Genomic DNA, 50,530 nt, shown 5'->3' on the forward strand with positions numbered 1-50,530 from the left:
AAAGAGCTCATCACTGCTGCGGGATAGCTTAATAGGATTGCCGGGGCCTTTCGTGCTTTTGCCCGAAGGATGCTTTAGATCGACCACCATGTTGCGATGTTGCACCTGTGGGTCGCTTAAGGCCTGTGAGAAATTATTTACCGGTGCAACGGGGATGCGCGCTTCGTTGAGCTTTTTTATCCAGTTTTCACTGCTGTCTAGCCGAAAAATATCTGCCAAGGTTTGGTCGATGAACGCCTTGTCTTCTAGGCGACCTGGCTGGGTGTCGTAGTCGGACTTTTCTAGGACTGGACAGTTCACCAAGCCTTTCAAATTTAGCCAAAAATTATCGGTTAGCACGCAAACAACAATATGGCCATCCGCGGTCGGGTAGCTGTTATACGGCACATGAACAAAGTGACTATTGCCGATAGGGTGCGGATTGTCCCCAGATAAAAAGTGCATTGTTGCCATGTAATTCAATAGTGATATCTGCACGTCTAACATCGAAATATCTACGTGTTGGCCAATGCCAGAGGTGCTTCGTTCGATGATGGCACTCAGTACGCCCATAATGCCAAACATCCCGCCACCAAGGTCGCCAATGGGAATGCCCGCGCGCATAGGCTGACTGACATCGGCGCCGGTAATCGACATGCCGCCGCCGTAGGCCTGAGCAACTTGGTCAAAAGCGGGGCGATTTGCGCCTGGGCCATCTTCGCCAAAGCCGGTAATTGAGCAGGTAATAATCCGCGGATTTATCTCGGCCAAGTGGGCGTAATCAATTTTAAGTTTAGCGGGGACACCAGCAGTAAAATTGTTGATGACCACGTCAGCGGTTTTTACTAAATCGTAAAAGACAGTTAGGCCTTCCTCGCTTTTTAAATCAATAGCAATACTGCGCTTATTGCGGTTTAGGGTAATGAAGTAGGCGCCCATGCCGTCCAGTGAATTCTTGGGGTCATTGGCGAGCAATTTGCGCGTACCTTCGCCGCTCAGTGGTTCAACTTTTACTAAGTCCGCACCGAGGTCGGCCAAGGTCATGGTGCAAAACGGGCCGGAGAGCATATGGGTTAAATCTAATACGCGTATGCCCTTGAGAGGTTTGTTCATAAAAGCTCTTATTTTGTGTTTGGTGCCTTATCCGGCGCTGATCACTGTTCCACCGTCAATGACTAATAGGCCGCCAGTCATATACGATGAGGCCCGCGAGCATAAGTAAATAACTGTGCCTGCGGCATCCTCTAGCTTGCCAACACGGTGCATAGGAATACTTTGATTTAAGGCTTCTTCGTCTTCCATCAAAAAGGCCGTCATACTGCTTGGAAACATGCCTGGTGCTATCGCGTTTACATTGATGTTGTCTTTCACCAAGCGCGCTGCTAATTGTTGTGTTAACTGTATGACGGCTGCTTTGCTGGCGGAGTAAGAGAAGGTGTCTTGGTGAGAATAGCGTAGCGCATAAATCGACGATAGATTTACGATTCGTGCGGGCTCATCGTTGCTGGCGGCTGCCCGAAGCAGTGGTAGTAATTTTTGGCTTAGAAAAAACACGGATTTCACGTTTAAATCCATGACCTTATCCCAACCGCTCTCTGGGAACTCGTCGATGTTTGCTCCCCATGTGGCACCGGCATTGTTGATAAGAATATCGAGCTTACTTTCTCTGTTCGCCAAGTCTGCTGCAAGTGCAGTGATGCCGTCTAGCTGTGATAGATCAGACGTAATCGCGATACATTCACCAAATTCAGAGAGTCGCGCCCGAGTTTCTTCAAGCTCTTTGGCTTTACGTGAGGTGATATAGACCTTGGCACCCGAGCGCAAAAAGCCCTCGGCAATCATGGCGCCAATGCCGCGTGACCCGCCGGTCACTAATGCAATTTTACCTGCGACGGAAAATAAGTCTTTCATAACAGCTCCTGTTCGATAGTCGAGTTAGCGTTGACGAAATTGCTCTTCGCCAAATGAATATGACCACGTTTTCTCGTCTAACTCCATTTTAAAGTTAGGTGGAAGCTGATATACCCAGCCATGAATTAAGTCTTTGCCCCGCTGTACGGCCGGGCGTTGCTCTATGCGTTGGAACCAGTCATGAAGCCGAGGAAAGTCTTTGTTTAGATGAATATCAATCAAAGGTAGTGCACGAAGCCAGGGCCAGCAGGCGATGTCAGCGATTGAATAGTCACCAGCGAGGTAGTCTTGGGTTTGTAGGTGTCCCTCTAGAACGCGACATTGGCGCAAGCTCTCATTGACGTAGCGTTCGCGGGCGTAGTCCTGCTGAACCCGCGCATAGCGGATAAAGTGATGTGCTTGGCCTTGCAGTGGGCCGACACCGGCTACTTGAAACATAAGCCATTGCAGTTGTTGGAAGCGAATACGTGGGTCGGCAGACATCAACTTGCCGGTCTTCTCTGCGAGATAGAGAAGAATAGCGCCGGTTTCAAATATAACCATAGGCGTGTTATCTGTTGGCCCAGTTTCGCCACTGGCGGAGATAGGGTCGTGGTCTACCAAAACAGGCAGTTTATTGTTTGGATTTAGCGCCAGTAATTCCGGCTTGAATTGATCGCCGATGCTGATGTCGTAGGGAATTACCTTGTATTCAAGCCCCAATTCTTCCAAGGCTATTGAGATTTTATGGCCATTTGGGGTTGGTACCGTATGTAGGTCGATCACGATGCGACTCTCCTTATTTAATTGTCAATTATATTGACATTGTGGCGGTGTCATTGTCCAGCACAATTTCTTCTATGAGTCGCTGCGCCGGTTTCTATTTTGGGCACTTGACGTCAGCGGGATGAAGGGCTAATAATGTAAACTAAATTGACAATGTGGTGATTGATAGTTCATTGCTTTTAAGTGTGGACTGAGAGCCGCTGGCGTATAAAGTCAGTTACAAATAATAATAAAGTAAGGTGGATTATGCTGAGCAGACAGAACCGGTGTGTGTGGCTTGCGAGTATGCTTATGTGTGCCGTACAAATTGCAAATGCTGAGACAAGCACAGCGAATGCTGCTGAGCAGACCTCGGAAGCGTCAACGCGACGAATTTTAGAGGAGGTGGTCGTTAGCGCGCAAAAGGTAGAGCAATCCTCGCAAGACGTGCCTATTTCGCTAACGGCGGTGAGTGGCGACTTCATGCGCGAGGTGGGCGCGACGGGCTTGCAAGATATCGCGCCGTATATACCGAATGTGCGTTTCTCTTCAGATACTGATCCCGCACTGGCTCAAATTAATATTCGCGGATTTGGCTCCAACCCGCTGAACTCTGCGTTTGATAGTTCGGTTGGTTTTGTGCAAGACGAGGTGTTTTTTAACCGCCCCTCATATTACAACGAAGGTATGTTCGATATCGCGAGGGTAGAGGTCTTGCGCGGCCCGCAGGGAACGCTCTTTGGTAAAAACACCATCGCGGGGGTATTTAACGTAACGACTAAAGGGCCGACTGACGAGTTTTCTGCCGACTTACGTGTTAATAAGTCCGACCCTGAAGAAGTAAGTTATGAGGGTGGCATTGGTGGCATGGTAACGGACTGGTTTGGCGTTCGTCTTGCGGTGCAGGATATTAGCCGAGATGGCCAACTGTACAATCAGTTTTTGAATCGCCAAGATGACGAGCACGAACAAAACGCCCAGCGACTCAAATTACTATTTTTACCGTCAGAAAATGTCTCGGTTGAAGTTATGGGGGTTACCTCGGAAACCTCTGCCAACTATTGGGGCCTCCAGTTAATGAATTTGGACGAGGGCACAACTGATTTTTTGAAAAATTACGATCCCAATATTGAGGACGATCCCTACAACTTTACTAGCTCCTACGACCAAGATGGATTTTTGGATAAAACCTCAGACACACTTAGTCTTAAAACCGATTGGGATATTGGTCCGGTTGGCGCCCTAAATAATCTCAATATGGTTTTGGTATTGGCGGACACTGAATTAACCATAGGTAGTTTGGTTGATTTAGATACCTCGCCCGCGAATCTCGCTATTTTAGAAGTGGTTTCCGACTACGAACAACAATCAGCAGAACTGCGTTTTACCGGCACCGCCGACAGCTTGTTCGGTATTGGTAGCGGTGTTGAGTTTGTCGTAGGCGCGTATATGTTTGAATCACGTTTCAGTCAGAAAACGCAAATTACGGCTGGTAGTGATTTTGGCGCCTACTTATTAACGGACGACGCCTTACAATTAGTGTCGGGTCAAACTGGTGTATCTAGCGGTGGATTATTAGGCGGCTTGAACTTGGCCGGTATTGGTTTGATTAGCGATATAACTGGCGGATTAATTGGCGATGATTATTTACAATTAGATTATCTTTTAAATGTCGACGCGCAGGCTATTTTTGCGCAAATGAGTTGGGCGCTAACAGATCAGTTTATTGTCACCCCCGGTATTCGTTTTAGCCGAGAGCAAAAAGTCGCTGATGCACGGGGCGAAGGCTTCTGTCAGACCGCCGCATTAGGAACACCTTGTTTAATGGAGACGGCGCTGAGTGCAGAAGATTATGATGAGCAGGGATTGAAACGAAAAGAAACCGATGTTTCACCCAAATTGTCATTTCAATATTATTTGAATACCGACACCAATGTATTTTTAACCTACGCACGTGGTTATAAAAGTGGCGGTTTCAATGCCTCATCCTTTGGTGGTGAGGATTTAAGCTTTGAGCCGGAAGAGGCAGCAACAATAGAGGCTGGTTTTAAAGGCGAGTTTTTTGACAACACCCTACGTTTGAATGCGGCGGTATACCAAACCCAGTTCGATAATCTGCAAGTGCTGGCATTTAATGGCGCTTTCTTCGATGTCACTAACGCTGCGTCGGCAATCTCTCGTGGTTTAGAAATGGACTTTATGTGGCTAACGCCGTTTGAGCCACTTAGCCTTGCGGGATCTTTGGGCTTACTTGACGCCAAATATGATAGCTATCCAAATGCCCCTGCGCCGGTTACTAGTGGCTTAAATTCGAATCAAGATCTTAGCGGCAAGCGCATTGCCTTCGCCCCAGAACAGAGTGCCAGTATCACGCCAACATTGACCTTACCCTTGTTTGGTTTGGCAATGCGCGCCAGTGTCGATTATTTGTATCAAGGCAATCAATTTACCGATGGAGATTTGGATCCAAATAGTTACCTAAAAGGTTTTTCGCAAATATCGGCGCGCATTAGCGTTGGTGCATGGGATCAGCGTTGGGCCGTCACCGTGGGTGGAAGCAATTTGACCGATGAAAAGGTGTTGAATCAGGTGTTAGATACTGTGTTCTTTCCTGGCTCATATAACGCGCGGCAAAAGTCTGGCCGTAAAGTCTTTGCGTCTTTGTCCTTTGCTTGGTAGTTAGCTTCGTTCATTGAGCTTGGTCGGAACATATTGCTCACGCTGGCGGTCAAGTATTTTAGTCTTACCGCTTGCGCTAGTGTGGTAGTACGCGAATTACGATTTGCGAACTGATAAAGCAAAAAAGAAAGAAGATAATGGCGGCAAAAAAACCGGACAAAATTAATGGCTTGGGGTTTGATTCAGCAAGGTCTAGTAGTTTTTTCCGGCCAGAATGATTTTGCAGTGCAAAAATGAGTGAGAAAGCTTGTGAGATAGCGTCAAAAAAGCCGAAGGGCTTCTTAGCGTGTTTCGACGTGGTACTTTTTTCTGTCTGTTCCATGATGTCTACTCCGCTGATTGTTCAGCGTTTTCTGGTGATCTAGCCAATTTGTCTTGCTCGACAATAAAGTCACTCTAGCTGATTTGGGTTTGCAAAAGCAGGCGCAGTTAGCCATAAAAAGACCATATCAGATTTGCTCATATACCAAACTGCCGAGTTTCTTTACGGCCTTGTCCATGTCGGGCGTCCACGGGCTGCAAGCGAAGTTTAGTCGTATGTAGTTTCGATACTGTTTGCTGGCCGAGAAAATGGGGCCGGGGGCAATACTGATATTTCTGCGTAACGCTGAGTTAAGAAGATCTAACGAGTTTACAGATTTTGGCAATTCCAGCCACAGGAAATAGCCGCCCGATATTGGCGTGATTAAGGTGCTGGCGGGGAAGTATGTAACTACCGCTGCACGCATGAGATCGTATTGTTGTTGCAGAGTGATCCGCAGTTTTCGCAAGTGTCTTTCGTAGCCACCGAATTGCAGATAGTCTGCGATTGCGACTTGCGCAGGCATCGATGTCGATAGCGTCGTCATTAATTTAAGTCGTTCTACCTGTTCGTGGAATCGCCCTGCGGCAGCCCAGCCTACTCGGTAGCCCGGTGCGAGACTTTTTGAAAATGATTTGCAGTGCATTACCCAGCCTTCGCGATCGAAGGCTTTGGCTGGTTTTGGCTGCTGATCGTTGTAATAGAGCTCCCCGTAAACATCATCTTCTATCAGTGGTATTTGGTGCTCAGTTAACATTTCAACGAGCGTCTGTGTTTTGTTGTCAGATGTGCTGATACCACTCGGGTTTTGGACGTTCGTCATAAACCAGCATGCTTTTATCGGGTGCTCTTTGAGGGCGGCGGACAAAAATGCTAGATCAATTCCGTCCTCGGTGCAGGGTATTTCTACCGCATTTAGTTGTAGTCTCTCTACCGCTTGAAGACAGGCATAAAACGCTGGAGATTCAATGGCGATGAGATCTCCCGGTTTTGTTACTGCTTGCAGGCAAAGATTTAAAGCCTCAAGAGCGCCGTCGGTAATGATCACTTCCTCAAGCGGGATTTGGATCTGATTTGCAGCATAACGTTGAATAATTTGGCGTCGCAGTGCGAGATTCCCCTGCGGCAGATGTGCAACGACATCGTTCATGTCGATATCTTTGGTCGCCTTTGCTAGGGACTTAGATAATCGTCTCAAAGGAAAAAATTCTGGGCTCGGAAACGCTGAGCCAAGCGGAAAAATTTTGGGGTCGCGAAGTGATTTTAGTACAGAGAATACCAAATCGCTGATCTCAATTGTGCTTGTTTTCGGCACAAGCGTCGCCTGATTTTTGACTGGTAGGGTGTGGTCTGGCTGTGTGCAAACAAAGAAGCCGGATCTAGGTTTAGAATAGATTAGACCGCGATTTTCAAGTAAGAAATACGCTTGATATACCGTAGACACGCTGGCTTTATAGGTTTTACTAATGTGGCGAACAGACGGGATGCGCTCATCAGATTTTAGTACGCCACTTTCAATCATATTGGCGATTTCCATGGCCAGCTTTTCGTACAGCTTCATTGGGTATCAAAGACTCCGCTTATTATTGTGTTGCGTTTCTTTATCGCGTGGTCAATAGCTCATAGGCGATAGTTAATATCAGTGGGTGTTAGAAAGTAAAAATGCCGGCTGTTCGATCACATCTGCCAACTGTTGCAAGCCGTCCTCCCAGTTGTCTCGGCTGATAGGTCCGCCATAGCAGATACGCAGAGCGTCGGGGGGATTGTTGTCGGTACTAAATGCGGCGCTGGCAACTGCGCTAACACCGAGTGAGCGCAGGTGAACCGCGAGTTCCGACGGATTCCAATTGGATGCCTTGGGTAATTTAAGCCACAGGTGGAAAGCTCCCGCGGCCCCTGAAATATGATTCCTTCCTAAATAGTGTTCGGCTAGTTTTAGGCGAGCGCTGCCTTCGGTGCGCACCGCTTTTAGCATGGCGTCTGCGGTGCCATCCGCAATCCACGTGCTGACCAAGGCGTCGGTTAGTGGCGAGGACATGACTGAAAGCGCGCGCATCGCACCGGAAATACGCTGTGTTTGCCGTTTGCCGGGGGCGTGTAAAAACGCTGAGCGCAATCCGGGGCCAAAACATTTTGCGGTGCCGGTGATGTAGTAGCTTAGCTCTGGGGCTAGGTCTGCAAAGGGTGTTACCGGATCGTCGCACAGCATGGTGTAAGCGTCGTCTTCAATAATGGGAATGCTGTAGCGCAGTGCGATGTCAGCTAAGCCTTGGCGTCGACTTAGCGGAATGGTGGTGGTGGTCGGATTGTGAATGGTCGGATTTAAATACAAGACGGCCACACGGCCTTCTTTACACACGTCCTCAAAGGGTTTAGGCAGCGGGCCGTGCATGTCTCTTTCAAGGGAGTGGAGGGTGAGCCCGAGCTGTGCGGCAATTGCTTTCATACCGGGATAGATAAGGCTTTCTACACACACCAATTGGCCGGGTGATACTAGCTGCGTCATTAGACCGACAAGCGCGCTATGAATACCGGGGCAGATGAGTATGTTTTCCAGACGCGCATTCCCTAGGCGGCGATCTAGCCACATTAATGCGGTTTCTCGTTCGCGCTGCCCGCCGCCAAAAGATTGATAGCGAAACAGCGAGTAAAGGTCATGCTGTGCCAGCACTGCAATGGCACTGTCACGAACCTTCTCAATAAGTGTGGGGATAGCTGGTTCGATCAGCAAGTTCATTGTCATCTCGTAGCCGCCTTTGGCGGGGCCGAGGGATACGGCCTTGCCCTTAACAAAGCTACCAGAGCCGGGGTGCGACTCGATAAGTCCGCGACGTTTAGCCTCGTTATAGGCGCGGGCGGCGGTGGTGTAGTTTATGTCTACGGCTGCGGCTAGGTCTCGTAAGGTGGGGAGTCGATCTCTCGCCTGTAGGCGTCCGGATTCCACATCTTCTGCGATGAGATCGGCAATGAGTAAGTAGGCGGGGCGTCCCTTTTCTTTCGTTAGGGTTTTGGCCCAGCGTTGAAGTTCTGTCAAATTCATGTAAATCCTGCCTAGCCCATCAAAGCTGATATTGAAATTGATCGTATCAGGTTTTTAAATTGATTGCATTGCGCGTGATCAGCAAATTTGCGGTGCGCTCTAAGCGCGCATTTACCAAAAAATGGCACATAGATAGTGCAATTACTGCTGAGCGCGACAATTTGTAATTTCTTTATGGGGGCTTTAAAAAATAATTTATCGTGATTTTGATTTAGTGTTTTGGATTTGATTGCATATTGATCGCATTAAATGGGAAATTGATTGGCACCTTGATTGCTATGTCTTGATTGCATCATTAGGCGGTCCGCCGGTGATCATTCTTTTTAAGAATCAATTTATGGAGAGACCCAGTCATGCCAAAAGTAACTCAAGCAATGCACAAGGCCGGTGATTATTTTGTGGACTACGAGGAAAAAGTATTTGAAGACGTAAAAGCAGAGGCTGGTCAAAAAGCCTTGGTCACCTTTCACACTGTCGCGTTCGAGGGCTCCATCGGTTTCGTCAATATGCTGCAGGCCACACGCTTGCTTCGCAAAGGGTTTGAAACATCAATTTTGCTCTATGGCCCTGGCGTTACTCTTGGTCTTCAGCGGGGTTTCCCCACTATTGGCGATGAGGCGTTTCCGGGGCATCTGAACTTTAATAATCAGCTCAGTAAATTCATGGCCGAAGGCGGCAAGGTATTCGCTTGCCGATTTGCCTTGCAAGCACTTTATGGGCATGGCGAGCCTTCGCTGATTGAGGGCATTCGCCCGATTAATCCTCTTGATGTTCTCGACCTGAAGCTTCTTCACATCCGTGACAACGCGGTGATTATTGATACTTGGACTGTGTAAGGAATTTATATCATGGCGCAGAACAAAACGATTCGCGCCGCTGCTGTTCAGCTCTCTCCAGATTTGGAGAGCGCTGAAGGTACGCTGGCTAAAGTCCTCGACACCATCGACAAAGCGGCCGCCAAGGGCGTTGAACTCATCGTGTTTCCAGAGACCTTCGTTCCGTACTATCCCTATTTTTCCTTTGTTTACCCACCGGTCGCGTCAGGGCCTGAGCATCTTCGTCTTTATGACGAGGCCGTTGTTGTGCCTGGCCCAATGACCAATGCTATTGCAGAACGCGCCCGTGCGAGAGAGATGGTGGTGGTGCTCGGTGTTAATGAGCGAGACAACGGCAGTCTGTACAACACGCAGCTGATTTTCGATGCAGATGGTGAGCTTTTATTAAAACGTCGCAAGTTAACCCCTACGTTTCACGAGCGTATGATTTGGGGGCAGGGCGATGCTTCTGGTTTAAAAGTAGCGGAAACCCGTGTCGGCCGAGTTGGCGCCTTGGCGTGTTGGGAGCATTACAATCCCTTGGCGCGTTACGCGCTAATGACACAGCACGAGGAAATTCATTGCAGTCAATTTCCTGGCTCCTTGGTTGGCCCCATATTCGCCGACCAGATTGAGGCCACTATTCGCCACCACGCTTTAGAGGCGGGCTGCTTTGTGGTGAATTCTACCGGCTGGCTAACTGACACCCAGATTCAATCTATTACTTCCGATCCTAAACTCCAGCGCGGGCTTCGCGGTGGATGTAACACCGCTATTGTTTCGCCTGAGGGCGTGCATTTGGCGACACCGTTGTTGGAAGGAGAAGGCCTTGTTATTGCCGATTTGGATATGAGGTTAATCACCAAGCGCAAACGGATGATGGATTCTGTGGGCCACTATGCCCGTCCAGAGCTGCTCAGTTTGGCAATTAATGATCATGCGAGCAGCTATAGCCGGCCGATGTTTGCCGAGCAGCCCGCTTCCCAGTCAGGCGCTAATTCAGGCGCCACTACCTTAAGTGCCACAGGAGAAGTCAGCGATGAAGGCGAAATCAACGCAGCAAATCGTCAGCGCGTCACAGCGGCTCATAACTGAACTACAAACCCAAGGTTTGCGACTTGCCGGTGGGCAGGGTGGCGCGCTTCGCCGCAAAGGCGGCGCAGGACCGAGCGATCATCAGGCGGTAACGATTGCCGATACCACCGTGATGGTACCTATTTATAGTGATGCCGCTTGGGACTCGTCTTTTTCCGTGGGTGATAACGACGGCAGACGTACCTTGAATCACGACGGTATTCCCTTGGCGGACATTACCTTCGTCAATAATCCGCGCTTTTACGATCTTCACACCGCGGACGGTATACCGTATTCCCAAATTGCTACTTTACACAGTCGTGACGTGCTTGCGACGACGGTATTGCAAACGTGTATCCGTTACGAAAGCCGTCGTAAGGCCTGCAAGTTTTGCTCAATTGGTCAGTCGCTGAGAGCTGGTCGAACGATCGCCCACAAAACGCCAGAGCAGTTGGCAGAAGTTGCTAAGGCGGCGGTCGAGCTTGATGGTATTCAGCACATGGTTATGACCACCGGTACTCCTGCGACAGCGGATCGGGGTGCAGCGGTTCTCTGTGACAGTGCGCGCGCCGTCAAAGCGGCAGTGGCGCTGCCAATTCAAGGTCAGTGTGAACCCCCTCGGGATCCAATCTGGTATCAGCGAATGAAAGACGCGGGCATTGATGCGCTGGGCATGCATTTAGAAGTGGTGACGCCAGCGCTGAGAGATGAGCTGATGCCCGGCAAGGCTGAGCTGACGCTAGAGGTTTATATGCAAGCCTTTGCCGACGCGGTAGAGGTATTCGGACGAGGACAGGTAAGCACCTATATTTTGGCAGGTCTTGGCGACAGCGAGCAGGCAATTTTAGATTGCTGTGAGCAGTTAATTGACTTGGGGGTGTACCCGTTTGTGGTGCCTTTTGTTCCTATTCGCGGCACGCCGCTGGAGGATCATCCCACGCCATCGGCGGAATTTATGGAGTCGGTATTGCAAGGCGTGGCCTCGCAATTATCCCGCGCCGGTTTGCGCTCCGCGGATATTAAAGCGGGCTGTGGGCGCTGTGGTGCGTGTTCTACCTTGTCTAAGTATGAGCACTGAGGGATTCATCATGGAAAGCCTTCATAGTAAGTTGGCCCAGCCGCATTCAGTTGATAGCCCGCGCGGACTGCATGCATTGCCGTATAGCGGTTATACGATTAAATGGGCGAGTCTCGCGTGGGAGATTTCTGAGGCACAGGCACTTCGGCGTCGCGTGTTTTGCGAAGAACAGCAGCTGTTTGAGTCCGACGATCTCGATGTGCTCGACCACGTAAATACCAAACAGAGGGCGATTAATTTAGTTGCACTGGGCAGTCTTTGCGGTTGGCACGAAGAAGTCGTGGCCACGGTGCGAATTCACCAAGAGGCACCGGGAGTTTGGTATGGTTCGCGCTTAGCGGTAGATAAGAAATTTAGACGCCAAGGGCAGCTCGGCGCAAGCTTGATTAAGCTTGCGGTATCCAGTGCCCATGCGCTCGGCTGCAACTTATTTTTAGCCAATGTGCAGTTACAAAATGAAAGCCTGTTCACGCGTCTTCATTGGCAGCGAATTGGCACGAATGTGTTGCGCGACCAAGAGCACGCATTGATGCGTGCCGATTTAGATTTCTATCCACCGTGTCGCACCCCTTACAGCGGCTTTATGGTGCGCGGACGCGGTGCTCGAACGTCAACTGCAGAACTCGCTCCCAGTTTGTTATCAATTTCTGCGCCAAAAAATCCACGTTTCAGCGCTGAAGGGGCGTCATTATGAGCCTTCGTCAATTATTAGATCAGGTTTATCGGCACGCCGGAATTGCTCATAAACGTGATATCAGTGTTTTGACGCCTTATATGCCAGCGCTACCTACTGGGCTGCATCCCAATGGTGATGACACCGCGGCATTGCCTCACCCCTACGGCCATACCCTTTTTGCCATAGAGGGGTTTATTGAAGAGTTTGTCGAACACGATCCTTGGTTTGCTGGCTGGTGTGGGGTAATGGTTAACGTTAGTGATATTGCAGCGATGGGCGGTCGACCCAACGCTATCGTGAATGCCATTTGGGACAAGGGCGGAAGCAAGGCTGAATTACTCATGCAAGGCATGCGTGATGCTGCCAATGCATTTGGTGTGTCGATTGTTGGTGGGCACACCAATCTGCGCGCTAATCAAACTCAATTGGCAGTGGCAATTCTTGGTCATGCGAACAATGTGTTAAGTAGCTTTGCTGCACGTCCGGGGCAGGCATTGGTCGCGGCAATTGATCTGCGCGGTAAATACCGTCCGCCGTTTCTAAATTGGGACGCCGCAACATTTGCGCCGCCTGAGCGACTGCGCGGCGATATCAGCCTGTTGTCGGAGATTGCGGACAAACAACTGGCTAGCGCCGCCAAGGATATAAGTCAGGCAGGTTTACTTGGCACCACGGTCATGCTGCTCGAATGTTCGGGTGTTGGCGCTGAAATTAATCTCAATACTATCCCTCGTCCAGACGGTGTGGCTTGGTCAGATTGGTTGTGTAGTTTCCCCAGCTTTGGTTATTTGCTTGCCACTGATCACGCTAACGTGCCCGAGCTATTGGGTACGTTTAGCGGCCGAGGTATTTGCGCCGCGGAAATTGGCCGGATTGTTCGCGAGCCCATGCTAAATCTAAGAGACGGCGATGAATACGAAACCTTTTGGAATTTGAATTCGTCATCGTTGATGGGTTTGGGTCGAGGCGCTTATCGCGTTGACGAAACTAAAAAATCCCTTACTAAGCAGGAGGACTATCCATGCCCGCTTTGAATTTTAAGGTTCGCTGGCCGGACGGCAGTATTGATGTTTGTTACTCACCTTCCACCGTCTTGCATCAGTACCTAAAAGAAACACAGTGTTACAGCGTGAGTGACTTCTTAACACGAGCGCGGAGCGCGCTGAATGAAGCCAGTGCGCGAGTTGAGCGCAAATACGGCTACCAATGTAGCAGCGCCATGGATCAACTCAGCCGCATAAACATGAAGGCCGCGACGTTTAATCAAGACGACGATGGCCGCGTCGAAATTATTAGCATTACGCCGTAATACCTTAAGCAAATTATTTACATAGCGATTCTTACATTTTAGAGGCACAGACATGGGTACTTCAGCGACGTCTATTAAACACATCCCCGTCATTATCGTTGGTGGTGGGCAGGCGGGTTTGTCCGTCAGTCATTACTTGCAGGAACATAGTATTGAGCACATTGTGTTTGAGCGTAAGTCCCTAATGCATAGCTGGAAGAGCCAGCGCTGGGACTCGTTTACACTAGTAACGCCAAACTGGCAGTGCGATTTGCCGGGTCACCCTTATGATGGTGATGATCCGCTAGGTTTTATGAAACGGGACGAGATTGTTGACTACTTGCAGCGCTTTGCCGACAAAGTAAAACCGCCGGTCCGTGAAGGTGTGACCGTTGATCGAATATCCGTGAATGCCGACGGTGTTTACGATGTAGCGACAAGTGTCGGCAACTACAAGTGTGATCATGTAGTGATAGCTTCTGGTGGCTATCAAGCTCCGATTATCCCGCGCATGGCAGAAAAACTTCCCGAGACACTGTTTCAAATGCACTCCGTACAATATAAAAATCCTGAGCAGCTACCCGATGGCGTAGTACTTGTGGTTGGATCAGGGCAGTCGGGTGCGCAAATCGCGGAAGATCTTCATTTAGCCGGACGTAAAGTAATTCTCGCCACCGGTAATGCGCCACGAGTGGCCCGTCAGTATCGAGGTAAAGATGTGGTGGAATGGCTACATGAAATGGGGTACTACGATGTATCCGTTGAGCAGCACCCGCTAAGAGAGGGGGTGCGCGACAACACGAACCACTACGTTACAGGGCGAGATGGTGGACGCGAAATCGATCTGCGTCGCTTCGCTAAGGAGGGTATGGAACTCTATGGTTTGATGACGGGTTTTGACGGAGAAAACCTTATATTTAAAAAAAATCTCGCTGCAAATCTTGATAGTGCCGACAACACCTATCGCAATATCAACAGTCGCATTGATACTTGGATAGAAGAGCAGGGCATTGAGGCACCCACGGTAGAACCCTATCAGCCAGTATGGCAACCGGCATTCGAGCGCGATAAGTTAGACCTAGCAGAAGCCGGTATCGGCAGTGTGATTTGGTGTATTGGTTACCGGCCAGACTTTGGGTGGTTAGATGCGCCGGTCTTTAACGGCATGGGGCATCCTGTCCATAAGCGTGGAGTGAGTTCGCAAGCTGGATTGTACTTTATTGGTTTGCCTTGGCTTCATACTTGGGGGTCGGGACGGTTCTCTGGCGTAGCGAGAGATGCTGAATTCCTAGTGCGATGCATTAAGGAGAAAGTAAGGGTTAACAGCGACTGTGAGGAATCAGTTGAGATAGTGAGCTGACGCTGAGACATTACGGTGTGTAGAAATAGTTAAAAACGGAGCTGGGGAGTACTCTTTCAGACATGGAAAATGTCCGTTGCTAACGAGTACTCCTCTTCGGTTGTGAATCGCTAGTTAAGCGCTTTTAATAAGCCGAATAATGTAAATTAAAATAATAGCGCCGGCGGTGGAGGTGGCGATGGAGCCGATCAAGCCGCCAGCTGCAATGCCGAAAAAGCTAAATACATAGCCGCCGACAACCGCGCCGACCACACCGACAATGATATTGCCGATCAGGCCAAAGCCGCCGCCTTTCATGATTTTGCCAGCTAACCAACCGGCTAGGGCGCCAATCGCTAAGAAAATAATCAATCCCTGTGCATCCATCGTGTCACCTCTATTTTTAGAATCGCTAAACGTTACACAGTGTTAGGTGTGTAAATGGTGTTTTTGTTCAACAGCCACAATAGCACCTTATGCTACTAAGTCTTGCTGTGTTTTTTGATTCTGCCATTCAAGCCCTTACTCTGCTGCGCAGTGGCTGCATTTTGCCCACTCTTCTTGAACGACTTTTTCCAGTAAATTTCGCAGCCAAATTAAGCCTAAATCTCGATCTAGACGGGTGTGCCATACCAGGTACACAGGGCTAGCTTCAATATCCAGAGGTGGTTCGGTAATCCAAAGGTCTGAACTGAATTGCGGGCCACCGGCCACCATCTGTGGCACCACCGCGATTAAATCGCTGTTGAGTAACAGTTTGGGTACAGCGGAAAAATGGTTGACGGTCATCGCCACCCGCCGACGTTTTTCCAAGCGCTGCAGGGCTTGGTCGACATTGCCGCGCGGGTCGCCAGATTGCGACACCAATAAATGTTTGGCCGCTAAGAAATCGTCCATGGTGATGGCTTTGCCTGCCAGGGGGTGGTCTTTGCGCATCACTAGCTTGTAGGTGTTTTGGTATAGCGGGATTGAGCGCAGGCTGCGGTCATGTTGGCTCAATGGCCCAAGACCGATATCAATGCGCGCCTCGCGGAGTTGTTCAATGACGCCCATACGAGTATAGGGCACTGCATACAGGTCAACATCCGGCGCAAGCGCGGCAACCTGACAGCTAAACGGTAGCCAGTATAAATCGACGGATAAATCCGCGATGGCAATGCGAAACTGGCGGTGCGACTGAGCGGGATCAAAACCCCGTGATTCCAGCGCCGACGACAGTTGTTGAATCGGGTCGCGCACCTGCGCCCACAAACTTTGCGCAAAGGCGGTGGGTTCAATCTGACGGCCCTTTTTAACAAACACGGGGTCCTTCCAAATATCCCGCATACGGGCAATGGCATTCGACACCGCTGGCTGCGACATCGCTAAACGCTGACCGGCGCGGGTTACCGAGCCTTCGGTCATGATGGCGTCGAAGACTTGCAGCAGGGTGAGTTCTTGGCTCTTCATCGTGTCTGCGCTCGGTATGCAAATGCGTCTGTTAATTCATCATAATTTATGATGAGTGGTATATCTACGAACAATTTTTAATCATGTCAGCTGGCGCTCATAGTGACTCCCGTAAACGAATGACTTAAAACGAACAGGAGAAGTGATATGTCATTAATTCAGAAACTTCAGGAACAGAACTTTAACGAGGCGATCAGCAGTGGCCCTGTGTTGGTAGACTTTTGGGCGGAGTGGTGTGGGCCATGTAAGATGATGAATCCGGTGCTTGAGAACTTGGCTGGGGAATTTGACGGCTCGCTGGCTATCGCAAAACTCAATGTTGATGACAGCCCTGAAATTGCCCAGCGCTACAATGTGCGCGGTATTCCGACCTTGCTGTTGTTTAACAACGGTGAGCTGGTAGCTCAAAGGACTGGTGCCGCATCGCAACAGCAGGTGAAAGCGTTTATTGAACAATCCTTATAAACGCGAATTTACAAAAGCCCGCAGCGCATTACTCAGGCGCTGCGGATTTTTTATTCTCCAATTAAAATCAATTTGCCTGTCTCTGGGTCGCGATAGACCTGTCCTAGTGCTTCGTAGCCGTCGCCGTTTTGAAGTTTGTCTTGCACGGTTTTTGGCACTGTCGGCAGCTCTTTGCCGAGGCTAATATCTTTATTAATTTTTTCCGTACTGAAATGCTGCTGTAAGTCTGGGCTAAACGATACCAGCGCGGCAATCAAACCACAGGCAAACACCAAAATAATATCGACCAAATTGGCCATGGGGCCGAGGGGGTCTTCGTCGGATTCTAAAAACTCACTGTCGCGCCACTTATCCATGTTGGCCGATCTCCGTGCTATTCAGTTGATGAATCGCTTGGTCGTACCAGCGGCGGCGTAGCCGACCCAACACAAAGCCAATCATACCTGCCAGCAAGCCGATAACCGTGGTGTCAAAGGCCACGGTCATCGCGGTGGTTAATATCCGCAGCTCACCATCACCCAGCGCCGCTAAACCGGGGCCGAGGGGAATCAGTGTTCCCATCAGTCCCAGCATCGGCGCTAGGCGGGTGAGGAAATCGGCCCGTTCAATGCGGCGCTTACCGGCGTGTAACAAGGCCTCACGATTGCCGGTGTCGCGCAGGCGAGCAATGCCGCCAAAGCGCTCACTGATGCTAATACCTATTTCATAAATGGCGAGGCCAACAAAAAATAGCAGGGCCCAAATCACCGGCGTTAAAAGTAGCGAGGTGATCTGGTGCATGATTCCCAGAGAAATACCTGAAAACATGAATTACTCTCCGTTCTCGTTACTTATTACCAGTGTGGCGACCACGCCATAAACCACCGAGCAAAATCAGTACGCCAAGTGCGATTAGCCACGGCAGATAGTTTGATACGTCTGTCTGTCTGGAATTATCACTGCTGTCAGCATCACTACTTTCGGCTGAACTGTTTTGCGATGCAGCTTGCTCGGCTGCGTCAGCGGCTAGCGAAATTTCTTGTATATGAGTTGGCGACACATCGCTACTGTTCGCGGCATTGATGTCTGCGTCGGCCATGCGGCTTTTCGCTAACACGGACTCTAACTGCGCGGCTTTCTCGGCAGAGAGTTGGGATTTCACCAAGTCATACATTGGGTGGCGAGCGTGGGTGTGACCGCTGCCGGGGTTGCCGTGCTCGATAATATTGTTGGCAAATTGCTCCGCCAATTGCTTGGTGGTGTCGGCGTCGGCCTTCCAAAATCCTTTGTCGATGGCTACTAACATCACCGCTAAAATATTGCTTTGCACATAGCGGTTATTGTCGTCGGCTAAAAACTCATCCAAACCTAGTTCTTGGGCATCGTCTATGTAAACCGCTTTTACTTCTTCCCACACGCGGTCATTGATAATCTCTGGGCTTGTCACCTGCCAACCCCACAAATATTCAATAAACTCGCTGCCCATGGTGCGTGCGCCGGAATAGCCTTCGTTCATCAGCGGTTTAATCCATTGCGGATTAAAGAAGCGGCCGCGGAGCTCTGAGAGCAGGGCGTCGTGGAGCGCGTCTATTTGCAGATTGCGATTATCGGCGTGATTGATGACGGCGCTGGCGGGAATCTTACCGCTCACGGTTTCTACCGCCAAATTAAAGCCGCCCAAATAGTCGAAGGCATCGTTATTATCGATCAAACCGTAGAGGTTGCTGGCCCGACCCAAGAAGGTTTGCGATACGCCTTTGAGCTGGCGTTCAAACACGTCTTGGGCGGATTCGCCCTGCATGCCCGCACCGTAGGCGTGGCCCATACGTTTAATAAATACCTCAGCCAATTCGCTGCGATCTTGCCACGCGCCACTGCGCTCTACTAAGCGGTTAATACCCGCACCGTAGGCGCCGGGAGCAATACCAAATACCCGCAAGCTGGCTTGGCGACCAAGTTCTTTGGCCTCTATGGCGGGGTTGGCCGCCAATAATTCGCGGGCTTCGTTTACCCAGTTGTTGGCAAATTGATTTTGTTCTAGCGACTCATTCCCGCCCTGTTCATCGGTGCCGAGTGGGGCGAGGGCCTCACGTAGGGCAAGGCTCAGCGCGGGGTAGTCGTGGCTGATAAGATCGCGACTGGCATCCAGTGCCATTAAGCCTGCTTTATCGAGCAGTAATAAATGCTCACCGTAAAGATCTCTGAATAGGCCGGAGGTGGTGAACAACACATCTAAGCGCGCGGGCTGATCTGGGCCAAGTGGTATGCGCTCTAATCCTTTAATTATGCCGCGACTATTCCATATCGGTTTTACACCCAGCAGTTTCATACCAAAGGCAATCATGGCGCCTTCGTCGCGCACCGCGTCAGAGGCCCATAAAATAATGCCCTGTTTATTATTGCTGGTGTCGACATTGGCAATGGCAACCCCGGACTCGCCGCTCAGTACTTTGGCGGCCAGCGCATTGCCCACATCAAAGCCGACGCGGGTCGGCAACAAGCTGCCATCTAGCGCATAAAAATTGCGACCGGTGGGTAAAGACTCCGGTGTGCGAATGGGGTCATTGCCTTTGCCTGGTGCCACAAAGCGGCCATTCAGGCCGTTGAGCAGAGCGCTCATTTCGGCAGCAGGAGAGACGACTAATTTTTTGCGCCAGTCGGCTTCACGTCGTTTACTCTCTTGGGTGTTGCCGTTGTTGTCACCCTGTAGCATCGACGCAATCATGGTGTCGACCGCTTCACGTTGCCAGTCGCGACCAAACACGTGCAGTCCCAGCGGCATAAAGCTCTCTTGTAGCTTGGTTAGGTAGTGGCCAACTTCATGTAGCAGAAACGCGTCGTCGGTCTCTTCAAAACCAATACCGCGTACTTGCAGTTCTTCGTCCATGCTGGCGATGAGTTCGTCGCGCAAATTGGTTTCGTCTATTTTTTCACGTAGGGCTTTTACGGCGCGGGCGCGGGTCTCGGCATCGCTCGCCGCTTCGGCGCTTTCAATTAGCTGACGTATTTCCAGTAGCGCGTCATACAACTCGGTGGCGGCCAATGGCGGAGTAAGGTGATCGACCATGACCGCAAGGCCGCGCCTTTTGGCTTGTATGCCTTCGCCCACGCCATCGACGATATACGGGTAAACGCTGGGTAAATCGCCAACCGCAATGCTGGGGTAGTCGTTTTCGCTTAGACCCACACTGCGTTTTGGCAGAAATTCATAGGTGGAATGACGACCCACGTGCACCAGTGCATCGGCTTTGAATATATCTTTTAAATAATGATAAAAGCCCAGATATTGATGCGGCGGCGGAAAGGATAAATTGGCGTGCAGCAATTCTTCATTAATTTCCCAGCCCCGCGGCGGTTGCGGGCCTAAAAACACATTGCCGAATTGCACGCCGGGAATCAGCATTTTATCCTGCCATACCATCACTCGGCCCGGCGCGTCGCCCCAACCGCGAATACCTTCAATGCCCATATTGATTGACGCCTTCACCAGGGCTTGGCTGGCTCGCCAGTCGGGGCGGCCACCTTCTGTGCTGGCGCGGCTAATGACGGCTTTATATTCGGCTTCGGTTTGCGCCAGCAGGTCCAAGGCTCTCGCGCGGCCTGCGTCGCGGACGCCGTCGAGGGCGTGCTGTAAATCGCTGATGGTGTTGCTCATGCGGGCGCTGATTAAGGCCAAGCGCGACTGGCGCTCGGTCACCGAGCCTAAGGCGGATGCGGCGTCAACTTGTTCTTGCAACCACACTTGTAGTTCGCCCAGCGGGCCGTTCACCATTTCAGCTTGAACAACCTTTGGTAGAGTAGCGAACCAGATCTGATAATCCTTGGCGCTAATGGTATTGATTTGCTCAGCCATGGCCGACAGCGCAGCGCGGTCATCGGGCAGGTTCACGCCCTTTGCTTGCAATAGGTCTAATAAGCCCTCGGCGTCTTTAGGTAGTGGGCCGGTTTTATAGCCTGCTGCTTTTAGAGCGCGCAGCATCTCTAATAAGCTGCCTGGCACATTAAGATTGTCGGCACCAATATTGTGGCGACCTGGCGGGTGGTTGTAATACACCACGCCAATGCGTTTGTCGGCATTGGCTTTTTCTTGCAAGCTCATCCAGCGTGCCAAGCGCTGGGTTTGGCGTTTTACTTCATTAGCCAGGGGTTTACTGCGATACACACTGCCACCCGTTAGCGGGTCGATTCCTGTGGGTTCCGCCAGTGCTAACACTTGGGGTTGCGACACGCCCTGCAGTTCGGGCATGGCCACGCGGTAGTGCACAGAATCCCGGGGAATACCCTCTGGCGATAAGTCCCACTCGGCCTCTGACCATTCGCTGAGGCGAATGGCTTTTAATACCGGCAGGTTTAATTCGCTGAGTAATTGGGTGATGGTCTCGCGCCCCTCACCGCCACCAATCACAAAATCTTGTATGGTGACAATCGCCGCCGGCGTGCCCGTTAAGGAGCCGCGCATAATGCGGTGAATCGTTTCAACGGCATTCACACTTGGCTCACCCCAGCCGGCTAAAATCGACACGCACTGCCAGTGCTTGGTCTGGCAGAGTTGCTCGTGTAAATCCCAGTCGCCAGAAATGTCGCCACCGTCGTGGTCGAGAATCCATAGGGTGCGGCGCATCGGTTTTAAGGTCTTGCTCAGTTCGTCAGCGCTCAGCCAATTAGCGGCATCGTTTTTATAAGTCGCAAATCGAAGGGGCGCAACCTCAGTAGCGGGCTCGGCTTGCCTGCCTGCACTGAGTATAAAATTAAATAATTTAGCGGTGTTGTCTACCGAGCGGTTAACCCAATAAGAGCGGGCCTGCAGCCAGTCCGCATAGCGCGGTGCTGCTTTTTGTTTGGCGGCGAGAGCATCGCCGGTGCTGACACTATCGCGGTCGCCGACGATCTCTTCCGGCATCTCTTTGGCAAAAATATCCCCGTTGCGATCCCGTTGCAGCGCCATTAATTTGCGGTCGCTATGCAAAACCGTGCGCAGCTGAGTTGCGGGGAAGTGTTGGTTTAGTAGTCGATCTACCGATTCGCCAAATACCGCAATCATCAACAAGGTTTGGCTGCTGGCGATAAGATTCTGTAATTCCTCGTCTTCCATCGCAATCACTTGGCTAACTGTGCGGATGCGGATCTGCACATTGTTATTGTGTTGAATGACTTGATGGGCACCGGCGATAAGCGTTGGCGCAGATCGATCAGACACAATGGCCGTTAAGGTGGTGGCTGTTGCTGCATGGCTATTGCCCGCGCAGATAAAACTGAGTAGTGCTATCAGCAAAAAAATGAAAGGAGATGAAATGGTTTTTTTATTCCCGTGGCTGCGGAAATGAGTGGCCGATAAAATACTAGACATTAAAATGCATCCCGCCGTAGCTCGCCCGCATACGACTAATAAGGTGATTAACTGATAAGCGCGGGAATAGCAGGCGTCAGCCACGGCTGAAGCAAGCGTCGACACCCCGTCGCGCATTATCCTGTTATTTCAGGCCGGTCTCCGGACTCACAAAGTGCTGACACATCAGCGCGATCATTTCGCCTTCCCACGTAAAACGCAGTGGCTGCCAGCTTGTGTGAAAGCCAGCGGAAAGATCTTCTCTGCTTACCGTTGCGGGGGCAGTACAGGCATTGCAATGCTGTTTAGCAGCGCGCACCTGTTTCCCGTTTCACCTCTGTGTGCAGAAACACACGCGGGCACCTGAAACATCGGCGCAAAGCATACCTTGTGGCGGCGGGGAGTCAAGTTACGCATTAACCTTGTGTTGGGCGTTGCCGTCGTCAACAGCAATTTTTTGCAGCATAAAACGACAATTAATCACGCCTTGTATTTGACGGGTATTATAAAAAACGGTAGATTCCGCCGCGTTGCTAAAGTCTGATAGTAGATTATGAACAACGGGTTCCCGCAACCTTTCTGGTTCGGGATTAATCGGGAAGTTGGTGCGTATTCTGTTTTGCAGATGCCAAGCCAACACTGCCCCCGCAACGGTAAATGAGCGAGTCACGTATTTTGTGGCTCTAATACAAAACCATTTAGCCACTGTGCTGATTTCAGCATGGGAAGGCGGTTTTGTTAATGCCTCATGAGTCCGGAGACCGGCCCGCTGTTAAGCAAAAAAACCACGGAGGGTGGTTGTGCTGGTGCTGGTCGTGCGGATGCCCGACTCTGTCCTGCCTATTTATCCTTTGTGGAATGTTATTGATGCGCTAAACGCCAAAAATATTTTTGGCGGATTCACCGCGCCTCTTATTTCCATATGCCCGGGGTTGGGCTTTTGAGGATTGCCAATGAAATATCTCCTTATTATTCCTGCAATATGTTCTGTGTTACCCGCTTTTGCCGCGGATGAACTATCTTCCAAAGAAAAATATCAGCTTACCGAACACATACTCGTTACTGGTAATCGATATCAAACATCGCTTGCACTAGACAAGGCCGCTGAAACTGGCTCGCGACTTAACATACCTCTGCGTGAACTACCTGCTAGTGTGTCGGTGATAAGTCAAGAGATGATCCAAAAGCTCGGTGCTCGCACCACGATGGAGGCGGTAGAATCAGCTGTTGGCATGATGGGTGGCACGGGTGTTGGATCAATTCCCGGCTATTCCACGCGCGGATTTACCAGCAACGACATCACTATTTTGCGCGACGGCGTACGTCAAAATACAAACTCTCAATCAGCTCGCCCACTCGATAGTTTTATGTTTGATCGAGTTGAAGTGCTTAAAGGTCCGGCCTCGCTGTTGCATGGCGAAGGGGCCGTCGGTGGCGCAATTAACTACGTGAGCAAAATGCCGACCGAGACCTTTAGTGGTGAAGCACTCATTAGCGCTGGTTCTTGGGATAGCTACCGCACAGCGATTGGCGTTGGCGGTCCTTCAGCGATTGAGAATCTTTACTATCGCGCTGATGTCTCTCGCAATAGCAGTGGTGGTTATGTGCACGGCAGTGATTCTAGCTACGACGCCTATGGCGCAAGTCTTTTGTGGACGCCCATGGAAGCAGTTCGATTCACGCTAAGCGGCAGCTATTTTGAAGACGATGTGGAAAGTTACTACGGCACACCGGTAATTTATGACGCGGTAGTGAATGAGAATGGAGTCACAGAGGTGCGGCCTGCAAATACCGGCACCGACCGTTTAGTTAATGCGCGAGTACCAAAGGGAATTCGACGTAATAACTACAATAATCTCGATAATTTCGCCCGTGCCGAAAACGGCTATGGCCGCTTGATCAGCGAAATTACGCTGAGTGATAACTGGGAACTTCGCAATGAAATGTATCTGGCCACCCAAAAATTGGATTGGCGAAATACTGAAAAAACGGTTTGGAATCCCGTCACAGAAATGATCGACAGAAGCAGTTTTTTTCTTATTTATCGTGACGACACGCAAGTCGGTAATCGACTCGACTTCCGCTGGAACGGAGAGTGGTTGGGGCGCGAAAACCAATTCGTAATTGGTACTTTGTATGATCACAATAACCAAAATCGAAATAGCGGACAGAGCTATACCAACTCACCCGATCCAGCCAGTGTGCCGCTCTCCAATTTTGATCGCGGTTATGGCCCCGATGTCTCACCGCAAAGAACGACCAAAATTATTACTCAAACTAGCGCATTTTATATTGAAGATATCCTGGACCTTAGCGAAAAACTTAAGTTGATCGGTGGTTTGCGTTACGACGCCATTGAGCTTGAGCGAAAGTCTTATGTCGGCATCGACAAATACAAAAAAACCTATTATCCGCTAACTGGACGTATTGGCTCGGTATATAGCCTAAGTCCTGATGTGAATCTTTACGCTAGCTATAGTCGTGCAGCGCAACCGGTATCACAATTAGTTAGTTTGAGCGCCAGTAACGATGAGTTCAGTTTACAAAAAGGCGAGCAATTTGAAGTCGGCGCCAAGGCAAGTCTACAAGGCGGTAATTTGGATGTGACGCTGGCATTCTTCGACATCGAAAAAAATGACATTCTCACCTCTGACATCGTTGATGGTGTGCGGCTTAATTCGCAAATCGGATCGCAGATTTCGCAGGGGGTTGAATTAGCGAGTTCCTGGAAACTGCCTTCAGCATGGCGTATAGACGCTAATTTAGCGTGGAACTGGAAAGCTGAGTACGACGAGTTTAACGAAAATAGAGGTGACACGGTGGTGTCGCGAAGCGGCAATACACCGCCAAATGTCGCGGAGTGGGTTGCGGGCTTATATGTTAACAAACAACAAGGAAACTGGCAGTTTAATAGTGGTGTGCGCTATGTCGGTGAGCGCGAAGCCAATAACAATAATGGTATTCAGTTAGATGCCTATATAACGATTGACGCTGGCCTTAGTTACTACTGGAACCAATATACCCTAACGCTTCGTGGCCGCAATTTAAGTGATGAAGTCTACGCGCCGTGGGCATCAGCTGGCGGGCTAACGCAACGCTTCGCCGATCCTCGCAGTGTGGAACTCAGCGTGCATTATCGGTTTGCAGACCGATGAGTGTTAAGCGCACACGCCGGCTGGGACCGTTGCAGTGGAAGTGGTGGAAGCGCCAAATATTTCTGCTGCACCGCTGGCTGGGTATTGTTTTATGTTTATTTTTTGCAGCCTGGTTTGTCAGCGGTATATTCATGATGTACGTAGAATATCCGCAGCTAGACAAACAGGAGCGCTTGTCTGGCGCTCAAGCTCTCAATTTTTCTACCGCCGGTATTAATGCTGCTGAGGCGGTAGCAAAGCTTAGCGCTGCAGATTATGAGTGTAACGCGACTCTGCGGGAAATCCTGTGTTCACCTAGCGCCAGCCCAGCGGTGCCGATTATTGCTGAGCGTGTACGATTAGCGATGTTACTGGGGCGCCCAGTGTACTATGTAAAAGCGCTTGGCACTGCACGGTCACGCGGTGTCTTTGCCGACAATGGCGAGATTCTCGAAATTGCCAATAGCACGTTAGGCGAACGAGTATCACAAAATTTCTATTCGCGATTGCATGGCAATAGCATTTCTCCTCAAGTACATTTTTTGGGGATGGTACAAACTGATCAATGGACCTTGTCATCGAGTTTGAATGCCCATCGACCATTGCTGCATTTTGCCCTTGAGGACGATAAACGTACGGAATTGTATGTTTCTTCTACCACCGCTGAAGTTGTTAGAGACAGCAGTAAAAACGAACGTGTATTGAATTATTTTGCCGCAGTAACGCATTGGTTATATCCCACGGTATTACGCAAATTTCCAAACGCGTGGGCCTGGGTAGTGGATATAGTAGCTTCTCTAGGTGTGCTGTTATCGATTACTGGCTTGTGGATAGGATGGTTGCGTTGGAAGCGCAAACCTAAACCCGGTAAACCTGCGATTCCATATAAAGGGATAATGCGCTGGCACTATATTACTGGCGTCTTGTTTGGCGTAGTCACACTGACGTGGGTGTTCAGCGGTTTACTGTCGATGAATCCAGGAAAATATAACCCTTCGCGGTCACCAAACTCCGAGCAGCGACAATTGTTCACGGGCACTGAACAACCGGTATTAGTTGATGCCTTTCCTTTACTCTCGCCACGTTTCCCAAAAACGGCGGTTTCGGCGGAGCTTGTTCATTTCAATGGTCGCGCCTTATACCGCATTGTGAATAGAAATGGCCGACAGCAACAACTAGACGCGTTGACCGGGGAAGAGTTTATAGCGGATGTCGATGTGCTAAAAAGACTTGCACGCAAACTCGTGCCTGAAGAAGACATTATCAGTATTGATCTTATGAAGAACTACGATAATTACTACTTCAGTCGTCACCCAGAGCGCGGCGGAAAACCACTGCCAATATTGCGCGTGATCTTTGGCGACGACGACAACACGTGGTTTCACATTGATAGTACAAGCGGCGAGTTGCTCGAGAAAAGTACGTCGGTAAACCGTGTATACCGTTGGTTGTATAACGGCTTGCACTCCTGGGATATTCTTTGGTTGTGGGAGCGTCGACCACTTTGGGATATTGCAGTAATCGGCTTCTCCTTGGGTGGTTTCAGCCTGTCCTCACTGGGAGTTGTGGTGGGATGGCGTCGGCTTAGGCAAAGCGTTTGAGCCTAGGTGGGGGGAGTATTGACCCCGCCTAGACAGGTGATTTTTTAATCTGACGGAACTGTAACGACCATTCTAGATTTGGACAGAAATAAAATCATCGAAGTATGGTTCAATGAATATGTTAAGTGACGAAGATGGATATGCCACAGATGTTTATGCCGCTTCACTCACATCTTGGTGGGACTTCCAGTCGTTGGGTTTCGTGCGGGTTATATAGGTTTCTGTATTTGCTGTAATTAATTGCCTGTTGGCGACTATTGCTACATTTAAGTATGGCCCGCTTGTTTTAAAGCACGGGAGTTGAAGCTTTTCTATTTTAGATGTCCCTATTTTTTGATTGACCTCTGTATGCTTGTTTTTATATTTCGCCGAAATCAATGGGGTCGAAGTCATTGATTTTTGTACTTCTAGCAAGAAACTTGGTCAAGTATATTTCTGGTCAATTCCCTCACTTCAATTCAAACCGATCCGCATCTAAATGCGCCGGAAACGTTTCCCTAAAGGCGTGTAAATCTGGTAGTGAGATTTCGGCGCTGAGTATGGCGGGCGTGTTGGCGGCGGCGTGTGCCATTGGCTGGCCTAAATAATCTAAGATGACGCTGTCACCGCTGTAGTGTATGCCGTTGCCGTCTTCGCCTACGCGGTTTACACCAATAACGTAGCTTTGGTTTTCAATCGCTCTTGCGGTGAGGAGTGACGACCACGCGTGCCGGCGTGCCTCTGGCCAGTTGGCGACAAAGATGAGGAGGTCGTAGTCGTTGCGGTTGCGGCAGTACACAGGAAAGCGCAGGTCGTAGCAGACTTGCAGGCAGATTCTAACACCTTGGTATTCGACAATTTTGCGCTCCATGCCCGCCGCGTAGTGTTTGTGTTCTCCGGCCATGCGGAATAGATGGTGTTTGTCGTAGTGGCTTTCGCCTTCTGGGCTTACCCAGTAAAAGCGGTTGAAGTACTTGTCATTTTCTTGAACGGCGACGGAGCCGCAAATGGCTATGTGGTGTTGCTGAGCCATGTCGCGCAGCCAGTGTAACGTGGGGCCATTGGCGGGTTCGGCAATGTGTTCCGGTGCCATAGAAAAGCCGGTGGTAAACATTTCGGGTAAGACCACGACGTCAGCAGCGCCAATATTTTTTATCAGGTCACTGAAGTAGGCGAGGTTGGCGTCTCGGTCTTGCCAATAGAGTGTGGATTGTAGCGCGGCTATTTTCATCGTAGTGGGACTTCTTAAAAAGGCGTAATTACAGGGCGCAGAGTTTAGCGGCAGCATCTAATAGCGTTTGTTCGCGTTTGGCAAAACAGAAGCGGATGATGCGGCTATTTGGTGGCGTTTTATAAAATACCGACAGGGGGATAGCGGCAACGCCGTGTTTGCGGGTTAGCTCTTCGCAAAAGTCGACGTCGTTTTTATCGCTGATCGCACTGTAGTCGGCTAGCGCAAAATAAGTGCCCGCGCTGGGTAGCATAGTAAAGCGTGACCGCTGCATTGCATTCACAAAGCAGTCGCGCTTGTCGCGATAAAAATCCCCTAGGCCGTGAACCTGGTCGCTGTGTTCGTTAAGCATATCCGCCACCGCGTATTGCGCTGGAGTGAAACTGGTGAAGGTCACGAACTGGTGAATTTTACGAAACTCGGTACTAAGCACTGGCGGGGCAATGCAGTAGCCTAGCTTCCAGCCGGTGGCGTGAAAGGTTTTGCCAAAGGATGAAATCACAAAAGTGCGGTCGCGCAGGGCTGGGTAGCAGTGAGCGCTGTTCCGGTCTTGGTCGAAGACGATGTGCTCATAGACTTCGTCACTGATCACGTACAGATCGTGTTTTGCAGCCAAACTCGCGAGTGCCTGCCAATCACCGTCGCTGAATACCGTGGCGGTGGGGTTGTGGGGGCTGTTGACGATGATCAGCCGAGTCTTGGGTGACACGGCGGCTTCTATTTGCTGCCAGTCGGCTTGGTAGTTCGGTGGCAGCAACGCGATGTGCTTGCAGTGGCCGCCTGCCAGGGTTACCGCCGGTGCGTAACTATCGTAGGCAGGGTCGAGCAGAATCACTTCGTCGCCGGGGTTCACGACTGCTTGAATGGCGACGAATAGGGCCTCGGTGGCGCCAGAGGCGAGGGTGATTTCGGTGTCTGGGTTTATCACTCTGCCGTAGCATTCCTGGGTGAGGGTGGCGATGGCCTGCCGCAACTCGAGTATGCCGTTCATGGGCGCATATTGATTTTTGCCGTCGTGGGCGTGAAAGCTAAGTTGGTCTAGCAGGTACTCGCTTGGGGTAAAGTCGGGAAAGCCCTGCGACAGATTGATGGCATTGCACTCATTGGCCATGGCCGACATAAGGGAAAATATGGTGGTGCCAACATGGGGAAGCTTGCTTTTCAATTTGGGGTCCTTGGTGCTGGGTATGTGGGCGTTTGTTGCTGAGTTTACTACAGTTTGCTCAGTGGGTAGAAAGGGGGGTAGACAGAGAAATTATTCGTGAATGATGAGCGGTGACGATGGCTGATTGTTTCTGACTCTCGCTATTCGCCCGATAGCGAGAGTTTTAAAAACTGAATTTTTATTAGAATAATTTTTAAAAAATGATTTAAATGTCTGCTTGTTAGCACATTTTTAAATTAAATGTGCAGATAAAAAGTTAATTTTGGCTCGTCAATAATCGATGAGCATCATCTTTTTCTAAGTTGTTTTCTGTAATAACGTAAACTATATGTCGTTTTATTCCCTGCCCAAATACTGGCGAGATTCGATGATTTTGTCGAGAAATAGACATTTTTCGTCGCCATTGCCGCTAGCTAATTTGTTTCATTTAGCTCTTAAGGTTGATCTATGCGTCTATAGATGCTTCACTTTTGTCATGCGTAGTATCAATAGCGGTAGGGGCGATTCTGTCCAAATTGGCATAACGGGAAATAATAATGAATAAAAATTTGCTCGCATCGTTGGTCGCCGCCACGGTAATTTCTAACCCGATATATGCGCAAACCGTTGAGATGTCGGCATCTGAACTCGCTAAGCTCCAGCAGCAAATTTCTGAACTTCAAAGCAAACTAACCGAGTTGCAACAGCAAGTAGAAGCGGCAACGGCGGGTGTGGCTTCAAACTCGGAAGCCATAGGCGAGGAGGCAGGAGACGCCGACGTGGCGGTGCAGGCTAAGTCTGAAGATGGCATTACCGTAGGCGGGGCGGTTCGTACTAATTTCAGTTATACGTCTTACAATGAGGGCAATAAAGATCGGAGTGGGGATTTTGACTTCGACATCTTTAGAGTGAATTTCACCGGTGTCGTCGGCGATGTTTCTTTAAATGGTGAAATTCGTTTCTTCGACTACATGACCGCGATTAAGTACGCCTATGCGGGATATCAATTTAGCCAGAACTGGCAAGTGCAGGCCGGGGTTGCTAAGGTGCCGTTTGGAAATAGCCCTTACAATTCGCATAATTACTTTTTCAGCGCCAATTACTACCTAGGTTTGGAGGACGATTTTGACCTGGGTGTCGTGTTTAAACGCAGTGTTGCCGATAACTGGCAACTGGATTTAGCCTTCTTTAAAAATGATGAGCTGGGCGGGGTGGACGGTTACGTAGACAATCGCTCCGACCGTTATTCCTACGATATTGTTGGCGCTCGGGCGGTAGGCGAGGGGATTTACGATGACCCGACTCAGCCTTTAGGTGAATACAACACCTTCAGTGGTCGTTTTGCCTATCATTTCAGTCAGAGCGGTTTTGATACCGAAGTCGGGGTATCTGCCCTGAGTGGCGGTTTGCACGACGGTAACAGCAGAGCGGGTGATTACCAAGCGTGGGCACTGCATGCGAGTAGCCGATATGAAAACTGGCATGCACAGTTCCAACACAGCAATTACCACTATGATATTGATCAGGTCGATCGGATTGCGGTTGGGGCCTATTCATTTTATGACTCTATCGCCGCCGAGGCGACGTCAAGCACCTTTAATCTCGCCTACGATCTCGCGGTGAACTTTGGTGCGGTGACAGCCCTTCAGTTCTATAACAACTACGGTATTGTTTACGATAAATCTGACAACACGGCGAATACCGTGATGAATATCACCGGTGTGTCGGTCGCCGCTGGTGGTTTGTTCACCTATTTTGACTGGGTGTACGCAAAGAACCAGCCTTTTGTAGGTGGCAGTGCAGCGGGTGATAGCAGCGATTTTGAACATCGATTTAATATCAATATTGGCTATTACTTTTAAGCCAGCTCAGCGCGCCGCGCTGTAAAAAATACACTCACCAAGGAGGTCTAATGACAGACACAAAGGATCCTATGATCCCCGACGGTCAGGTCACGCCAATAGATACCGATTATCAAGTAGGCCAAGATAATGTCTTGATAAATGTTGGGCCGTTTGGCTTGGATATTCACAACAGGGTATTTGCGATCTCTGCATTTGCGGTTATTGCGTTTGTCGCTCTTACGCTCACTTTTCAGTCGCAAGCCGAGCCCTTGTTTAGCGGGGTTCGCGGCTGGTTAACAACAAATCTGGACTGGTTTTTCATTAGTGCCGCGAATATTTTTGTGCTGATTTGTATTGGGCTTGTGATTTCTCCCTTGGGCAGAGTGCGTCTCGGCGGTACCGAGGCAACGCCGGATTACAGCTATTTGGGCTGGTTTTCGATGTTGTTTGCCGCAGGTATGGGCATTGGCTTAATGTTTTATGGTGTGTCGGAGCCGCTTACACATTTTTCTACGTCCTTCGCAGGAACAGTCTCGGAGAATGGTGTGCGCACTGACTGGGCACCATTGGGTGGTGCGGTGGGTGATGCTGAGGCCTCGCGTCGTTTAGGGATGGCAGCGACTATTTATCACTGGGGGATGCACCCTTGGGCTATATACGCGCTGATGGCCTTAGGGCTGGCGTTATTCTCGTTTAATAAAGGTTTGCCGCTGACGATACGCTCGGTGTTTTATCCCCTTTTAGGTGAGCGCGTGTGGGGCTGGCCCGGACATATCATCGATATTTTAGCGGTACTGGCTACGCTGTTTGGTTTGGCGACATCCCTCGGTTTGGGGGCGTCGCAAGCCGCCGCGGGCCTGCACTACTTGTTTGGAGTTCCCCTAGGTGGAACCACCGAGATTCTGCTGGTTATCGGGATCACCTCGCTGGCGCTGATTTCGGTAGTAAAGGGTTTGGATGCCGGTGTTAAAAGATTATCTGAAATAAATATGGTGCTGGCACTGCTGCTATTGGTTTTTGTGGTGATTGTGGGGCCGACCTTATTAATTGTTACTGGCTTTTTTGAAAATCTTGCTGCGTATTTGAGCTATTTGCCTGCGCTAGCTAATCCAGTAGGGCGCGAAGACAGTAATTTTGCCTCCGGTTGGACGGCGTTTTATTGGGCTTGGTGGATATCTTGGAGTCCGTTTGTTGGGATGTTCATTGCGCGCGTCTCGCGCGGTCGCACAGTGCGGGAGTTTATTATTTCGGTACTGTTGATTCCGTCTTTTGCCTGCGTGTTTTGGATGACCGCATTTGGCGGTACAGCCATTAAGCAAGTTGTGGTGGATGGCTATCAGCAAGTTGTTGAGGCGGAATTGCCACTACAATTATTCAGCATGCTTGATGCGCTACCCTTGTCTGGCATCACCTCCTTTATCGCTATTGTGTTGGTGATTGTGTTCTTTGTTACCTCGTCTGATTCGGGGTCCTTGGTGATTGATGTTATTTCAGCCGGTGGCAAGGTAGATGCTCCTACCCCTCAGCGGGTATTCTGGTGCTTATTTGAAGGTTTGGTTGCAATATCACTTATAGTGGGCGGTGGTTTGGTGGCGTTGCAAGCCATGGCGGTGTCGACAGGCTTCCCGTTTACCCTTGTGCTGTTGGTGGCAGCGTTTTCCACGGTAAAAGGCCTAATGTCTGAGCCTAGATAAAAGCCGAGCTGCTTGACGTTTGTTTTTGGCTAATAGAGTTGGTGGAAGACAGCGTCGCTTAGTACATCACGGAGCAGGACAATGCAGGCAGAGCAATCGGAAGTTCTGGATTTTTTCAGGCGTCACTCGCCCTTCTCTGATTTGTCAGAAGAGGTGCTGACTAACGTTGCGAACAATGTCGAGATCGCTTATTTTCGCGCGCAGTCGACTATTTTGCCGCTAGGGCAAGACAATCATCATTGGTATGTGATTCGCAGTGGTGTGGTAGAAGTGTTTCGCCGTGACGGGAAGCTCTATAACCGGCTCGGTGAGGGCGACTTTTTTGGTGAGCAAAGTTTGATGCTCAGTCGCCCAATTCGTTTTCCTGTTACCGCGTTGGAAGACACGCTGGTTTACCTGATAGGCGAGGAAACATTTAATTATTTATTCGATAATTTTGAGCATTTTGCCGATTATGTCGAAGTGGAAGATCTAACCCGTTTACGTCAGTCCACCACCAAGAGAGAAGATGGCGATAGCTTGTTAACCGCTAAGGTCGCGACCTTAATTACCAGTTTGCCTGTGTCTGTTTCCTGTACAACAACGGTGCAACATGCGGCAATTCGTATGACTGAAGAAAACGTATCGTCACTGCTGGTCATTGATTCAGAAAAAGGTCAGGACGTGTCGTCCGGCAGCGTGGTCGGTATTGTGACGGATTTAGATATCCGCAGCCGCCTGGTTGCAAAGGGCTTGAGTACGGATATTGCGGTTGCCGACATCATGAGCACCGACTTGATTTATGTGCAGAGCAACCACTTTGTGTTTGATGCCATGATGCTTATGCTCAAGCATAACGTGCAGCATCTGCCGGTCCTAAAAAAGGAGCAGCATATTGGTCTGATTAGTCACCTCGATATCCTCCGCTACGAATCGCAAAACAGTTTGTTTGTAGTTAGAAGTATTTCAAATGCCCAAAGCGTCGATGAGTTGGCCGCCCTTAAACAGGAGGTGGAGGGGAGCTTTACGCGGATGGTTTATCAAGACGCCAATTCAAAAATGATTGGCAGTGCGATGGCCGCCATAGGTCGCAGTTTTAAACAACGCTTGTGTGAGCTTGCCGAGGCCGAGTTGGGGGCGCCGCCGGTTCCGTATTGTTTTCTCGCCTTGGGATCAATGGCACGAGGGGAGCAATTGATTGTCACCGACCAAGACAATGCGCTCATACTCGATAATAGCTTTGAGCCCAAATTACACGATGACTATTTCAAAGCACTGGCGACTTTTGTCAGTGACGGTTTGGCGCGCTGTGGTTATAGCTACTGCACCGGAAATATCATGGCGAGCAATATTCACTGGCGGCAACCACTGGCCGTTTGGCGGCAATACTTTACTGAGTGGATTCAGAAACCCAGCGCGGAGTCTTTATTGCACAGCGGTATTTTCTTTGACTTGGAAGGCGTTTGGGGACAAATCAACTGGGCAAAAGAACTGAATCAGCTGATACGGCAAACGGCGACTAAAAACTCTCGGTTTTTGGCATGCATGTCTCGTAATGCTTTGCTGAGAACACCGCCACTGGGTTTTTTCAAAGATTTTGTCATGGAGACAGATGGCCGTCAGAGCAATTCCATTAATATGAAACGGCGGGGGACTGCCCCGATTGCCGACCTTGTGCGTGTGCATGCCCTCGCTGTTGGTTCACAGGCCCGTAACACTTTTGAACGACTGGAAGATATTATTGAGGCGGGGATTCTGCCGCCAGGCAGGGGGCTCGATTTACGCGACGCGCTTGAGTTCATCGCGATGGTCAGGATTCGGAATCAAGTCTCTGATATCGAGCTAAAACGGGAACCAGACAATAATATTGAGCCGGAGTATTTGTCCGATTTTGAACGTAAAAATCTTAAAGAAGCGTTTCAAATATTGAGTAGTGCCCAGCGTTATATGAAATTCAGGTATCAACCTGGCAGAGTGAACTGAGGGGCGTGTGTGTTTTACATTGATAAAAACCAACTTGCACGCCAGGGGCAAACGCTGGCAAAGACCAAACAATTGGATTGGTCTGGCCGTTTCGCATCCCTAGCCAAAACCAGTAAATACCCGTCATTAAAAGCGTTTTATCAACAGGGCGTTATTTCCGCGTCAACGCCATTGCTTGACGTACCGATGGTGGCCTTGGATTTTGAAACCACAGGTTTGGACCCGAGTCGCGACAGCATTGTGAGTATTGGCTTGGTGCCTATGAGTATCAGTCGTATACGTTGCGGCGAGTCTAAACACTGGATTGTAAAACCAGAGACTAACTTACATTCAGCATCGGTTGTGGTGCATGGGATCACCCATTCGGCTGTTGCTGATGCCCCGGATTTTTCGAATGTAATTGATACGTTACTAGGGTGTTTGCGGGGCAAGATTGTTGTGGCGCACCACGCGCCGATTGAACGACGCTTTCTGCATGCTGCATTGATGCGACATCTTCAGGAGGGAATTGAATTTCCAGTTATCGACACGATGGCGATAGAGGCGCAGTTCAGTCGCCGCAAGTCGCAAGAAATTTGGCGCAGTTTATTAGGGCGTCAGCGGACGTCTATACGACTCTCCGATAGTCGCACTCGCTATCATTTGCCCTACTATCGACAGCATAATGCCCTGACTGATGCGATAGCCTGCGCCGAATTACTTCAGGCCCAGTGTGTCACTCATTTATCGCTTGATACGCCGGTAAGCGCTATTTGGAGTTGAATGTTTGGGGGGGGCGTTAAGTTTAGCGTGAGAGTATCTCGCGGCTTAAGCCAATTTGCTCACCCAAACCCCCACGTCTAAGGTCGATTTCGGCTCGCCAATAAATGATCCTGCTATGGGCGGTACTGATTTAGACAGCCGTGCAACCGCAACGGGAATATGATCCGTGCCGGCCATGGCGCCGATGGTAGGGTCAAAGCCTTTCCAGCCTGCACCGGGCAAATAGACTTCTGCCCATGCGTGGGTTGCGCCTGCGGCATCTAGTCCTGGTGCGTGTAAATAGCCAGTGACAAACCGCGCTGCCAGTCCCATGCACTTTGCGGCGTCCATAAATAATTGGGCGAAGTCTCGGCAAGAACCTGTGTTGCAGGCCAGCGTTTCTTTGGCGGTTTGTACGCCGGGTTCTTCGCGTAATTTATAGGTAAAGTTTTTGAATATGTGGCTGGCGATGCGTTGCAGCGCGGTGTAAGTCTGAATTTTTTCGCCTGCTTGCCACAGCTGCTGGGTCCACTGTTTGATCTGTTGTTGGGTGTCTTGATCTGGCAACTGCATATAGGGGCTGAGCAAGACTTGATCGTCTTGGGTGTAGTTAAATGGGTAGTGAACCGCGTAATCGGCAACCATAAAATTGAGCGGCGCTTCATTGTATTGCTGAATGATGAGTTCGCTTTCAAATACCAGTTGTTGAGCGGCGAGGTCGAATGTGGCGGTGGCTACCGAGTTGCCCTCGGCATCGCGATGCCAGAGTAGGGTGGCACTCGGTGTGATGTTGAGGGAAAACGATTCTATGCGTAGCTCGTAATCTTCTCTGGGACGCAGGCGCAGGAAGTGCGGCCCAAGGGTTACCGTGGACGAAAAGTTATAGTAGGTGCGATGGAGAATTTTGTAGCGCTGCATAGTGCTTCCAGTGTTGAAACGGGTGTCCGTTAATTTACAACGGTGCTTTCGTTAATTTGCTCTACGCTAATTACTTGGCTGGAAGGGTAAACCCCCGGCCCAAATTGATTGTAAACGGCGACGTCAGCGGCATCGCGGCCATAGCCAATAGATACATACCCGCCTTTTAAAAACGGCTGGGTTGCATCGAAGGTGTACCAGCGGTCGCCCACATAGGCTTCAAACCACGCGTGTAGATCCATTGGTTGTAAGCCATACAAATAACCCACCACCATGCGCGCGGGAATACTTAAGCTTCGGCACAGGGCAATGCCGAGGTGGGCCATGTCGCGGCAAACTCCCCATTGTCTGGCGTTAACTTCTATGGCTGTTACTTGAACGTCGTTGGCGCCTGGGATGTAGCTAATGTTGTCGCGCAGCCAGTTTTCGATAGCGGCCACTTGGTCGTAACCTAAAAATTGCCCGTAGGTGATTTCTAGGGCCATTTGGCCAAAGCGATCAGATTCGCAGTAGCGGCTGGGTAGTAAAAAGCTCAGTACGGAGTCCGGCAGGTTTTGAATTTCGACAAAGGGAGCGCCGGGGGCTTGATCTAGGACGTCGGCGGTTTTGGCTTCGGCGCGGGTATGAATTGAAAAATAGCCGGGCTGGGCAACAAGGCGCTGACATAGATTGCCGTAGCCATCGGTGAATTCGAAGGCAGGCACACTTGGCACTAGTTTGTACTGTTCGCTGGCAATCCACTGTTGGGCGCCGCTGCGAGGTCTAAGCATCAATACAAAGGGTGTTGGTACTTCAATATTAAACGACAGGTCACAGCTGGTTTTTAACCACATGTCTTGACTCCTTTTGGGTGAAGCAAGCTTGGATTCGCGGACCTTGTATTACGTGGACAACGATATCGTTAAAGTGCGCAGTGCTTTTCACTGCGTTTGCGGCGTACTTGGCGAAAAAGATGTCAATTACTGCCAAGGTATATCACATATACAGCGCGATTGTGACGCTTGGGGAAAATACTCTTGAATAAAGGGGTGGCGATGCGGAGTCAATAGTTTGAATTTATCCCCGCTTTGGCGGGGATTTTATTTAATGACGTTTCGTTTTTATTCAAACAGGTTCCGTAATACAAAGCCTGCCACCCAGCGATCTTGATCAATACCAGCAACTTGTTCATCTACGAGCTCTAGGCGCAGGGTTAAGTTGCTATTGTAGTGAAATCGGTAGGCTACGGTGCCGCGCGCTGGATCTAGACCATCGGGATTGTCGAGACTGGTATTGCTACCTACTAAAATCGCGGCCGCACCGCTCAGGCTATTGTCCAGAGACAGCTGTTCATAGCGGGCTGCAACTTCGTGGCGGGCAAGCCGCCAGCTAACTCCGATTTGCCAGGCAGTATAATCACTGTCTAGTTTAGCTCTTCGTTGCGATTCGACCACGTCCCCATCCTGTTCTAGTTTGCTAGCACTGAGATCCAATCGAAGTTCGGCATTGGTTCCAGTGGGGTAGCTTAGTTGAGCGTCTATTCCTGCAGCCTGAATATCACCGGTAAAATACGCATCATTGCTGGTGACCACTACATTCCCGTGGCTGTGGCCGCCGAAGTAACGACTATCGCGACGGCGCTCGGCCTCAGCTTGCAGCAGCCAGCCACTGACATCCAATGTGAGTTTGCCAATCCGGTTTCCATAACCGATAAACACATCGACGGCGTGGCCATTTTTCGCCAGCCAGCTATCGCCTCGCCACACTTCCGCGCCAGCTAGCCAAGGCCCTTTTTGCATACTACCCCGTAAACCGGTATCCACCAGACTGCGTCCCCAGAGAATGTCTCCCGTCAGACTCGCTTCGCTGTAGGCATCCTGGCTGGCGTGCCAGTTCGCGTGGGGCGCAAAGGTGGCAAACATTTTACCGGCTTCTATCCGCACTCTGGTGTCGGCTAAATTCCACTGGTGCATATACCAGTAGTGGGAAAAATTAAACTGACCGCCGTGGGCCTCGGCACTGATTTGAATGCCGTTGTTTGGGCTGAATGCATAGCGATAGTCAGCGGTGGCGTCGTCTAGGGTGGCATCGTCCTCGACGGGCAGGGCTTCGCCGCCCATTAGGGCGCCGGGAATCTGCCATTCACTGTCCTGTTCGATATAGCTTTTATCTCTGTAGCTGTAGGACAACGCTACTGATAAGCCGGTCGCAATAAGCTGAACTGGGCCGCGTTGGACCTCATGGCTGTAGGCAGCCGAAATGAACAGCAGGCCGCTCGAAAGCAGCAAAGCAGACTTGCGCATGGTTACTCTTCCCAAGGGTTGGCAAAGCGGGGGTTATTAATGAGCTGGTAGTCGGTTAGGGTCTCCAGAAAGGCGATGATGTTTTGTATATCGTCTTCGCTAATATCAAAACCAGAGACAAAACCATCTCGAAAGGGGTTGGCTCGTCCATCACCAGCATTTGGGCCATTGGTGATGTTGCGGCCACCGGCGGCATAGGTGCGCACCACTTCTTCAAGAGTGGCAATGCTGCCATCGTGCATATAGGGCGCGGTTAGAGCCACGTTGCGCAGGCTTGGCGCCTTGAAGCGTCCCATGTCAGTAGCTTTGCTGGTAATCTCAATAATCCCCTGACTGATCTCGGGGTAGGCGCCCTGACCGTCGATATTGTAGAGGCCGGTATTGTGAAAGGGCGTATCCGCAAATAGCTGACTGCTATCGGCGGTGGCATTGGTAAAGTTGTAGCCACCGTGGCAGTGGAAGCACTCAAGCCCCTCGCTGAAGAACAGCTCGCGGCCACGTTCGGCATCGCGGCTGAGGACGTTGGCATCACCGTTTTCAAAGCGATCCGTGTCACTGCCAAAGCTGTTTATGCCGCGGACGAAGGTAGCTAAGGCTTTGACGATCACCTCAAAATTAACGGTCTCAGCAGCGTCGCCAGATACTGCAGCGGTAAATAGCTGTTGGTAGATGGGGTCTGCGGCAATGTCGTTTAACACGCGCGCTTTATTGTCTTCATTGATGCCCTGTTCCACCGGAAACTCGCCAAACAGTGGCACGAGAATCTGTTGTTCTAGCGTGAGCAGTGCTGGATTGGCCCAAGTGTAGGTGGTATTGAAGGCCACGTTTACCAAACTCTGGGCGTTGCGGGGGTGTAGCTCACCGGTGGAGCCAATCGAGCGCTCTAGGGATTCGGCAAAGGCCTGATTCTGGTGGTGGCATGACTCGCAGGACTGGCTGCCATTACCTGACAGGCGGGTGTCGTAGAACAGATGTCGACCGAGCTGGAACATCGGCTCGTTGACAGGGTTATCCTTCGGCACGATGGGCAGGGGAATATGTTCGGGAACGCCCCAAGTAAACTGGCGAGATTCGCCGACCTCGGTGTTGTAACGGGTTTCGCTACCGCCGCCACAACCGCCGAGAGTGAAAACTACACAGGCCGCAAACGCGGCCGTTAGATGGCGCTTTTTGTTCACGTGGCTCGTGCCTCTTAATGCTTAGAGGGTTTCAACACTGAAGACGGTTTGGCCGGGAGTGGGGTCGCTGTTTTCCCCAAGGCCCATACCTAGCGCATCAAAAATGTCTGGGCAATCCAAGTCCGTTGGGCCAGACATACAGCCCGGTGCGCCACCTTGGTCGTTGAGCAAGCTGCTGTTTTCCACTAGTTTGCCGTAGTCAATTACTATCTGTTGGTTGGCTATGTCACTAACATCTAGCTCAATGATTGGCCGGTTGTCGGCGCTGCAATTTACCGTTTCGCCAGTCTGGGCGCTGCCCACACAGCCGGTGCTGCCCAAATGAATATTCCACGTTGTGGTGGTCGAATTGTCTGGCTTCAGTACGCCGCCTTCAGGAGCCACATCCATGCGCAGGTGTTTGTAGCCAGACTGCCAGGACCAGAACAAGTCAGTGCGGTTCAGCGGTGCTGAGGCCGCAGATGCATCTTCGTGATTTAGCTCGCTGGGTACGCCCACGGTAAAGCGAATACTGGAGACATTATCGTTTTCTGTGGCTAATTCTCTAACAGGGTATTGACCCTTATAGCTATCTATATATACTGTTTATAACTACAGTAGTTTTATTGTTGCTGGGTTGTGGTTAGTGGAGAATTAGTGAGCGCTAGGTTCGGGGGAGGGGGGAATACGCAATAAGCTTATTCATCCCTCGGCAGAAGCTGCCCATGCGGTGAGCGCAGCGAAAATTCCCACTACACCCCAGCACCTTAATCAACGATATTAGAAACGCCTTAAACTATCTGATAGTTGAGTTTTACTTTAAATCAATAGTTAGTTTTTGATACCTCAATATGGTGGTTTCGATGCAGTTAGGTGAATTGCAGATTTTGTTTGATGCTGGCAATTTGAAGTCGTGCACAGCGGTTCGGTACGTGCTCTCGAATGAATGGACATTACAGTTTGATAGAAAGCTCTCTGAGCCAGTTTTGATGGCTGCACAGAGAGTTAGCCCCCGACGTTTTAAGACGCTTGATGCGGCTTACAAGGCTTGTACCGAGGTTGGCTTTATCGGGATGGAGGTTGCCGGCCCATGAAATTAATTTTCGCCACCGACAGCTTTAAAATTGATCACCAGCCATACCCGGGCTTCCCGATCCTTGTTCACGATGACATGACTACCTTCACAGAGGGTTTGAAGTTTTTGCGCTATAGGCTTCTTAAACGAGGTCGTGTTTTAAGCGAAAAGTCATGGGTTACTTATGGTCGCGACCTCTACGATTTCTTTGCTTTTGTGGACGCGAATAATTTGGACTGGCGCGATGTTGGCGAACAGTTTGATACAAGCGTTCTCTCTACTTATCGTGATGCGTGCCTCACGGTATACAAGTTAGCCCCATCCACTGTCAATAGGCGCTTAGGCTTAGCCATTAAGTTTTACCAGTATGCTGCGCGTCAAGGCTGGGTGCCGCGTCTGCCCTATGACGTTGAGGAAATCACGATTCCTCATAACAGAAGTTTTCTCGCCCATACCGATAGATCTGGCGGCGTCAGGGCTACGGCTGACGTTCTCTTGGCTACCAAAAAAACTAGGATCAAACTTCTCAATACAGAGCAGGTCGGGATGCTTTTGAATGCTATCGAGGATAAGCAGCTCAAGTTGATGGTCAGGCTTTTTTTGACCACAGGAATCAGGAAGGAAGAGCTACTTACCTTCCCTGAGAGTTATGTAGTTAACCCTCGATTGTATCCAGTAAAAAGTCATTACGTCGTAAATCTAACACCTCAAAAGATGGCAGTTAAGGGCAGTCATGAGCGCTCCATACACATTCCAAAATCACTAATGGAAGACTTATGGCAGTACACCATTCATGAGCGGTCAGCGCGTTCTAAGCTAGGATCAGAGGACTTTCCGCAACTGTTTCTGAATGATAAAGGTCGTCCGTTCAGCACCATATCAAACACGATTAATACTAGGCTCAAAAAATTGGGATTACCCTTCGAAGTTTACCCACATATATTTCGGCACACTTACGCAACGCATACGTTGAAATCGTTAATGGAACGTAACGATCTTAAATTCAACCCGCTCATGTATGTTCGTGATCGCTTAGGTCATTCAAGTATCACCACTACAGAAAAATACCTGCACTTTATTGACGATATTGCTGACGGTGTGATGAACGATTATCAGCGCGAAATCGACAATTTAGTAGAGGCTGCTTAAGTTATGGGAATTGAAAATGAAAACAAAAAGACCGCAGCAGTCGAAACTCAAAAAACCAAGCGCGGCAAGAATTTCAAGGTAGATAGCCTGCCCGATAAGAGCGGTAACGATTCAGTTGCTTTAGAGCTGGCTTACGATGCCAATTTGAATATACCCCTGCCAGTTAATACTACTAGAACCAGAAATATTTCTCTGTATAGACTTAAGGGTCAGGGGTTTGATCCGCTCCTTGTTGGGCTTTACGGCGTCTTTAAAAAGGCTATAGATGACTCTGTGGGTAGTGGGCAAACAACACTTGCAGTGACCAACATCGTAACTTATTACAGAGAGGGATTGCTTACATTTTCTGGCTTCTTACAAGTCTTATCTGGCGGGCTAGGGCGCGACGTAACCTGGAGTGATGTTAACAGCAATGTCATTGATCAGTTCGTTGTTTATTTGGCAGAAGGTGATTTGGCATTTACATCTCAAAAGACTAGATACGACAAAATAAAAGCATTGCTAAAGCTGTGCGCCAAAGCAGGGTTATTGCCGCACATCAGCGAGATTAAGAATCTTTTTCCTGGCAACCCCTATCCCAATTCGAACAAAAAACACAAGGGTCAACCGCCATACTCTAAACCTGAATTCAAGCGTCTAGCCAAAGCGATTCGCGCTGAATACAAATTAGTTATTCAAGGCAGTAAACCGCTCACATCTTACGAATTGGGCGTTTGCGTTTTAGGTGTTTCTCTTCGGGCAGGCATGAACCTGACACCTTTATTAGAGCTGCCCATTGATTGCTTGCAGCCGCACCCTCTTAAGTCCGACCGAATGATTTTGGTTTCATTTAAACGCAGAGGAAATAGCACCCATGTAACGGCACTTCGAGGATCGGAAGAAATTGCAGCGCTCAAGGCGGTAACGTTCGATCTTACAGGTTTGATTCAGTTGGTCATACAGCGTAACCAACAGGTTCGCAATCAGCACTCGGATCAAAATCGGTTGTTTGTTTTCGAGTCCACAAAAGGCTCAAACAAAGGCGATACATCTGCATTGTCAAGCGGATCGCTTGCAAGAGCTTGCACAAAGCTGATCAAAAAATACAGCTTAGTTAACGACGATAATAAGCCCCTGAAGGTGAATCTTGCAAAGCTAAGGAAAAGCTTTTCTAACCGAATGTTTGAGCTTTCTGGCGGTGATCCTTTGGTGGCAGCTAGACTTGGAAATCACGACCCGAAAACTGCGAACGACCATTACTGGGTACCGCCACCAGAGGCCGAAGTAAATCATCGAACAATGATAGAGCAGCGAACGCAGGACTTAATAGCCACTGACAGGAAAGGTGGCGAAAGCCCCACACCTATTGCCATGTGTGCTGACACTAAAAATGGACAACGCGCACCCAAGAACGGGGATCACTGTGCAGAGATTCTTGCCTGCTTTCGGTGTAAAAGTTTTGTTGTCACGAAAGACGACCTGCACCGCTTGTTCAGTTTTTATTGGGCGTTAGTGGAGGATCGACAAACCACTGACACAAAATCATGGAAGAAACATTTTCGTCACATTCGGCAGATCATTGATGAAAATATATCGCCACAATTTGATAAGAAATTTAGCGCCAAAGAAGTGCAGCAGATCAAACAAGATGCAAAGGCAAACAGACACCCTTTTTGGACAGATTTAACAATGTTGAGAATGGCGAAATGATGCACTTTAAAGTGGGCGAAGAGATCACAAAGAAAAACTTCAATGGAGAGATTTTAAGGCTCTCTACCAGCCTCAAAAGCGATACCGTCTATAATGGCATTGTTACGGGTAAAAAGCTTAAGGGCAGCGCCTACGTTGTGCTGTCTCGTTATGAGGATATGGTGTGGCACATCAATCCAGAGCGGTTTCCTAAGAGTACACACGCCAACAAGAAAAAGATTGATTTTAATACCGTGCCAAAAGTTTTTCTGGCTGCTGCAAAACGCGCTGTGGCCAGTGCAATAATGAAGCGAGATGCAGGCAGCACGATAATCACGAGCTTCAGATTTCTCCGCACTTTCCTTTCTTATCTTGACTCAAGAAATATTAAACAAACGTCAGATATTAAACCTATCGTTGCGATGCAGTATGTTGATTATCATAAATCAAGAGTGTCGAGCATGACAGGTAGAACCTTAAGTGCTGGACACTTGCAGCTGTTGTTTTTTGCGGTGGAAACTTTGTATGAGTTATTATTGGGTACGTCTCAGGAGTTTACGTATCCGTGGCCAGAATCGAGTGCTACGCATTTGGCTGGTATGTCCAAAAAAGGAGCCGCACAAAAACCCAAAACGCAGGTCATTCCCGAAGATGCCTTTGCTGAAATATTTCAGTTTGCGAATGGGTATTTGGAGCGATCCGAGGAGCTAATGAAGCTGCTGGACGAGAATGATTCGATTCGGGAGCAGTGGGCGCACCAAGCTCCAGGCTCTCAGCTAAGAAAGGTAAACGCCAACCTAAAAGCCAAAGGCTACAGTGGCACACTGGCGCAGTTTAATACTGATATTAATCATCTCGAAGCGTCTTGCTGGCTGATCATTATGGGCACGGTAGGAATTCGAGTGCATGAGCTTTGTGAAATCGAAAAAGGTACTCATTACAGCAAGATAATTGATGATGAACGCTACCACTTTATTGTCTCTCGCTCCTTGAAAACGGGCGAAGGTATTACCTCATGGTTATCTCCAGATATTGCAATTAAAGCCCTTGAGCTAATGACGCGCCTATCTGCGCCATTGAGAGACAAGCTGAGCGATCAGATAGATGCAAAGAAGCTGGCAGGCGATAACTCGAAAGCCGAAGAATTGGAGCGCATACAGCACTCTTGCATGCTGGGCGTATGTCAAAGAAAGTACAACGAAATTGATGTCTTGAACGGGGACACTATCAATATACGGCTGAACAAACTGGCCAAAGCCGCAGGGGTTGATTGGCATTTTGCCAGCCATCAATTCCGCCGCACCTTTGCTCATTTTGTGGTTCACAATCAGTTGGGTGATCTTCGATATTTACGCGATCACTATAAGCACTGGTCATTGGATATGACCGCGCTGTACGGGTTTGATGATGACCTTGATCTTGAGCTATTTGTTGATATTAACTCGACCTACAGAGAGAAAGGCGAAAGCATCTTTGCTCACTGGCTGGACGAAAGTACGCCGATTGCGGGTGGCCTTAAAGACAACCTCATCGCCCTGCGAAATAAAGACGATGCGGTAAAAACTTATGGCAGTCGTGAAGATATGATCAAGACAGTGAGTGACAGCATTATTGTTCGATCCACAGGTATCGCTTGGTGTACCAACGACACGCTTGGTTGTGGCGGTGGTCGATGCGAGGAATGCGAACACAGCGTTATTGATGATTCGCAGCAGTACAAGTGGGAAGCTATTTACACGCAGCAGTTGGAACTAAGGGAAATTGCCGATCAGGTTGGCCCAGGTGGAACAGTAACCATAGAGCGCACGATAAAGCGCTGTGAGAAAGTTCTAACTGAGTTAGGTGCTGATATGGAAGAAATTAAACAGAAGGTAGCTGCCTGTGCCTAAGAGGACTGAAACATACAACAAAATCCGAATGGCCATAGTTCGCATTGAGAAAGGAAAGCCAAAGGTCGTTTCTTTGGATCGTAAGATATCTGTTACGGCAGTTGCCGAAGAAGCAGGCGTGAGTGACAGCTTGATCCACAAGGACTACACAGACCTCATACAGCGCATCAAAAAGAATCAAGACAAAGGCTATCGGTCAGAGAGAAACAAGAAGCATGACGCACTGAAAGCCGAGAGAGAAAAGAATCGGTTATTGCGACAAGAGATTGAGGAATTGAAGTTAGATAATGCCAATTTAGTAAGTATTAATGTGTGTTTAGAAGAACAGCTATATACGTTAACAAGCGTGAAAAACAGTAAAAATGTAGTAGAATTTAAGGGGAAAAAAGAATGAAAACTCTTACCTCTTGTTTAGCTATAAAAATCAATCACTTAGATAGAAGTAAGAGTTATGGATCACACTAAAAGTATGAGCGTACCTTCAATCGTTCCAGCAACTGTCGAATTGGTGGGTTTGCTGTTGTCACTGGCGCAGTTGTCCAACTTGTCTTGATAGTCCAGCAGAGCCACGCCGCTGTTTTGCCAGTCGTTGTCTGCCAGCGTAACTGGCATTTCACTTTCGTCGCTGTTGATCAGTACCACGTCATGAATATACAGGGCGAAACCGCGAATACTGCCGGAGGCGAAGTCAGTGCCTAAACCGGTGAGTTGGGCGCCGCAGGCGATATCGGTGTTGTTGGCGCGGGCTGCGAAGGGGATGCTGATCTCGGTGGTGCTCGTGCTGCCACCGCCGCCACCGGACGAGCCACCGCCACAGGCAACAAGAACAGGAGCCGTCAGTACAGCTAGTGCCAAAGTAGTGTTGAAGCGCTTCATAGGGAGTCCCTTCTTGTAAAAAAAGAAGGAGTATAACGACATGATTAAGAGCTGCGAATGTGACTAATTGTCGCAGTAAAAATATTCGACGACTAAATTCGCAGGCATCGAATGGGTATCTATCGTCGCGCTTTACGTCACTCAAAAGCAGGTGTTTTTGCGAATTTTAGCTTGCGGAGGTGGGCATTAGTTGTCAGGCCATTGACTGTCTTAGCTCGATTAACACACATCATTCATTGAGAAATAATAAAATAATGTTACAAAAAATGGGTAGTGCCGATTTCTACTATAACCGTAGCAAGGCAAATGATTTAAGTGAGAATCGATACAGGGGTAGCCAAAATTCTATGCTCCCCATCGCGGAGGAAGAGATTAGCGTATATGAAATTAAGACCAGAATTGGGCTGGCAGGGAAATATCTAATTCGATATTGCTTGTGGGGTGTGTAAATCGCAATCGTGACGCGTGCAGCAGCAATCGGTCGGCGGCCGCCTTTGCTGCGGGGTGGGCATAAAACTCACAGCCTAATATCGGGTGGCCGATGCTGGCGGTGTGAACTCGGAGCTGGTGCGAGCGACCCGTGATGGGAATTAAACGTAATTTGCTGTTGCCGTCTTCGTTGGTGCCGCAGTACTCAAAGTGGGTTTGGGCGTGTTTGCCATAGTCAAAATTGAGTTCTTGGCGAGGCCGATTTGGCCAGTCACAGGCCAGCGGTAAGTCGATAAAGCCTTCGATGCTAGCGACATGCCCGAATACGATGGCTTGATATTCTTTGTAGATTTTTCGATCTTGGAACATGCGACTAACGGCGCGGTGGCTTTCAGGGTGGCGGGCAATAATCATCAGGCCAGAGGTGGCCATGTCTAGGCGGTGAACAATGCTCGCGTCGGGATAGATTTCGTTGATCCGGCTGATTAGGCAGTCTTTATTGTCGGGATGGCGGCCGGGCACAGACAGTAATCCCGCTGGTTTACTGACGATCAGCAGGTCGTCGTCGCGATGCAGATAAGTAATGGCCTCGCTGCAGTGGGGCACAATAAAATCGGTGCCTGTCGATGGCAGTGTGTCGATATCTTGGCTGTCGGACATAAGCGCTAATTGGCTGCGGTATTTGAAAGGGAGCCAGTATACCGGATATTCCCGCCTTAATTTTTACTACGTAAGGAGCTGGGTATCAGCGCGAAGAAGGATTCTTTGCAGTCGTTTTCATAATACCAACCTAGTTGCTCCGCGCAGTGTTCGCAGTGGGCGAATTGCCAGCGATACCCTTGAAACCAGCAATATTGCGATGTGGGTTCGCCACTGATGATGGTGCCGGGTGCTGCTTGGAAGCAGCACACATCGTATATAACGCCATCGGGATTCACAAAGCGGTGATGGTGCTGGTCTTGTATACGGCTGCGATAATTATTGGCGGTAATGGCCTGTCGGCAATTAAGGCAAGAGATAAGTTCAGCGGGTTCGCTGTCTTGAAGTTGAAATAAAACGTCGTGTACTAGCTGTTTTATCGGCAAATTACTCATGCGTTTCTCCGATTGTATTCGGAATCACTAGCAGCGTGTTCCGAAAAATCCGGTAAAATGCTTACCTTAGGTATTAACATATAAGGGTTCTGACTTTGCAGCAAGTGCTTTCATCATTAGATAAGGGTCATCCACTAGGTGAGTTATTACACGCGTTTTTGCCATCGGCAACGGTGGTGAAAACCCGTTTGCCCTTAGCGCCAGAAATGGACCTGTATTTGCTGAGTGCAGATTTCCCCCAGCATGATTTAAGCCCTGAACAGACCCAGCGAATTATGAATTATCCCGCATATTGGTGTTTTTGTTGGGCAAGTGGCCAGGTGATGGCGCGTTATATCTTTGATAACCCAGCGCTGGTGCGGGGCAAAAGGGTGCTAGATTTTGGCTGCGGGTCTGGGGTGGCGGGCATTGCCGCTAAGCTGGCGGGTGCCAGTGTCGTCATTGCCTGTGACCTTGATGAAGACGCGATAAAATCGACCAAAGCCAACGCGGGTCTTAATGGTGTAGAGCTTGAATACGCCGATGACTTCTTTGCTAACGACGATGAATACGATGTTATTTTAGTAGCAGATGTGCTGTATGATCGCGCCAATTTACCGCTGTTAGATGTATTTTTAAAACGCGCCCCCAGTGTCTTAGTGGCAGACTCACGGGTGAAGGACTTTCATGTTAACGGCTATCAATGGCTAGCATTTCAGCGCGCAACTACGGTGCCTGACTTGGCGGAGTCTGAGGAGTTTTCCCGGGTTAATCTTTATTTTGGTCAGCGTTAGCGAGCTTGTTGCTAATCGGTCTGGGTGGCAGCAGTGACAGGAAGTTATCCCGCGCGAGTTTTTGTGCGGTTTCTTTATTTAAAGCTGATAGGAAGGCGGTGTATTCGTCTAGACTTGCGGCAATTTTGTCGTAGCTGCCGAGCGCATCGGAACCGATCATAAATCGTGTCGGGTACTGTTCTACTAGCTTAACCCAGCCGGCAGCGGCGTCCTGGTTTTTGTCGAGTAGATAGGGCTCTAAAACGGTCCACGATAAATCGATGTAAAGGTTGTCGTGGTCAGCCAGCAATTTTTCTAATTCTGTTAACAAGAAATCCAGTTTGTCTTGATAGCGGTGCAGTGTTGCACTGGTGCCAGCGTGCGCCCAAATAAAATTAACGTCTTGGTGTGCGGTGAGGGCGTCTTTAATTTCGCTGACATACAACGGGTTGCGCTCGCGCTTTGAGGTGATGTTGCTATGCAGTAGCACGGGTAAATCGAATTCTGCAGCAACGCGGTAAACACGGTACATGGCCTCGTTGTTTGCCCTAGGGGTGTCGTCTTGGGTGAGGGCGGTGAGGTCTGCGTATTCCGGCCCAACCTGATCACCGCCTGCGACGCAACGTGATCACCTGTTGCGAACGAACGTGATCACTCATTGCGATTTAAAATGATCACTTTAGCGGACTTATCGCAACGGGTGATCAGATTGTCGCAATGACTGATCACCATCAATTTCCACACCACCTCATGCATTGAAATTCATCCTGTACTGCACGTTATCCTTGCCGCTTTTGCGCCGGGGTGACGATGCCAAACACGAGATTAGCAATGCGACATATCAAAGAAATTCTCCGCCTTAAACTTGAGGCAAAGCTAAGTCATCGGCAAATAGCGCGCAGCCTGGGCATTGGCGTGGGCACGGTATCAACCTACGGCAAGCGCGCCTCTGCGCTGGGCCTTTGCTGGCCCTTGCCCGCCGAGCTGTCAGATAACGATCTTGAGCAACTGTTGTTTCCTTCACCCCAGCTGAGCGCCCGACACGGTCGCGTTATGCCTGATTGCGCAGTCATACATCTGGAGCTAAAGCGCAAAGGCGTCACCAAACAGCTGCTGTGGGAGGAATACAAACAGGCTTATGGGGATGCGGGCTATCAGTACTCGCAGTATTGCGGGTATTACCGCGAATGGCGCGCCCAGCAAAAACGCTCTATGCGGCAGATACACCTCGCCGGTGAAAAACTGTTTGTGGATTACAGTGGCGCGACAGTGCCGATTGTTAACCCAGATACCGGGGAGATCCGCAGCGCTGAGATCTTTGTGGCGGCGCTCGGCGCCAGCAATTACACCTTTGCCACCGCCAGCTGGACGCAACGCAAAGCGGATTGGATCGATGCCCACGTTAAGGCCTTCGAGTTCTTTGGCGGTGTGCCGGAGATCATTGTGCCTGACCAGCTTCGCAGCGCAGTGAGCAAACCTTGCCGTTACGAACCGACCATTAATGCCAGTTATCAACACATGGCATCGCACTATCGAACAGCGGTGATTCCTGCACGACCGCTCAAGCCAAAAGACAAGGCGAAAGCCGAGAACGCGGTGCTGATTGTGCAGCGGTGGATATTAGCGAAGTTACGCCACCAGACCTTCTTTACGCTGGCAGAGCTGAACCTTACGATTAAAAGTTTACTGGAAGACCTCAACCAACGGCCCTTCAAAAAGCTCCCAGGTTGCCGCTTAAGCCAGTTTGAGATGCTGGACAAACCGGCGC

The 50,530-nt window shown here is 49.7% G+C and carries 43 protein-coding genes, 1 pseudogene and 2 riboswitches (1 of these 46 only partly in view); of the genes and pseudogenes, 22 read left to right on the forward strand and 22 right to left on the reverse strand.

Annotated features, from left to right (window positions below):
• The 3 genes in view from O9X78_RS14250 to O9X78_RS14260 are tightly spaced (at most 27 nt apart) and all read right to left on the reverse strand, a layout consistent with a single transcriptional unit that may run on beyond the window.
• Positions 1–1,092: the 5' portion of a CaiB/BaiF CoA transferase family protein gene (locus O9X78_RS14250; protein WP_269620381.1), read on the reverse strand. Its footprint begins 108 nt before the window's first position; the window shows 1,092 of its 1,200 coding nt (coding positions 1–1,092); the start codon lies at positions 1,090–1,092; its stop codon lies off the left edge, out of view.
• A gap of 27 nt (positions 1,093–1,119) precedes the next feature.
• Positions 1,120–1,890, reverse strand: a complete 771-nt coding sequence (locus O9X78_RS14255) for an SDR family oxidoreductase (RefSeq protein WP_269620383.1) — start codon at positions 1,888–1,890, stop codon at positions 1,120–1,122.
• 24 nt (positions 1,891–1,914) lie between these two features.
• The gene (locus tag O9X78_RS14260; RefSeq protein WP_269620384.1) at positions 1,915–2,655 is read right to left on the reverse strand and encodes a glutathione S-transferase family protein; all 741 of its coding nucleotides are present in this window, start codon (positions 2,653–2,655) and stop codon (positions 1,915–1,917) included.
• A gap of 291 nt (positions 2,656–2,946) precedes the next feature.
• Between O9X78_RS14260 and O9X78_RS14265 the strand changes: the two genes are divergently transcribed.
• Positions 2,947–5,313 carry a TonB-dependent receptor gene (locus O9X78_RS14265; protein ID WP_269620385.1) on the forward strand — a complete coding sequence of 789 codons (2,367 nt, stop codon included), beginning with the start codon at positions 2,947–2,949 and terminating at the stop codon, positions 5,311–5,313.
• Positions 5,314–5,389: 76 nt separating this feature from the next.
• Here the strand turns inward: O9X78_RS14265 and O9X78_RS14270 are convergent, their stop codons facing one another.
• The 3 genes from O9X78_RS14270 to O9X78_RS14280 all read right to left on the reverse strand — a co-directional run bounded on the left by O9X78_RS14270 (position 5,390) and on the right by O9X78_RS14280 (position 8,654).
• On the reverse strand, positions 5,390–5,635 hold the full coding sequence (locus O9X78_RS14270) for a hypothetical protein (RefSeq protein ID WP_269620386.1): 246 nt from the start codon (positions 5,633–5,635) through the stop codon (positions 5,390–5,392).
• Between the two features lie 127 nt (positions 5,636–5,762).
• Complete coding sequence (locus O9X78_RS14275; RefSeq protein WP_269620387.1) at positions 5,763–7,175, reverse strand: aminotransferase-like domain-containing protein; 1,413 nt, start codon at positions 7,173–7,175, stop codon at positions 5,763–5,765.
• A gap of 78 nt (positions 7,176–7,253) precedes the next feature.
• On the reverse strand, positions 7,254–8,654 hold the full coding sequence (locus O9X78_RS14280) for an aminotransferase-like domain-containing protein (RefSeq protein ID WP_269620388.1): 1,401 nt from the start codon (positions 8,652–8,654) through the stop codon (positions 7,254–7,256).
• Positions 8,655–9,007: 353 nt separating this feature from the next.
• Between O9X78_RS14280 and O9X78_RS14285 the strand changes: the two genes are divergently transcribed.
• Genes O9X78_RS14285 through O9X78_RS14315 form a run of 7 tightly spaced genes read left to right on the forward strand, consistent with a single transcriptional unit; the run spans position 9,008 to position 14,945 of the window.
• Positions 9,008–9,490 (forward strand): MSMEG_0572/Sll0783 family nitrogen starvation response protein, encoded by a 483-nt coding sequence (locus tag O9X78_RS14285; protein ID WP_219044038.1) that lies wholly within the window; start codon positions 9,008–9,010, stop codon positions 9,488–9,490.
• A gap of 12 nt (positions 9,491–9,502) precedes the next feature.
• Positions 9,503–10,564 carry a Nit6803 family nitrilase gene (locus O9X78_RS14290; protein WP_269620389.1) on the forward strand — a complete coding sequence of 354 codons (1,062 nt, stop codon included), beginning with the start codon at positions 9,503–9,505 and terminating at the stop codon, positions 10,562–10,564.
• Positions 10,509–11,621: an MSMEG_0568 family radical SAM protein gene (locus O9X78_RS14295; RefSeq protein WP_269620390.1), complete on the forward strand. Its 1,113-nt coding sequence runs from the start codon at positions 10,509–10,511 to the stop codon at positions 11,619–11,621. Before O9X78_RS14290 ends, O9X78_RS14295 begins: the two co-directional genes overlap by 56 nt.
• A gap of 10 nt (positions 11,622–11,631) precedes the next feature.
• On the forward strand, positions 11,632–12,315 hold the full coding sequence (locus O9X78_RS14300; RefSeq protein ID WP_269620391.1) for an MSMEG_0567/Sll0786 family nitrogen starvation N-acetyltransferase: 684 nt from the start codon (positions 11,632–11,634) through the stop codon (positions 12,313–12,315).
• The gene (locus O9X78_RS14305) at positions 12,312–13,331 is read left to right on the forward strand and encodes a sll0787 family AIR synthase-like protein (RefSeq protein ID WP_269620392.1); all 1,020 of its coding nucleotides are present in this window, start codon (positions 12,312–12,314) and stop codon (positions 13,329–13,331) included. The genes O9X78_RS14300 and O9X78_RS14305 overlap by 4 nt, the downstream gene beginning before the upstream one ends.
• Positions 13,319–13,606, forward strand: coding sequence for an MSMEG_0570 family nitrogen starvation response protein (locus tag O9X78_RS14310; RefSeq protein ID WP_269620393.1), 288 nt, complete (start codon positions 13,319–13,321; stop codon positions 13,604–13,606). Before O9X78_RS14305 ends, O9X78_RS14310 begins: the two co-directional genes overlap by 13 nt.
• A gap of 52 nt (positions 13,607–13,658) precedes the next feature.
• Positions 13,659–14,945: an MSMEG_0569 family flavin-dependent oxidoreductase gene (locus O9X78_RS14315; RefSeq protein ID WP_269620394.1), complete on the forward strand. Its 1,287-nt coding sequence runs from the start codon at positions 13,659–13,661 to the stop codon at positions 14,943–14,945.
• A gap of 114 nt (positions 14,946–15,059) precedes the next feature.
• On the opposite strand, the gene O9X78_RS14320 is transcribed toward O9X78_RS14315, so the two are convergent.
• Both O9X78_RS14320 and O9X78_RS14325 read right to left on the reverse strand, forming a co-directional pair.
• Positions 15,060–15,311 (reverse strand): GlsB/YeaQ/YmgE family stress response membrane protein, encoded by a 252-nt coding sequence (locus tag O9X78_RS14320; RefSeq protein WP_219044031.1) that lies wholly within the window; start codon positions 15,309–15,311, stop codon positions 15,060–15,062.
• 135 nt (positions 15,312–15,446) lie between these two features.
• Entirely contained in the window at positions 15,447–16,373 is a 927-nt protein-coding gene (locus O9X78_RS14325) for a LysR family transcriptional regulator (protein ID WP_269620395.1), read from the reverse strand.
• Positions 16,374–16,520: 147 nt separating this feature from the next.
• Between O9X78_RS14325 and trxA the strand changes: the two genes are divergently transcribed.
• Positions 16,521–16,838, forward strand: coding sequence for a thioredoxin (gene trxA / locus O9X78_RS14330; protein WP_269620396.1), 318 nt, complete (start codon positions 16,521–16,523; stop codon positions 16,836–16,838).
• A gap of 50 nt (positions 16,839–16,888) precedes the next feature.
• Here the strand turns inward: trxA and O9X78_RS14335 are convergent, their stop codons facing one another.
• From O9X78_RS14335 to O9X78_RS14345, 3 genes are read right to left on the reverse strand one after another with little or no spacing between them, the layout of a single operon-like run.
• Positions 16,889–17,194: a DUF2149 domain-containing protein gene (locus O9X78_RS14335; protein ID WP_219044028.1), complete on the reverse strand. Its 306-nt coding sequence runs from the start codon at positions 17,192–17,194 to the stop codon at positions 16,889–16,891.
• Entirely contained in the window at positions 17,187–17,645 is a 459-nt protein-coding gene (locus O9X78_RS14340) for a MotA/TolQ/ExbB proton channel family protein (RefSeq protein ID WP_269620397.1), read from the reverse strand. The genes O9X78_RS14335 and O9X78_RS14340 overlap by 8 nt, the downstream gene beginning before the upstream one ends.
• A 19-nt stretch (positions 17,646–17,664) precedes the next feature.
• Positions 17,665–22,164, reverse strand: coding sequence for a cobaltochelatase subunit CobN (locus tag O9X78_RS14345; protein ID WP_269620398.1), 4,500 nt, complete (start codon positions 22,162–22,164; stop codon positions 17,665–17,667).
• 115 nt (positions 22,165–22,279) lie between these two features.
• Positions 22,280–22,525, reverse strand: a riboswitch (cobalamin riboswitch).
• Between the two features lie 163 nt (positions 22,526–22,688).
• A riboswitch (cobalamin riboswitch) is annotated at positions 22,689–22,927 on the forward strand.
• A gap of 169 nt (positions 22,928–23,096) precedes the next feature.
• Between O9X78_RS14345 and O9X78_RS14350 the strand changes: the two genes are divergently transcribed.
• Together O9X78_RS14350 and O9X78_RS14355 are read left to right on the forward strand one after the other, a co-directional pair.
• Entirely contained in the window at positions 23,097–25,298 is a 2,202-nt protein-coding gene (locus tag O9X78_RS14350; RefSeq protein ID WP_269620399.1) for a TonB-dependent receptor, read from the forward strand.
• Positions 25,295–26,878: a PepSY domain-containing protein gene (locus O9X78_RS14355; protein WP_269620401.1), complete on the forward strand. Its 1,584-nt coding sequence runs from the start codon at positions 25,295–25,297 to the stop codon at positions 26,876–26,878. The genes O9X78_RS14350 and O9X78_RS14355 overlap by 4 nt, the downstream gene beginning before the upstream one ends.
• 448 nt (positions 26,879–27,326) lie before the next feature.
• Here O9X78_RS14355 and O9X78_RS14360 read toward each other — a convergent pair whose 3' ends face one another.
• Together O9X78_RS14360 and O9X78_RS14365 are read right to left on the reverse strand one after the other, a co-directional pair.
• Positions 27,327–28,088: an amidohydrolase gene (locus O9X78_RS14360; RefSeq protein WP_269620402.1), complete on the reverse strand. Its 762-nt coding sequence runs from the start codon at positions 28,086–28,088 to the stop codon at positions 27,327–27,329.
• A gap of 28 nt (positions 28,089–28,116) precedes the next feature.
• Positions 28,117–29,253 (reverse strand): methionine aminotransferase, encoded by a 1,137-nt coding sequence (locus tag O9X78_RS14365; RefSeq protein WP_269620403.1) that lies wholly within the window; start codon positions 29,251–29,253, stop codon positions 28,117–28,119.
• Positions 29,254–29,789: 536 nt separating this feature from the next.
• Between O9X78_RS14365 and O9X78_RS14370 the strand changes: the two genes are divergently transcribed.
• From O9X78_RS14370 to O9X78_RS14385, 4 genes are all read left to right on the forward strand, one after another.
• The gene (locus O9X78_RS14370; RefSeq protein WP_269620404.1) at positions 29,790–31,094 is read left to right on the forward strand and encodes a porin; all 1,305 of its coding nucleotides are present in this window, start codon (positions 29,790–29,792) and stop codon (positions 31,092–31,094) included.
• Between the two features lie 50 nt (positions 31,095–31,144).
• Entirely contained in the window at positions 31,145–32,770 is a 1,626-nt protein-coding gene (locus O9X78_RS14375) for a BCCT family transporter (RefSeq protein WP_269620405.1), read from the forward strand.
• An 81-nt stretch (positions 32,771–32,851) separates the two neighbouring features.
• Complete coding sequence (locus O9X78_RS14380) at positions 32,852–34,732, forward strand: DUF294 nucleotidyltransferase-like domain-containing protein (RefSeq protein ID WP_269620406.1); 1,881 nt, start codon at positions 32,852–32,854, stop codon at positions 34,730–34,732.
• Positions 34,733–34,741: 9 nt separating this feature from the next.
• Positions 34,742–35,494: a 3'-5' exonuclease gene (locus tag O9X78_RS14385; protein WP_269620407.1), complete on the forward strand. Its 753-nt coding sequence runs from the start codon at positions 34,742–34,744 to the stop codon at positions 35,492–35,494.
• Between the two features lie 45 nt (positions 35,495–35,539).
• Here the strand turns inward: O9X78_RS14385 and O9X78_RS14390 are convergent, their stop codons facing one another.
• The 5 genes from O9X78_RS14390 to O9X78_RS14410 all read right to left on the reverse strand — a co-directional run bounded on the left by O9X78_RS14390 (position 35,540) and on the right by O9X78_RS14410 (position 40,427).
• Positions 35,540–36,391: a transglutaminase family protein gene (locus O9X78_RS14390; RefSeq protein ID WP_269620408.1), complete on the reverse strand. Its 852-nt coding sequence runs from the start codon at positions 36,389–36,391 to the stop codon at positions 35,540–35,542.
• Positions 36,392–36,420: 29 nt separating this feature from the next.
• The gene (locus tag O9X78_RS14395) at positions 36,421–37,224 is read right to left on the reverse strand and encodes a transglutaminase-like domain-containing protein (protein WP_269620409.1); all 804 of its coding nucleotides are present in this window, start codon (positions 37,222–37,224) and stop codon (positions 36,421–36,423) included.
• 267 nt (positions 37,225–37,491) lie between these two features.
• Complete coding sequence (locus tag O9X78_RS14400; RefSeq protein WP_269620410.1) at positions 37,492–38,673, reverse strand: hypothetical protein; 1,182 nt, start codon at positions 38,671–38,673, stop codon at positions 37,492–37,494.
• A gap of 2 nt (positions 38,674–38,675) precedes the next feature.
• Positions 38,676–39,851, reverse strand: coding sequence for a methanobactin export MATE transporter MbnM (locus O9X78_RS14405; protein WP_269620411.1), 1,176 nt, complete (start codon positions 39,849–39,851; stop codon positions 38,676–38,678).
• A gap of 21 nt (positions 39,852–39,872) precedes the next feature.
• Complete coding sequence (locus tag O9X78_RS14410) at positions 39,873–40,427, reverse strand: MbnP family copper-binding protein (RefSeq protein WP_269620422.1); 555 nt, start codon at positions 40,425–40,427, stop codon at positions 39,873–39,875.
• 266 nt (positions 40,428–40,693) lie between these two features.
• Between O9X78_RS14410 and O9X78_RS14415 the strand changes: the two genes are divergently transcribed.
• Genes O9X78_RS14415 through O9X78_RS14435 form a run of 5 tightly spaced genes read left to right on the forward strand, consistent with a single transcriptional unit; the run spans position 40,694 to position 46,005 of the window.
• Positions 40,694–40,924 carry a hypothetical protein gene (locus tag O9X78_RS14415; RefSeq protein WP_269620412.1) on the forward strand — a complete coding sequence of 77 codons (231 nt, stop codon included), beginning with the start codon at positions 40,694–40,696 and terminating at the stop codon, positions 40,922–40,924.
• Complete coding sequence (locus O9X78_RS14420; protein WP_269620413.1) at positions 40,921–42,054, forward strand: tyrosine-type recombinase/integrase; 1,134 nt, start codon at positions 40,921–40,923, stop codon at positions 42,052–42,054. Before O9X78_RS14415 ends, O9X78_RS14420 begins: the two co-directional genes overlap by 4 nt.
• 3 nt (positions 42,055–42,057) lie before the next feature.
• Complete coding sequence (locus O9X78_RS14425; RefSeq protein WP_269620414.1) at positions 42,058–43,743, forward strand: hypothetical protein; 1,686 nt, start codon at positions 42,058–42,060, stop codon at positions 43,741–43,743.
• The gene (locus O9X78_RS14430; RefSeq protein WP_269620415.1) at positions 43,740–45,611 is read left to right on the forward strand and encodes a site-specific integrase; all 1,872 of its coding nucleotides are present in this window, start codon (positions 43,740–43,742) and stop codon (positions 45,609–45,611) included. Before O9X78_RS14425 ends, O9X78_RS14430 begins: the two co-directional genes overlap by 4 nt.
• 28 nt (positions 45,612–45,639) lie before the next feature.
• Positions 45,640–46,005, forward strand: a complete 366-nt coding sequence (locus tag O9X78_RS14435; RefSeq protein ID WP_269620416.1) for a hypothetical protein — start codon at positions 45,640–45,642, stop codon at positions 46,003–46,005.
• Between the two features lie 62 nt (positions 46,006–46,067).
• Here the strand turns inward: O9X78_RS14435 and O9X78_RS14440 are convergent, their stop codons facing one another.
• From O9X78_RS14440 to O9X78_RS14450, 3 genes are all read right to left on the reverse strand, one after another.
• Positions 46,068–46,487, reverse strand: coding sequence for an MbnP family protein (locus O9X78_RS14440; protein WP_269620417.1), 420 nt, complete (start codon positions 46,485–46,487; stop codon positions 46,068–46,070).
• A 387-nt stretch (positions 46,488–46,874) separates the two neighbouring features.
• Complete coding sequence (locus O9X78_RS14445; protein ID WP_269620418.1) at positions 46,875–47,576, reverse strand: pseudouridine synthase; 702 nt, start codon at positions 47,574–47,576, stop codon at positions 46,875–46,877.
• A gap of 56 nt (positions 47,577–47,632) precedes the next feature.
• Positions 47,633–48,010 (reverse strand): cereblon family protein, encoded by a 378-nt coding sequence (locus O9X78_RS14450; RefSeq protein WP_269620419.1) that lies wholly within the window; start codon positions 48,008–48,010, stop codon positions 47,633–47,635.
• 104 nt (positions 48,011–48,114) lie between these two features.
• Here O9X78_RS14450 and O9X78_RS14455 point away from each other — a divergent pair, with 104 nt between their 5' ends.
• Positions 48,115–48,783 (forward strand): class I SAM-dependent methyltransferase, encoded by a 669-nt coding sequence (locus O9X78_RS14455; protein ID WP_269620423.1) that lies wholly within the window; start codon positions 48,115–48,117, stop codon positions 48,781–48,783.
• On the opposite strand, the pseudogene O9X78_RS14460 reads toward O9X78_RS14455, so the two are convergent.
• Positions 48,758–49,306: pseudogene (locus tag O9X78_RS14460) on the reverse strand (amidohydrolase family protein); the annotation flags it as partial. The gene O9X78_RS14455 and the pseudogene O9X78_RS14460 sit on opposite strands and share 26 nt — an antisense overlap.
• 266 nt (positions 49,307–49,572) lie before the next feature.
• Between O9X78_RS14460 and istA the strand changes: the two are divergent.
• On the forward strand, positions 49,573–50,530 hold a 958-nt coding region (istA, locus tag O9X78_RS14465), incomplete at its 3' end, for an IS21 family transposase (RefSeq protein ID WP_269620420.1).

Origin of the sequence: Zhongshania aquatica (genome assembly GCF_027257955.1) — a bacterium.
Lineage (GTDB): Bacteria > Pseudomonadota > Gammaproteobacteria > Pseudomonadales > Spongiibacteraceae > Spongiibacter > Spongiibacter aquatica.

Bases quoted from the DNA above. Each gene is read 5' to 3' on its own strand.
- O9X78_RS14415 (WP_269620412.1), top strand. From the start codon at position 40,694: ATGCAGTTAGGTGAATTGCAGATTTTGTTTGATGCTGGCAATTTGAAG.
- O9X78_RS14390 (WP_269620408.1), bottom strand. From the start codon at position 36,391: ATGCAGCGCTACAAAATTCTCCATCGCACCTACTATAACTTTTCGTCC.
- O9X78_RS14285 (WP_219044038.1), top strand. From the start codon at position 9,008: ATGCCAAAAGTAACTCAAGCAATGCACAAGGCCGGTGATTATTTTGTG.
- O9X78_RS14270 (WP_269620386.1), bottom strand. From the start codon at position 5,635: ATGGAACAGACAGAAAAAAGTACCACGTCGAAACACGCTAAGAAGCCC.
- O9X78_RS14265 (WP_269620385.1), top strand. From the start codon at position 2,947: ATGTGTGCCGTACAAATTGCAAATGCTGAGACAAGCACAGCGAATGCT.
- O9X78_RS14275 (WP_269620387.1), bottom strand. From the start codon at position 7,175: ATGAAGCTGTACGAAAAGCTGGCCATGGAAATCGCCAATATGATTGAA.
- O9X78_RS14290 (WP_269620389.1), top strand. From the start codon at position 9,503: ATGGCGCAGAACAAAACGATTCGCGCCGCTGCTGTTCAGCTCTCTCCA.
- O9X78_RS14320 (WP_219044031.1), bottom strand. From the start codon at position 15,311: ATGGATGCACAGGGATTGATTATTTTCTTAGCGATTGGCGCCCTAGCC.
- O9X78_RS14360 (WP_269620402.1), bottom strand. From the start codon at position 28,088: ATGAAAATAGCCGCGCTACAATCCACACTCTATTGGCAAGACCGAGAC.
- O9X78_RS14370 (WP_269620404.1), top strand. From the start codon at position 29,790: ATGAATAAAAATTTGCTCGCATCGTTGGTCGCCGCCACGGTAATTTCT.
- O9X78_RS14440 (WP_269620417.1), bottom strand. From the start codon at position 46,487: ATGAAGCGCTTCAACACTACTTTGGCACTAGCTGTACTGACGGCTCCT.
- O9X78_RS14295 (WP_269620390.1), top strand. From the start codon at position 10,509: ATGAAGGCGAAATCAACGCAGCAAATCGTCAGCGCGTCACAGCGGCTC.
- O9X78_RS14375 (WP_269620405.1), top strand. From the start codon at position 31,145: ATGACAGACACAAAGGATCCTATGATCCCCGACGGTCAGGTCACGCCA.
- O9X78_RS14350 (WP_269620399.1), top strand. From the start codon at position 23,097: ATGAAATATCTCCTTATTATTCCTGCAATATGTTCTGTGTTACCCGCT.
- O9X78_RS14425 (WP_269620414.1), top strand. From the start codon at position 42,058: ATGGGAATTGAAAATGAAAACAAAAAGACCGCAGCAGTCGAAACTCAA.
- O9X78_RS14280 (WP_269620388.1), bottom strand. From the start codon at position 8,654: ATGAATTTGACAGAACTTCAACGCTGGGCCAAAACCCTAACGAAAGAA.
- trxA (WP_269620396.1), top strand. From the start codon at position 16,521: ATGTCATTAATTCAGAAACTTCAGGAACAGAACTTTAACGAGGCGATC.
- O9X78_RS14420 (WP_269620413.1), top strand. From the start codon at position 40,921: ATGAAATTAATTTTCGCCACCGACAGCTTTAAAATTGATCACCAGCCA.
- O9X78_RS14310 (WP_269620393.1), top strand. From the start codon at position 13,319: ATGCCCGCTTTGAATTTTAAGGTTCGCTGGCCGGACGGCAGTATTGAT.
- O9X78_RS14355 (WP_269620401.1), top strand. From the start codon at position 25,295: ATGAGTGTTAAGCGCACACGCCGGCTGGGACCGTTGCAGTGGAAGTGG.
- O9X78_RS14445 (WP_269620418.1), bottom strand. From the start codon at position 47,576: ATGTCCGACAGCCAAGATATCGACACACTGCCATCGACAGGCACCGAT.
- O9X78_RS14315 (WP_269620394.1), top strand. From the start codon at position 13,659: ATGGGTACTTCAGCGACGTCTATTAAACACATCCCCGTCATTATCGTT.
- O9X78_RS14340 (WP_269620397.1), bottom strand. From the start codon at position 17,645: ATGTTTTCAGGTATTTCTCTGGGAATCATGCACCAGATCACCTCGCTA.
- O9X78_RS14255 (WP_269620383.1), bottom strand. From the start codon at position 1,890: ATGAAAGACTTATTTTCCGTCGCAGGTAAAATTGCATTAGTGACCGGC.
- O9X78_RS14300 (WP_269620391.1), top strand. From the start codon at position 11,632: ATGGAAAGCCTTCATAGTAAGTTGGCCCAGCCGCATTCAGTTGATAGC.
- O9X78_RS14305 (WP_269620392.1), top strand. From the start codon at position 12,312: ATGAGCCTTCGTCAATTATTAGATCAGGTTTATCGGCACGCCGGAATT.
- O9X78_RS14325 (WP_269620395.1), bottom strand. From the start codon at position 16,373: ATGAAGAGCCAAGAACTCACCCTGCTGCAAGTCTTCGACGCCATCATG.
- O9X78_RS14395 (WP_269620409.1), bottom strand. From the start codon at position 37,224: ATGTGGTTAAAAACCAGCTGTGACCTGTCGTTTAATATTGAAGTACCA.
- O9X78_RS14400 (WP_269620410.1), bottom strand. From the start codon at position 38,673: ATGCGCAAGTCTGCTTTGCTGCTTTCGAGCGGCCTGCTGTTCATTTCG.
- O9X78_RS14430 (WP_269620415.1), top strand. From the start codon at position 43,740: ATGATGCACTTTAAAGTGGGCGAAGAGATCACAAAGAAAAACTTCAAT.
- O9X78_RS14335 (WP_219044028.1), bottom strand. From the start codon at position 17,194: ATGGATAAGTGGCGCGACAGTGAGTTTTTAGAATCCGACGAAGACCCC.
- O9X78_RS14435 (WP_269620416.1), top strand. From the start codon at position 45,640: ATGGCCATAGTTCGCATTGAGAAAGGAAAGCCAAAGGTCGTTTCTTTG.
- O9X78_RS14345 (WP_269620398.1), bottom strand. From the start codon at position 22,164: ATGTCTAGTATTTTATCGGCCACTCATTTCCGCAGCCACGGGAATAAA.
- O9X78_RS14450 (WP_269620419.1), bottom strand. From the start codon at position 48,010: ATGAGTAATTTGCCGATAAAACAGCTAGTACACGACGTTTTATTTCAA.
- O9X78_RS14380 (WP_269620406.1), top strand. From the start codon at position 32,852: ATGCAGGCAGAGCAATCGGAAGTTCTGGATTTTTTCAGGCGTCACTCG.